This is a genomic window from Rhizobium sp. CG4 (assembly GCF_023701965.1).
In the GTDB taxonomy this organism is placed as follows: Bacteria; Pseudomonadota; Alphaproteobacteria; order Rhizobiales; family Rhizobiaceae; genus Agrobacterium.
In genome coordinates this window covers 935,782-993,452 of record NZ_JABAEG010000001.1, presented here as the reverse complement: position 1 = coordinate 993,452, position 57,671 = coordinate 935,782, and the positions used below count along the sequence as shown (strand labels likewise).

At 55.1% G+C, this 57,671-nt stretch carries 52 protein-coding genes (2 of these 52 only partly in view); 40 read left to right on the top strand and 12 right to left on the bottom strand.

Features of this window, described 5'->3' with window-relative positions; genetic code table 11:
• A protein-coding gene (gene nspC / locus HGO37_RS04695; RefSeq protein WP_250982316.1) for a carboxynorspermidine decarboxylase crosses the window boundary here: on the top strand, positions 1–812 show its 3' portion. The gene continues 286 nt to the left of window position 1, outside the view; only the last 812 of its 1,098 coding nucleotides appear in the window; the start codon falls outside the window, past its left edge; the stop codon is at positions 810–812.
• A gap of 83 nt (positions 813–895) precedes the next feature.
• On the top strand, positions 896–2,137 hold the full coding sequence (locus HGO37_RS04690) for a saccharopine dehydrogenase family protein (RefSeq protein ID WP_192487977.1): 1,242 nt from the start codon (positions 896–898) through the stop codon (positions 2,135–2,137).
• A gap of 44 nt (positions 2,138–2,181) precedes the next feature.
• Here HGO37_RS04690 and HGO37_RS04685 read toward each other — a convergent pair whose 3' ends face one another.
• Positions 2,182–2,403, bottom strand: a complete 222-nt coding sequence (locus HGO37_RS04685; RefSeq protein ID WP_250982315.1) for a DUF2934 domain-containing protein — start codon at positions 2,401–2,403, stop codon at positions 2,182–2,184.
• Positions 2,404–2,709: 306 nt separating this feature from the next.
• On the opposite strand from HGO37_RS04685, the gene HGO37_RS04680 reads away from it, so the two are divergent.
• The 5 genes from HGO37_RS04680 to HGO37_RS04660 all read left to right on the top strand — a co-directional run bounded on the left by HGO37_RS04680 (position 2,710) and on the right by HGO37_RS04660 (position 7,767).
• Entirely contained in the window at positions 2,710–3,789 is a 1,080-nt protein-coding gene (locus tag HGO37_RS04680; protein WP_502941373.1) for an enoyl-CoA hydratase/isomerase family protein, read from the top strand.
• A gap of 177 nt (positions 3,790–3,966) precedes the next feature.
• On the top strand, positions 3,967–4,953 hold the full coding sequence (gene cysP, locus HGO37_RS04675; RefSeq protein ID WP_250982314.1) for a thiosulfate ABC transporter substrate-binding protein CysP: 987 nt from the start codon (positions 3,967–3,969) through the stop codon (positions 4,951–4,953).
• Between the two features lie 72 nt (positions 4,954–5,025).
• On the top strand, positions 5,026–5,847 hold the full coding sequence (cysT, locus tag HGO37_RS04670; protein WP_250982313.1) for a sulfate ABC transporter permease subunit CysT: 822 nt from the start codon (positions 5,026–5,028) through the stop codon (positions 5,845–5,847).
• 4 nt (positions 5,848–5,851) lie between these two features.
• On the top strand, positions 5,852–6,745 hold the full coding sequence (cysW, locus tag HGO37_RS04665) for a sulfate ABC transporter permease subunit CysW (protein ID WP_250982312.1): 894 nt from the start codon (positions 5,852–5,854) through the stop codon (positions 6,743–6,745).
• Positions 6,742–7,767, top strand: coding sequence for a sulfate/molybdate ABC transporter ATP-binding protein (locus HGO37_RS04660; protein WP_192487982.1), 1,026 nt, complete (start codon positions 6,742–6,744; stop codon positions 7,765–7,767). Before cysW ends, HGO37_RS04660 begins: the two co-directional genes overlap by 4 nt.
• Positions 7,768–7,778: 11 nt before the next feature.
• On the opposite strand, the gene HGO37_RS04655 is transcribed toward HGO37_RS04660, so the two are convergent.
• The 3 genes from HGO37_RS04655 to HGO37_RS04645 all read right to left on the bottom strand — a co-directional run bounded on the left by HGO37_RS04655 (position 7,779) and on the right by HGO37_RS04645 (position 11,942).
• Complete coding sequence (locus tag HGO37_RS04655; RefSeq protein WP_250982311.1) at positions 7,779–8,876, bottom strand: DNA alkylation repair protein; 1,098 nt, start codon at positions 8,874–8,876, stop codon at positions 7,779–7,781.
• A 116-nt stretch (positions 8,877–8,992) separates the two neighbouring features.
• Complete coding sequence (locus HGO37_RS04650) at positions 8,993–10,429, bottom strand: NAD-dependent succinate-semialdehyde dehydrogenase (protein WP_250982310.1); 1,437 nt, start codon at positions 10,427–10,429, stop codon at positions 8,993–8,995.
• A 325-nt stretch (positions 10,430–10,754) separates the two neighbouring features.
• Complete coding sequence (locus HGO37_RS04645) at positions 10,755–11,942, bottom strand: acyl-CoA dehydrogenase (protein WP_250982309.1); 1,188 nt, start codon at positions 11,940–11,942, stop codon at positions 10,755–10,757.
• 96 nt (positions 11,943–12,038) lie between these two features.
• Between HGO37_RS04645 and HGO37_RS04640 the strand changes: the two genes are divergently transcribed.
• The 8 genes from HGO37_RS04640 (at position 12,039) to HGO37_RS04605 (ending at position 20,619) form a co-directional block, all read left to right on the top strand.
• Entirely contained in the window at positions 12,039–12,953 is a 915-nt protein-coding gene (locus tag HGO37_RS04640; RefSeq protein ID WP_192487986.1) for a LysR family transcriptional regulator, read from the top strand.
• A 120-nt stretch (positions 12,954–13,073) separates the two neighbouring features.
• Positions 13,074–14,141 (top strand): LacI family DNA-binding transcriptional regulator, encoded by a 1,068-nt coding sequence (locus HGO37_RS04635; protein WP_250982308.1) that lies wholly within the window; start codon positions 13,074–13,076, stop codon positions 14,139–14,141.
• The gene (locus HGO37_RS04630) at positions 14,138–15,160 is read left to right on the top strand and encodes an ABC transporter substrate-binding protein (protein WP_250982307.1); all 1,023 of its coding nucleotides are present in this window, start codon (positions 14,138–14,140) and stop codon (positions 15,158–15,160) included. Before HGO37_RS04635 ends, HGO37_RS04630 begins: the two co-directional genes overlap by 4 nt.
• A gap of 119 nt (positions 15,161–15,279) precedes the next feature.
• On the top strand, positions 15,280–16,107 hold the full coding sequence (locus HGO37_RS04625) for an ABC transporter permease (protein WP_250982306.1): 828 nt from the start codon (positions 15,280–15,282) through the stop codon (positions 16,105–16,107).
• Complete coding sequence (locus tag HGO37_RS04620) at positions 16,104–16,883, top strand: ABC transporter permease (protein ID WP_250982305.1); 780 nt, start codon at positions 16,104–16,106, stop codon at positions 16,881–16,883. The genes HGO37_RS04625 and HGO37_RS04620 overlap by 4 nt, the downstream gene beginning before the upstream one ends.
• Positions 16,876–17,898, top strand: a complete 1,023-nt coding sequence (locus HGO37_RS04615; protein ID WP_250982304.1) for an ABC transporter ATP-binding protein — start codon at positions 16,876–16,878, stop codon at positions 17,896–17,898. Before HGO37_RS04620 ends, HGO37_RS04615 begins: the two co-directional genes overlap by 8 nt.
• Before the next feature lies 1 nt (position 17,899).
• Complete coding sequence (locus tag HGO37_RS04610; RefSeq protein WP_250982303.1) at positions 17,900–18,829, top strand: nucleoside hydrolase; 930 nt, start codon at positions 17,900–17,902, stop codon at positions 18,827–18,829.
• Positions 18,826–20,619, top strand: coding sequence for an adenine deaminase (locus HGO37_RS04605; protein WP_250982302.1), 1,794 nt, complete (start codon positions 18,826–18,828; stop codon positions 20,617–20,619). The genes HGO37_RS04610 and HGO37_RS04605 overlap by 4 nt, the downstream gene beginning before the upstream one ends.
• Positions 20,620–20,681: 62 nt before the next feature.
• On the opposite strand, the gene HGO37_RS04600 is transcribed toward HGO37_RS04605, so the two are convergent.
• The gene (locus HGO37_RS04600; protein WP_250982301.1) at positions 20,682–21,854 is read right to left on the bottom strand and encodes a M20 aminoacylase family protein; all 1,173 of its coding nucleotides are present in this window, start codon (positions 21,852–21,854) and stop codon (positions 20,682–20,684) included.
• A 241-nt stretch (positions 21,855–22,095) separates the two neighbouring features.
• On the opposite strand from HGO37_RS04600, the gene HGO37_RS04595 reads away from it, so the two are divergent.
• The 19 genes from HGO37_RS04595 (at position 22,096) to HGO37_RS04505 (ending at position 43,221) form a co-directional block, all read left to right on the top strand.
• On the top strand, positions 22,096–22,770 hold the full coding sequence (locus HGO37_RS04595; protein WP_250982300.1) for a phosphoribosyltransferase: 675 nt from the start codon (positions 22,096–22,098) through the stop codon (positions 22,768–22,770).
• A gap of 212 nt (positions 22,771–22,982) precedes the next feature.
• A complete protein-coding gene (locus HGO37_RS04590) occupies positions 22,983–24,044 on the top strand; it encodes a dipeptidase (RefSeq protein WP_250982299.1) in 1,062 nt (353 codons plus the stop codon).
• A gap of 31 nt (positions 24,045–24,075) precedes the next feature.
• The gene (locus HGO37_RS04585; RefSeq protein WP_250982298.1) at positions 24,076–25,716 is read left to right on the top strand and encodes an ABC transporter substrate-binding protein; all 1,641 of its coding nucleotides are present in this window, start codon (positions 24,076–24,078) and stop codon (positions 25,714–25,716) included.
• Between the two features lie 28 nt (positions 25,717–25,744).
• Entirely contained in the window at positions 25,745–26,803 is a 1,059-nt protein-coding gene (locus HGO37_RS04580) for an ABC transporter permease (RefSeq protein ID WP_405049369.1), read from the top strand.
• Positions 26,800–27,732 carry an ABC transporter permease gene (locus HGO37_RS04575; RefSeq protein ID WP_250982296.1) on the top strand — a complete coding sequence of 311 codons (933 nt, stop codon included), beginning with the start codon at positions 26,800–26,802 and terminating at the stop codon, positions 27,730–27,732. The genes HGO37_RS04580 and HGO37_RS04575 overlap by 4 nt, the downstream gene beginning before the upstream one ends.
• A complete protein-coding gene (locus tag HGO37_RS04570) occupies positions 27,729–28,562 on the top strand; it encodes an ABC transporter ATP-binding protein (protein WP_250982295.1) in 834 nt (277 codons plus the stop codon). Before HGO37_RS04575 ends, HGO37_RS04570 begins: the two co-directional genes overlap by 4 nt.
• Positions 28,559–29,308, top strand: coding sequence for an ABC transporter ATP-binding protein (locus HGO37_RS04565; protein ID WP_250982294.1), 750 nt, complete (start codon positions 28,559–28,561; stop codon positions 29,306–29,308). The genes HGO37_RS04570 and HGO37_RS04565 overlap by 4 nt, the downstream gene beginning before the upstream one ends.
• A 112-nt stretch (positions 29,309–29,420) precedes the next feature.
• Positions 29,421–30,323 carry a LysR family transcriptional regulator gene (locus HGO37_RS04560; protein WP_250982293.1) on the top strand — a complete coding sequence of 301 codons (903 nt, stop codon included), beginning with the start codon at positions 29,421–29,423 and terminating at the stop codon, positions 30,321–30,323.
• 125 nt (positions 30,324–30,448) lie between these two features.
• Positions 30,449–31,984: an ABC transporter substrate-binding protein gene (locus HGO37_RS04555; protein ID WP_250982292.1), complete on the top strand. Its 1,536-nt coding sequence runs from the start codon at positions 30,449–30,451 to the stop codon at positions 31,982–31,984.
• 56 nt (positions 31,985–32,040) lie between these two features.
• The gene (locus tag HGO37_RS04550) at positions 32,041–32,991 is read left to right on the top strand and encodes an ABC transporter permease (RefSeq protein WP_250982291.1); all 951 of its coding nucleotides are present in this window, start codon (positions 32,041–32,043) and stop codon (positions 32,989–32,991) included.
• Positions 32,988–33,812, top strand: coding sequence for an ABC transporter permease (locus tag HGO37_RS04545; protein ID WP_250982290.1), 825 nt, complete (start codon positions 32,988–32,990; stop codon positions 33,810–33,812). The genes HGO37_RS04550 and HGO37_RS04545 overlap by 4 nt, the downstream gene beginning before the upstream one ends.
• A gap of 224 nt (positions 33,813–34,036) precedes the next feature.
• Positions 34,037–34,990, top strand: coding sequence for a sugar-binding transcriptional regulator (locus HGO37_RS04540; RefSeq protein WP_250982289.1), 954 nt, complete (start codon positions 34,037–34,039; stop codon positions 34,988–34,990).
• 140 nt (positions 34,991–35,130) lie between these two features.
• On the top strand, positions 35,131–36,444 hold the full coding sequence (locus tag HGO37_RS04535) for an ABC transporter substrate-binding protein (protein WP_250982288.1): 1,314 nt from the start codon (positions 35,131–35,133) through the stop codon (positions 36,442–36,444).
• Between the two features lie 164 nt (positions 36,445–36,608).
• The gene (locus HGO37_RS04530; RefSeq protein ID WP_192488007.1) at positions 36,609–37,481 is read left to right on the top strand and encodes a carbohydrate ABC transporter permease; all 873 of its coding nucleotides are present in this window, start codon (positions 36,609–36,611) and stop codon (positions 37,479–37,481) included.
• An 11-nt stretch (positions 37,482–37,492) separates the two neighbouring features.
• Positions 37,493–38,317: a carbohydrate ABC transporter permease gene (locus tag HGO37_RS04525; protein ID WP_192488008.1), complete on the top strand. Its 825-nt coding sequence runs from the start codon at positions 37,493–37,495 to the stop codon at positions 38,315–38,317.
• Positions 38,318–38,328: 11 nt separating this feature from the next.
• Positions 38,329–39,330, top strand: a complete 1,002-nt coding sequence (locus HGO37_RS04520) for an ABC transporter ATP-binding protein (RefSeq protein WP_250982287.1) — start codon at positions 38,329–38,331, stop codon at positions 39,328–39,330.
• Between the two features lie 54 nt (positions 39,331–39,384).
• A complete protein-coding gene (locus HGO37_RS04515; RefSeq protein WP_250982286.1) occupies positions 39,385–40,866 on the top strand; it encodes a mannitol dehydrogenase family protein in 1,482 nt (493 codons plus the stop codon).
• Positions 40,867–40,881: 15 nt separating this feature from the next.
• Positions 40,882–41,595 carry an HAD-IA family hydrolase gene (locus tag HGO37_RS04510; RefSeq protein ID WP_250982285.1) on the top strand — a complete coding sequence of 238 codons (714 nt, stop codon included), beginning with the start codon at positions 40,882–40,884 and terminating at the stop codon, positions 41,593–41,595.
• 54 nt (positions 41,596–41,649) lie between these two features.
• The gene (locus HGO37_RS04505; protein WP_250982284.1) at positions 41,650–43,221 is read left to right on the top strand and encodes an FGGY-family carbohydrate kinase; all 1,572 of its coding nucleotides are present in this window, start codon (positions 41,650–41,652) and stop codon (positions 43,219–43,221) included.
• 36 nt (positions 43,222–43,257) lie between these two features.
• Here the strand turns inward: HGO37_RS04505 and HGO37_RS04500 are convergent, their stop codons facing one another.
• The gene (locus tag HGO37_RS04500; RefSeq protein WP_250982283.1) at positions 43,258–44,094 is read right to left on the bottom strand and encodes a MurR/RpiR family transcriptional regulator; all 837 of its coding nucleotides are present in this window, start codon (positions 44,092–44,094) and stop codon (positions 43,258–43,260) included.
• Positions 44,095–44,321: 227 nt separating this feature from the next.
• Here HGO37_RS04500 and HGO37_RS04495 point away from each other — a divergent pair, with 227 nt between their 5' ends.
• Positions 44,322–45,050, top strand: a complete 729-nt coding sequence (locus HGO37_RS04495) for a sulfate transporter family protein (RefSeq protein WP_250982282.1) — start codon at positions 44,322–44,324, stop codon at positions 45,048–45,050.
• Here the strand turns inward: HGO37_RS04495 and nth are convergent.
• Positions 45,024–45,794, bottom strand: a complete 771-nt coding sequence (nth, locus tag HGO37_RS04490; protein WP_192488015.1) for an endonuclease III — start codon at positions 45,792–45,794, stop codon at positions 45,024–45,026. The two genes, HGO37_RS04495 and nth, sit on opposite strands and share 27 nt — an antisense overlap.
• A gap of 184 nt (positions 45,795–45,978) precedes the next feature.
• Here nth and HGO37_RS04485 point away from each other — a divergent pair, with 184 nt between their 5' ends.
• Positions 45,979–46,476 (top strand): DUF2244 domain-containing protein, encoded by a 498-nt coding sequence (locus HGO37_RS04485; RefSeq protein WP_250982281.1) that lies wholly within the window; start codon positions 45,979–45,981, stop codon positions 46,474–46,476.
• A 78-nt stretch (positions 46,477–46,554) separates the two neighbouring features.
• Positions 46,555–47,427, top strand: a complete 873-nt coding sequence (locus HGO37_RS04480) for a methylated-DNA--[protein]-cysteine S-methyltransferase (protein ID WP_192488017.1) — start codon at positions 46,555–46,557, stop codon at positions 47,425–47,427.
• A gap of 4 nt (positions 47,428–47,431) precedes the next feature.
• Here the strand turns inward: HGO37_RS04480 and HGO37_RS04475 are convergent, their stop codons facing one another.
• Complete coding sequence (locus HGO37_RS04475; RefSeq protein ID WP_250982280.1) at positions 47,432–48,424, bottom strand: sugar-binding transcriptional regulator; 993 nt, start codon at positions 48,422–48,424, stop codon at positions 47,432–47,434.
• A gap of 210 nt (positions 48,425–48,634) precedes the next feature.
• On the opposite strand from HGO37_RS04475, the gene tal reads away from it, so the two are divergent.
• The gene (gene tal, locus HGO37_RS04470) at positions 48,635–49,591 is read left to right on the top strand and encodes a transaldolase (protein ID WP_192488019.1); all 957 of its coding nucleotides are present in this window, start codon (positions 48,635–48,637) and stop codon (positions 49,589–49,591) included.
• Positions 49,592–49,708: 117 nt separating this feature from the next.
• Here tal and HGO37_RS04465 read toward each other — a convergent pair whose 3' ends face one another.
• Positions 49,709–50,488: an IclR family transcriptional regulator gene (locus HGO37_RS04465; protein WP_250982279.1), complete on the bottom strand. Its 780-nt coding sequence runs from the start codon at positions 50,486–50,488 to the stop codon at positions 49,709–49,711.
• Positions 50,489–50,664: 176 nt separating this feature from the next.
• Here HGO37_RS04465 and HGO37_RS04460 point away from each other — a divergent pair, with 176 nt between their 5' ends.
• Together HGO37_RS04460 and HGO37_RS04455 are read left to right on the top strand one after the other, a co-directional pair.
• Positions 50,665–51,396 carry an SDR family oxidoreductase gene (locus tag HGO37_RS04460; RefSeq protein ID WP_192488021.1) on the top strand — a complete coding sequence of 244 codons (732 nt, stop codon included), beginning with the start codon at positions 50,665–50,667 and terminating at the stop codon, positions 51,394–51,396.
• A gap of 336 nt (positions 51,397–51,732) precedes the next feature.
• On the top strand, positions 51,733–52,644 hold the full coding sequence (locus HGO37_RS04455; RefSeq protein WP_250982278.1) for a hypothetical protein: 912 nt from the start codon (positions 51,733–51,735) through the stop codon (positions 52,642–52,644).
• A gap of 191 nt (positions 52,645–52,835) precedes the next feature.
• On the opposite strand, the gene lysS is transcribed toward HGO37_RS04455, so the two are convergent.
• The 3 genes from lysS to HGO37_RS04440 all read right to left on the bottom strand — a co-directional run.
• Complete coding sequence (gene lysS / locus HGO37_RS04450) at positions 52,836–54,332, bottom strand: lysine--tRNA ligase (RefSeq protein WP_250982277.1); 1,497 nt, start codon at positions 54,330–54,332, stop codon at positions 52,836–52,838.
• Between the two features lie 207 nt (positions 54,333–54,539).
• Entirely contained in the window at positions 54,540–55,997 is a 1,458-nt protein-coding gene (gltX, locus tag HGO37_RS04445) for a glutamate--tRNA ligase (RefSeq protein ID WP_192488023.1), read from the bottom strand.
• A 179-nt stretch (positions 55,998–56,176) separates the two neighbouring features.
• Positions 56,177–57,671, bottom strand: partial view of an SLC13 family permease gene (locus HGO37_RS04440; protein WP_250982276.1) — the 3' portion only. Its footprint extends 278 nt past the window's final position; 1,495 of the gene's 1,773 nt are visible here — the last part of the coding sequence; its start codon lies off the right edge, out of view — the gene reads right to left on this strand; the stop codon is at positions 56,177–56,179.

The following is a 57,671-nucleotide window of genomic DNA, read 5'->3' as shown; positions in this document are numbered from 1 at the left end:
TTATTTTTAACTCGATCAGCCAGCTTGAGCGTTTTGCTGACAAGGCTGCTGGTATCACGCGCGGACTTCGCCTCAATCCTCAGGTCAGCTCGTCCAGTTTTGATCTGGCGGACCCGGCCCGTCCGTTCAGCCGTCTCGGTGAGTGGGACGTCGCCAAGGTCGAGAAGGTCATGGATCGGATCTCCGGCTTCATGATCCACAACAACTGCGAAAACAATGATTTTGCGCTGTTTGACCGCATGTTGACGCAGATCGAGGAAAAGTTTGGAACGCTGCTTTCTCGCGCCGAATGGGTAAGCCTTGGTGGTGGCATCCACTTTACCGGCGAAGGTTACCCGATCGATGCATTCTGTGACCGCCTCAAGGCGTTCTCGCAAAAATACGACGTGCAGGTTTATCTGGAGCCAGGCGAGGCTTCGATCACCAAGAGCACGACGCTTGAAGTGACGGTTCTCGATACGCTTTATAACGGCAAAAACCTGGCAATTGTCGACAGCTCGATCGAAGCACATATGCTCGATCTGCTGATCTACCGGGAGAACGCCAAGGTAACGCCGAATGAAGGCGACCACAACTTCATGGTTTGCGGCAAGTCCTGCCTCGCCGGCGATATTTTCGGCGAGTTCCGTTTTGGCTCCGAGCTCAAGATCGGCGACCGGATTTCGTTCCAGGACGCTGCTGGCTATACTATGGTCAAAAAAAACTGGTTCAATGGCGTGAAAATGCCGGCCATCGTCATCAAGGAACTGGATGGCTCGCTTCGTCCGATCCGTGAATTTGATTTTGCCGATTACGAGCAAAGTCTGTCGTAACATGAGCTGTCAGAAGGGCAGCTCCTGTAAAACCTAATCCAACAGTATCTTATCCCCGTGGGGAAAAGGAGGCATCACCTGAAATGAAGAAGAACGTTCTCATCATCGGCGCCGGTGGCGTGGCACAGGTCGTGGCGCACAAGTGCGCCCAGAACAGCGATGTATTGGGAGACATTCATATTGCGTCACGCACCGTTGAAAAGTGCCGCAAGATTGTCGAATCCGTACGCGAGAAGAAGAGCCTCAAAACCGAGGTGAAGCTTGAGGCCCATGCGCTTGACGCTATGGATGTTGAGGCAACAAAAGCCTTGATAGAGAAAACCGGTGTTGAAATTGTTATCAACGTCGGTTCGGCTTTCGTGAACATGTCCGTTCTTCGCGCCTGCATGGATGCAGGTGTTGCCTATATGGATACTGCAATCCACGAAGATCCGGGTAAAATCTGCGAAGCACCACCGTGGTACGGAAACTACGAGTGGAAGCGCGCCGCAGAGTGCAAGGAAAAAGGTATTACTGCCATTCTCGGCGTCGGTTTCGACCCGGGTGTCGTGAACGCCTATGCACGCCTTGCCAAGGATGAATATTTCGACAAGGTCACGTCGGTTGATATCGTTGATATCAACGCTGGCAGCCATGGTCGCTGGTTCTCCACCAATTTTGACCCGGAAATCAACTTCCGGGAGTTCACGGGCGTTGTTTACTCCTGGCAGAACCAGCAGTGGCAGACCAACAAGATGTTCGAGGTTGGTCAGGAATTTGACCTGCCGGTTGTCGGCAAGCAAAAAGCCTACATGACCGGCCATGACGAAGTGCATTCGCTGTCCAAGAACATGGACGGCGCCGATGTCCGTTTCTGGATGGGCTTTGGTGATCACTACATCAACGTCTTTACCGTGCTGAACAACCTTGGTCTTCTGTCTGAAAAGCCGGTTAAGACCGCCGAAGGACTTGAAGTTGTGCCGCTGAAGGTGGTCAAGGCCGTTTTGCCTGATCCGTCATCTCTTGCACCTGATTATGTCGGCAAGACTTGCATTGGCGATATCGTCAAAGGCACCAAAGACGGCAAGGAACGCGAAGTCTTCATTTACAACGTGGCTGACCACAAGGAAGCCTATGAAGAAGTCGGCAGTCAGGGCATTTCCTACACTGCTGGCGTGCCACCAGTTGCTGCGGCGATGTTGATTGCGACCGGTGAGTGGGATGTGAAGCAGATGGCAAACGTGGAAGAACTGCCGCCGCAGCCATTCCTCGACATCCTGAACCGCATCGGCCTGCCGACGCGCATCAAGGATGAGAACGGCGATCGCGCGCTGGACTTCTCTTGAAGATAGACAAAAAAAGCCCCGCAATTGCGGGGCTTTTTTATGGCCTATTCGGCCGGAACCTTGATCTTTTTCGGTTTGGCGGGTGCGGCAGCCTTTGCAGCGGTTTTTCTTTTGACGGCCGGATGGGTGGCAGTGGATTCGTTCAAAAGTTTAAACTCCCGGGTCGCTTGACCCCAATGTTCGGCATCCCTGCCATTTGGATGTCCTTCTGCCTCCCACAGTGTGTAGGCACGCTTGCTGATCCATTCGTATTCCGAAGACTGCATTTCAAATCTCCTGTTGATGATCGTTGCTTGTGCAACGCGATACGCATGGCCGGCAGGACGCTGGACAGGGATTGCGCCGGCAATCTGAGAGGTCATTACAAGGCATGATTCGGCAGGCGTCAAGCGTTCTTGCTGCGCTGCAAGAACGCCATGGTTGCCATTTGTCAAATCCATGCGATTTTTGGGACGAAAGTTGTATCGATCCTGGACCGGCATTGGTGTTTATCAATGCATTGCCACCTGTAAAATGTACTTTCACAATGAAAACCGAACAGCGCTTCCTAGCATTCAATTTTAGGTGATCAGATGAATGACATGACCGGTCCCGACAATGAGCTCATGGTCGAGCGCAAAGGTTATCTTGGGATCATCCAGCTTAACCGGCCGCGTGCACTCAACAGTCTGAACCTGAATATGGTGCATCATATGAGGGAGGCATTGGCCACCTTCGCCGATGACCCTGAGATAACCAGTGTCATTGTTGCCGGTGAGGGCGGACGGGCCTTTTGCGCCGGCGGTGACATCCGCATTATCCATGACCTTGGCAAGGCAAACGATCCGGATGTCAGCCGTTTTTGGCGGGAGGAATTTCCGCTCAACTATACTATCGCACATTATCCCAAACCCTATATCGCTCTAATGGATGGCATTGTCATGGGAGGTGGCGTGGGGCTTTCCGCCCACGGTGCGTTCCGTGTGGTGACGGAGACGACACGTCTTGCGATGCCCGAAACCGGGATAGGCTATTTTCCAGATGTCGGGGTCAGCTGGCTTTTGCCAAAGGCGCCCGGGGAAATTGGCACATGGATGGGTTTGACGGGCAATGAGGTCAATGCTGCGGATGCGATATTTGCAGGACTTGCGGATGTGCACGTTCCGTCAGAGCGATTGGAGGAGTTGACCAAAGCAATCTCTGCACTTGGTCCATCGCATGTGCATAAGGGCATTGAGATGCTGTTGGCGCAATTTTCAACGCCGCCAGCACCGGGGATGTTTGAAACCGGTCGCGAGCTTATCGATGCCGTGTTTAGCCATAATACGGTTGAAGAGATTATTGCCACGTTGAAGGCCAGGGATGATGCTTTTTCGCAAACGACACTACAGACCCTGCAGAAGAGATCACCAACCAGCCTGAAAATCACCTTGCGTATGTTGCGGCTGGCCCGTGACAGTTCCGGTCTGATCGAATGTTTGGAGCGTGAATTCGCGGCTGGATTAGAGGTTTTAAAGGGCTATGATTTTTATGAGGGTGTGAGGGCGGCGATCATCGATAAGGACCGCAATCCCCAGTGGCAACCGGCTATGCTCAGCGATGTCACAAATGAAGATATCGTACGGTATTTTGGCCAAAATCCCCACCCCGTTTTTGCCAGCCACAGGCTGTAAACTTGCAAAAGCTTTAGGCAATACTTCCTCCTATTTGCCTGAGAGGGAATATTAATCGCATACCGCCAATTCATTTGGCGTAAAATTCTCCTTTCCGTAGAGGTGTTGGAGGGGGATTCCTCGCATGAGCGGGCTGCTATCTATAGTTTCATCCTCAGTTCATTTGTGGGGAATTCAATGAAGCGCCTTCTCATTCTCGGTTCAGCACTTGCTGTTCTCTTCTCCGGTCAGGCTTTTGCCCAAGCGCCGAAAACGCTGCTCAACGCATCCTATGACGTTGCGCGTGAAGTCTTTGCTGCCGAAAATGAAGCCTTCATCAAGGCGCATCCGGGCGTAACGGTTGACCAGTCTCACGCTGGTACATCCAAGCAGGCGCGCGCCATTGTCGAAGGTCTGGAAGCCGACGTTGTGACGTTCAATCAGGTAACGGATATCGATTTTCTGGTGAAGCAGGGTTTTGTCTCTGCTGACTGGCAGAAAGACTTTCCGAACAACGCTTCGCCATTCTACTCCTTCCCGTCTTTCCTCGTTCGCGCCGGTAACCCGAAGAATATCAAGGACTGGGACGATCTGGCGCGCGATGATGTGAAGATTGTTTTCCCAAACCCGAAAACCTCCGGCAATGCCCGCTACACCTATCTGGCTGCCACCGCATATGCCAAGGAAGTGTTTAAGGGCGACGAGGCGAAGGTTGAAGGTTTCGTCAAGAAAATCTTTGAGAACGTTCCGGTTTTTGACACCGGAGGCCGCGCTGCCACCACCACCTTCGTTGAACGCGAAATCGGTGACGTGATCATCACATTTGAAGCTGAAACCCGTGGCATTGCCAAGCAATATGGCACCGACAAGTTCGAAAGCGTGGTGCCGTCGGTCAGCCTGCTTGCAGAATTCCCGGTTGCTGTCGTCGACAAGGTCGTTGACAAGCGCGGCTCGCGTGAACTGGCAAAATCCTACCTCGACTTCCTCTATACGGAAGAAGGTCAGAAAATCGCCGCTGAATTCGGCCACCGCGTCAACAACGAAAAGGTCGCTGCAGAATTCAAGGATCAGTTCCCAGCAATTCGCCTGGTGACAGTGGGCGATGTTTTCGGTGGTTGGGATAAGGTGCAGAAGGAGCATTTTGCGTCCGGCGCCGTCCTTGACAAGCTTTACGGCAACCGTTGATAAAATCGCACTGAGTACGGATTTAACCCGGCAGGGCAAACCTGCCGGGTCAATTTGTTTGGGGGATGCCGTTTGAAACGCAATGTCTTGCCGGGGTTAAGCCTCTCACTCGGCGTAACCCTTTTTTACGTTGGCGTTATCGTGTTGCTGCCGCTGGCAGCACTGGTGTTCAAGGCTGCCAGCCTTGGGCCTGTTGAATACTGGAACATCGTGTCGTCGCCGCGCGCGGTTGCCAGCTACCGAGTTACGGTTCTTTGCGCCTTGGCGGCCACTTGCTTTAACGTGGTGTTCGGTTTGGCGCTGGCATGGGTGCTGACCCGTTACCGTTTTCCCGGCTGGCGTTTTGTCGATGCAATTGTCGATCTGCCCTTCGCCTTGCCGACCGCAGTTGCCGGTATCGCACTGACTGCCCTGTTTGCAGGCAATGGCTGGTTTGGCTCCGTTCTCGCAATGGTCGGTATCAAGGTTGCCTACACGCCGATCGGCATCATGATTGCGATGGCCTTTACCAGCCTGCCCTTTATCGTGCGCACTGTGCAGCCGGTGCTGGAAGACCTCGATCCTGCTCTCGAAGAGGCCGCACAATCGCTTGGTGGCTCTGACTGGGAAATCTTTCGCAAAGTCATTCTGCCGTTGCTCACACCCGCCATTCTGGCGGGTCTTTCGCTGTCCTTTGCCCGCAGTCTGGGTGAATTTGGTGCGATTATTTTTATCGCCGGAAACCAGCCATTTGAAACTGAAATCACCTCGTTGCTCGTTTTCATTCGGCTCGAGGAATATGACTACCAGGCCGCCGCAGCGATTGCATCGGTGCTGTTGTTGACGGCATTCCTGATGCTGGCGGTGACCAACCTGCTGCAGGCTCGGGCCCTTCGTTATACGGTGAGGAGTTGAAGCCATGAGTGCAATCTATTCTCATCGCAAACCGCCACGCGTCGGTGATACACCGCTTGTTCGCCGCTCCTTGATTGCCTTTGTGTTGATCATCGGTTTCCTGCTGGTGGTTGCGCCACTTGTTATCATTGGTGTTGAGGCTTTTTCGGCTGGCTTGAAGGCCTATTCCGCGACGATCATTCATCCGGATACACGCCACGCGATTTTCCTGACGGTGGTTACGGCGCTGATTGCGGTTCCGATCAATACGGTGTTCGGTATTGCGGCGGCATGGGCAATCACCAAGTTTGATTTTCCCGGTCGCAGGCTGCTTCTGGTGGTCATTGAAATACCTTTTTCGATCTCTCCGATTGTTGCGGGTGTGGCCTATCTATTTGTCTATGGTCTGCAGGGGCTGTTTGGGCCGTTGCTGGATGCCTACGACATCAAGATCCTGTTTGCCCTTCCGGGCATCGTGATTGCGTCGATGTTCGTGACGGCACCCTTTGTGGCGCGTGAGCTTATTCCGCTGATGCAGGCGCAGGGCCGTGATCTGGAAGAGGCGGCAACCTCGCTGGGTGCTTCCGGCTGGCGGACATTCTTCTCGGTCACATTGCCGAATATCAAATGGGCTTTGCTGTATGGCGTTGTGCTCTGCAACGCGCGTGTGATGGGCGAATTCGGCGCGGTGTCAGTGGTATCGGGCAATATTCGCGGGCAAACCAATACGCTGCCGCTGCATATCGAGCTGCTTTATCATGACTATCAGACGGCGGGCGCCTTCGCGTCCGCCTCCATTCTGGCTTTCCTGGCGGTGGTCACCATCATTGCCAAGGTCATGCTGGAACGACGCGGCGCCGGGCGTGGCCGCAAGGCTGAAAATGGTGCCAGTGCTGCATCCACGGAGACACATGCATGAAAATCCGCCTCGAAAATGTGGTGAAGACCTTCGATACATTCCGTGCCGTGCATGATGTGTCTCTGGATATCGAAAGCGGTGAATTGCTTGCGCTGCTTGGCCCTTCCGGTTCTGGCAAAACGACGATCCTGCGCATGGTGGCCGGGCTTGAATATGCCGATGGCGGCCGCATCATGTTTGGTGACGAGGACGCGACCAATATTCCGGTGAGAGACCGTGGGGTTGGTTTTGTGTTCCAGCATTATGCGCTGTTTCCACACATGACGCTCAATGAAAACATTGCTTTTGGCATGAAGGTGTCACGCGTCAAACGTGACAAGGCAGCGATTGCGGCACGCGTTGACGAGCTGTTGCGGCTGGTAAAGCTGGACGGGCTGGGTGATCGGTTTCCGGCGCAGATTTCCGGCGGCCAGCGTCAGCGTGTTGCTCTGGCACGCGCGCTTTCGGTTGATCCAAAAGTGTTGCTGCTGGATGAGCCTTTTGGTGCTCTCGACGCCAATGTGCGCCGTGATCTGCGCCGCTGGTTGCGCGAAATTCATGAGGAGCTTGGTATCACCACGATTTTCGTGACGCATGATCAGGAGGAAGCGCTCGATCTGGCCGACCGTGTCGTCATTCTGAAAGACGGAAAGATCGAGCAGCAGGGCACGTCTAAAGAGGTTTGCCGCAATCCGGTGTCGCCGTTCGTCATGCGCTTTCTGGGCGATGCCAATCGTATCTCCGGCGTTGCCAGAAACGGCAAGGTGTTTGTCGGCGAAATGGAATTGCCCTTTGCCTATCATTCCGGTGACGGCAAGGTCGATATCTTCGTTCGTCCAGTCGATCTGGATTGGGAACACCTCCACGACGGGTTGCCTGCGAAGGTTATCCGGGTGCTGGACCGGGCCGGTGAACGACGGGTGATTGCCAGCACCGAAGCCGGGGATATCCTCGAATTCGATGTGCCCCCGGAAAACGGTGTAGAGGCTGGTGAAACCGGATATGTGGTCGTGCGACGGGCCCGGATTTTTCCAGCAAGCTAAAGCCGTGGGTATTATGAGGTGAGGGTAAATTCGCCCTGCGCCTTGATTTCACCATTGATCAGCAGATCGACCTGATGGCGGCCTGGATAATGTGTCCGGGTCGTAAAGTCTTTGATAGCGCGGTTGATGCCAAGTTCGACACGCTCGCCAGGTTCCAGATGCAGTTCTTTCCATTTGAAAACCTTGGGCGCCGTGCTGCCAGCTTTTTTGACGTAGTGGAGGGCATAGTCCACTACCAGCTTTTGTCGCTCCGTACCGGTCGCCTTGATCGCAGCGGCAATTCGTACATTCTCTCCAAGTGAGATGTTGTCAGGTGATACCTGAAAGCTTTCAACAACAACGTCTGCCTTGCCCTTCACGCCAAGAATGGCCAGAGCCGAGTTGTCGCCTTTCTTGATCAGGGTACGCAGCGCCTGGCGGATGATCCACGTGGTGTGCTGATTATCCGTGGGCCATGTCGCCACCTTCTGCAAAACGAAGGCCGGATTATCCTTGGTGATGTCATTGAGATGGTTGGCCACGGATTTGCGGACATAAAGGGACGGATCGCTTTTCAGCTTCTCCAGAATAGGCATGACCGGGGCGGGGTCGTATACCAATGCCTTTAACTGGAAAGACCATGGCAAGCGCGGACGGCAACCTTCCGAACTCAGCCGACGCACATGCTCGTTTTCATCAAATGCCCATGTCTGCATAACATCCAATGTGCGCGACATGTCCTTTGCCAGAAAATGCCGGATTGCAAATTCCGATGAGCCGAAACGGGTGAAATAGTGCAGCGCCTGCATCGACTGTTCGAAATGGTCCTGACCATAAAGCGCCACATATTCTGCAAGGCTGATCGAGGCGAAACCATGATTGATGTGAGGCGCAAGAGCCGTGAGAATTTCGATATTACGGTTGTAGTCGCCGGGCAAAACGGCGTGCCAGGCAATGGCAACTTGCCGCATGCGTTGCATGATGCCGAGATCATCAAGTCCCAACATGGCATGGTGCATGAAAGCCGCCTCATCAAAAGGTGCGTGTGCTGCCTTGGTAATCGACGCAAGGTGCCGCAGGCGGTCGCGATTGAATATTTCCTTCAGGGCGGGCTGGGGTTCTTGCGCCATTTTCTGCGATCCGATTGTTCTCTTTTTGTTCCTTAATCGTAAAACGACAGCGAGGCAATCGATAAAAGAAAACCCGGCGTTTGTGGCGCCGGGTTTCCTCGAAAAGCAGTGCTGTATCAGCTCATCTGGCTGATGAAGCGGGTTTCGAGATAAGCCTGTGTGGCTTCAGAGCCACCTTCCGTGCCGTAACCACTGTCCTTGATGCCACCAAACGGCACTTCCGGCAGGGCCAGACCATTGTGGTTGATGGTCAGCATGCCTGCTTCCACTTGGCGACCGAGGTCGTGGGCTGTCTTGGCAGAACCGGTGAAGGCGTAAGAGGCGAGACCGAAGGGCAAGCGGTTTGCTTCCGTCACTGCGTCCTCGAACTTCGAGAACTTGTTGATGATAGCGACCGGGCCGAACGGCTCGTCATTCATGATCTTGGCGTGGGTTGGTACATTGGCCAGAACCGTTGGCTCGAAGAAGTTGCCGCGGTTGCCGATGCGGTTGCCACCGGTCTTCAACTCGGCGCCATGCGAAACAGCATCGTTGATCAGTGCTTCGATGGCCGGAATGCGGCGTTCATTGGCCAGCGGGCCCATGGTGACATCGCTTTCAAGGCCATTGCCAACCTTGACGGCCTTGGCAGCTTCCACGAAGCCTTCAAGGAAACGATCGGCCACACCCTCCTGAACCAGGAAGCGGGTCGGAGAAACACAGACCTGTCCGGCATTGCGATACTTCGACAGGGAGGTAACAGCAATTGCCTTTTCGATGTCGGCGTCATCAAAGATCATAACCGGTGCGTGACCGCCCAGTTCCATGGTGGCGCGCTTCATGTGCTTGCCAGCCAAGGCGGCAAGGTGTTTGCCGATTGGTGTCGAACCGGTAAACGAAATCTTGCGGATAACCGGATGCGGAATGAGGTATTCGGAAATTTCGGCAGGAACACCATAAACGAGGTTGATAACGCCAGCCGGAACGCCGGCATCAGCAAAGGCGCGGATCAGTTCGGCCGGAGATGCCGGGGTTTCCTCTGGTGCCTTGACGATGATCGAACATCCAGTGGACAGGGCAGCGGACAGCTTGCGGACGATCTGGTTGATCGGGAAGTTCCACGGTGTGAAGGCGGCAACCGGGCCAACCGGCAGCTTGATGGCAAGCTGCGAAACCCCAGTGGCGCGTGATGGAATGACCTGGCCGTAGGTTCTGCGGGCTTCTTCGGCAAACCAGTCGATGGTGTCGGCCGCGCCCACCACTTCCATGGCAGACTGTGCCAGCGGTTTGCCCTGTTCGCGGGTCATGATCCAGGCAATGTAATCCTTGCGTTCGCGCAGAATGTCGGCAGCGCGACGCATGATCTTGGAGCGATCATAAGGCGAGGTATCACGCCAGACTTTGAACCCTTCGTCCGCCGCGGCCAGCGCCAGATCGAGATCAGGCTTGGTGGCGTGGGCAATCTTGCCAATAATTTCGTCGGTTGCGGGGTCGCTGACGGCAATCGTCTCACTGTTGATGGCATTGCGCCATTCGCCGTTGATGAAAAGCTGGATGTCTGGATAAGTGTACATGTCAAACCTTTGTGATTTGGTGTGTATCAGCGCGCTAGGGGGAGACCAATTCCAGGACTTGTCCGGTGGTTACAAAACCATAGACGTGAAACTGGCTAACAGCGCGTTGTAAAATCTTTGTGCCGTTATAGGATGGGAGACCGGACACCTGACATATTGGGTTTCGTCTGCTGCATTGCAATATGATTTGCGTTCAAATTTATTGAACTGAAACGTCATTTTAGATGCTGATGGGCGCAATTTGTGCGTTTCAAATCATGTTCAGCAATGAAAAAAACCGGCACCTTTTTGGATGCCGGTTTTTTGCTGCTGATGGCTTGTAAGATCAGAAGAAGGCTTGAATACCGGTCTGCGCACGCCCAAGGATCAGTGCATGCACATCATGCGTGCCTTCGTAGGTGTTGACTGTTTCCAGGTTCTGGGCATGGCGCATGACGTGATACTCGATCTGGATACCGTTGCCGCCGTGCATGTCACGGGCTTGGCGCGCCACATCCAGTGCCTTGCCGCAATTGTTGCGCTTGACGATGGAAATCATTTCCGGTGCCATCTTGTGTTCATCCATCAGGCGGCCAACCCGCAAGGAGGCCTGCAGACCAAGGGTGATTTCCGTTTGCATGTCGGCCAGTTTCTTCTGGTAAAGCTGCATGCCAGCCAGCGGCTTGCCGAACTGCTTGCGGTCAAGGCCATATTGACGGGCGCGGACCCAGCAATCTTCCGCTGCACCCAGCACGCCCCAGGAAATGCCGTATCGGGCGCGGTTGAGGCAACCGAACGGGCCCTTGAGGCCGGAGACGTTTGGCAGTAGCGCGTCTTCGCCAACTTCAACGCCGTCCATGACGATTTCACCTGTTATCGACGCGCGCAGGGACAGTTTTCCGCCGATTTTTGGAGCTGAAAGACCCTTCATGCCTTTTTCCAGCACGAAGCCACGGATTTCATTGTTGTGTGCTTCCGACTTTGCCCAGACCACAAAAACATCCGCGATCGGTGCGTTGGAAATCCAGGTCTTGGCGCCACGCAGACGATAACCGCCTTCGATCTTTTCGGCGCGGGTTTTCATGCCGCCGGGATCGGAGCCGGCATCCGGTTCCGTCAGACCAAAGCAGCCGATCAGTTCGCCGGACACGAGGCCTGGCAGGTATTTGTCTTTCTGTTCTTCAGAGCCGTAGGCAAAGATCGGATAAATGACCAGCGAGGACTGCACGCTCATCATCGAACGATAGCCGCTGTCGATACGTTCGACTTCGCGTGCGACGAGACCATAGGCAACGTAACTTGCTTCTGCTGCGCCGTATTTCTCAGGCAAAGTCACACCCAGCAGGCCGGTCTGGCCCATCAGGCGGAACAATTCTGGCTCGGATGTCTCGGTGAGATAGGCTTCCTGAATGCGAGGCAGAAGTTCGGCTTCGGCAAATGCCGCCGCCGTATCGCGGATCATCCGCTCGTCTTCGGTCAGTTGGTCTTCGAGCAGGAAAGGGTCCTGCCAGTTGAATGCAACACGCTCACTCACAATTACGTCTCCTGTTTGTAGGAGCGATAATTGGGCATTGTGCCGTCGCAAGCAAGCAATGTTTACTCATTTTCCTATTCCATATAGTAATGATCCATGACAACGCTCAGCCGCAAATTACTGCCGTCCTCCAGTGCACTTGCCGCCTTCGATTCCGTGGCGCGGCTTGGCAGTTTTTCATTGGCTGCCGATGAGTTGTCGCTCACGCAGGGTGCTATCAGCCGGCAGGTTATGTCGCTGGAAGAGCAGCTTGGTGTACGATTGTTTGAGCGTGGTGCACGCGGTGTTTCGCTGACAGCTGAAGGCCGCACTTATGCCAAGGCAATAGGCGCAGCGCTGGGTGAAATACGCGCTGCATCTCTGCAGCTTATGACTAAAACGCATGGCAGTGTTTTAAATCTGGCCATGTTGCCGACATTCGGTACACGTTGGCTGTTGCCGCGTATTCCCGATTTTGTCGACAGCCACCCCGAGATCACCATCAATTTTGCCACCCGTATCGGCCAGTTCGATTTCGAGAGGGAGGGCATCGATATGGCGATCCATATCGGGCAGCCGGACTGGCCAGCGGCAGAAAGCACGTTTCTGATGCCGGAAATGGTGGCGCCGGTCTGCAGCCCTGCATTTCTGGCTGATCATCCCATCAAATCCGCGCAAGATATTGCCGATTTCCCGTTACTTCATATGGCATCACGGCCGGGCGCCTGGGATCACTGGTTTCAGAGCTTGGGTATTGTCACGTCTCCCTCCAAAGGCATGCGTTTCGAACAGTTTTCAAGCGTTGCGCAGGCCTGTATTGCCGGCCTTGGTATTGCATTGATGCCATTGTTTCTGATCGAGGTGGAGTTGAAGGTCGGGCAGATCGTGCAGGCGTTTCCGCATCAGGTCAGAAGCCCCAGTTCCTATTACGCCGTCGCGCCGGTTTCGCGCAGCAACCATGTGCCGGTAAAGTTGTTCCGAGAGTGGCTGCTGGGGCAGGTCGAGCAATATCGAAAACAGGCCAATTTATAAATTTTTAGCGTCGTTTGAGGGCGTTACCGCGTTATCCCTTGTTTTTGAGGCGACGGGACTCGACTCGCAAATTCATCTCGCTTATGCTGATTAAACGTTTAATCACTACGATTGATTGGTATGGCAACTCTGCGGCCCGGAACAAATCTGAGCGCGATCGCAACGGCATTGGGTGTGTCGGTTGCGACGGTGTCCAACGCGCTGTCGGGCAAGGGCCGTGTTTCTGCCGAATTGAGTGAAAAAATCCGCAAAACCGCTGATGAACTGGGTTATGTGCCAAGTTCTGCCGGGCGTGCACTTCGCACCGGCCGCAGCGGCGTTCTTGGGCTTGTTCTGCCCGACATTGCCAATCCCCTTTTCCCGCAAATTGCGCAGGCCATTGAACAGGCCGCTGGCAATGCCGGTTACGGCGTGCTGATTGCCGACTCCCGCGGCGAAATTTCCAAACAGACCGAAGCGATTAACCGGCTTATCGAGCGGGGTGTTGATGGCATGGTGATTGTTCCACGTCGTGGCACCCGCATTGCTGATGTGGATTTTCCGGTGGCTGTTATCGACAGCCCGTCGACACCCGGGAATACGGTCTCTGCCGACCACTGGGAAGGTGGCGCAACTCTTGGCAATTACCTTTCCGATCTCGGTCATCGCAAAATCCTGCTTGTCGGCAAAAACCCTGACTCCAACGTGCAGAATGACCGATTGGGTGGCATTCGCTCCGCCTTGCCAAATGGCTGCGTGACGGAGACATTGTGGATCGAACGGTTGGAACAGACGGCCGGCGGCGATTGCGGTCTCGGACTGGCGGAAAAGGTCCAGAACGGATTTACAGCATTTGCGGCTGTATCCGATCTGCATGCCCTGCGTATCCTGACGGAATTGCAGCGGGAAGGCATCAACGTGCCCGAGCAGGCCAGCGTTGCAGGATTTGATGATCTTATCTGGGGTCCTGTCGTCACGCCGCCATTGACCACAATGCGCATGGATATGGACCGTATTGCAGAAATTGCCGTGGCAGCACTCGTCAGCGTGATCGAAAACGAGGATGTGGCCGGAAAACAGATATCGGGAAATGTCACCTCGGAGGTGTCCAAGGTGCCGATGGAACTTGTCATTCGTGGTTCGGCAGGCCCGGTGACCAATCGTCTTATGAACGTCAAAAACTCTAGAGCTGGAGAACAAATAACATGAAAAAGATTCTTTTCGCGTCGGGCACAGCCTTGATGCTGACCATGGGTGCCGCACAGGCGCAGGACAAGACGCTGACGATCTCCGTCTACGCATTTGCCCAGGATGAGTTCAAGGAACTCGTCTACACACCATTCGAAGAAAAGTGTGGTTGCAAGCTGGTCGTTGAAACCGGCAACAGCGTTGAACGTCTTGCCAAGATGGAAGCCAACAAGGCAAATCCTGTCGTTGATCTCGCAATCGTTTCGATGGCTGACGCTCTTTCCGCCACACGCAAGGACCTGACGCAGAAGATCGATGCCGCCAAGGTTCCGAACATCGAAAAGCTGTACGACATTGCCAAGGACCCGAATGGCGACGGCATGAGTGTTGGCGTCAACTTCTACGCCACATCCATCGTTTATCGCACCGACAAGATGAAGATCGATTCCTGGGCTGATCTTCTGAAGGATGACGTTGTTGATCACGTTGCTTTCCCGAACGTCACCACCAACCAGGGCCCGCCAGCGCTCTATATGCTCGGCAAGGCCATCGGCAAGGACACGCCGGACCTGAAGGGCGCTATCGAAGCGCTCGGTGAAAAGAAGGACGAGATCGTAACCTTCTACGTGAAGTCTTCGCAGCTCGTGCAGCTCATGCAGCAGGAAGAAATCTGGGCCGCACCAATCGGTCGGTTCTCCTGGGCACCTTTCACCAAGCTTGACCTGCCACTGGCATGGGCAACGCCAAAGGAAGGCCAGACGGGCGGCATGAACGTTCTGATCCTGCCAAAGGATGGCAAGAACGAAGACCTGGCGCTGCAGTTCATGGACTTCTGGCTGTCCACAGACGTTCAGAAGGCTCTCGCTGAAAAGCTGGTCGACAGCCCGACCAACAAGGAAGTCAAGGTTTCCGACGATGTTGCCAACAACATCACCTATGGCGAAGAAACCGCAAAGAGCCTGCAGCTCATTCCGTCTGCTGTCGCTCTCGACAACCGCGACGCATGGTTGTCCGAGTGGAACGCCAAGGTCGGCCAGTAATACAGATAGCCTCCCAAGGCTTGAGGAGTGCGGCTCGGGGTAACCCGACCGCACTCCGCTCTTTACGAGGTTTGATTGCGCTTTGCGGTGCACGGTGCACCGCTTGAAGGATGATTTGAATGTTTCAGAACCGGACTGAAGCTCTGGCGCTTGCTCTGCCGGCAGCGATTTTTGCAGCAGCGGTTTTTCTTGTGCCGGTGTTCATGCTGCTTTCGGAGGGTTTCCACACTCCGCAAGGGTGGACATTGAGCGCCTATGTCGATTTTTTCTCCGAGCCGCTGAACCAGACGGTGTTTCTGCGCACCCTTAAGCTGGGTGCCATGGTAACGCTGGTCTCTGCGGTCATCGGTTATGTGGCGGCTTTCGCCATTGTCAGCCTGCCGCCCGGCTCCAAGGGACACGCTGTCAATCTGGTCGTTTTACCGCTGATGATTTCGCCGGTTGCCCGTACCTATGCGTGGATCGTTATTCTGGGCCGCACGGGTATCGTCAATCAGGCGCTGATGTCGATCGGTTTGAGCGACGCGCCGATCCGTATCCTGTTCAGTGAAACGGCCGTGTTTATCGGTCTGTTGCAGCTTTTCCTGCCATTGATGATCATTTCGCTGATCAGCGCGCTTGAAAACATGCCGAAGGACACGATTGCTGCGGCCCGCGTGCTCGGTGCCAACTGGTTCCAGGTGTTCTGGAAGGTCATTCTGCCGCTGACCAAAGAAGGTCTGGTGGTGGGTGGTACGCTGGTTTTCACCGGTTCGCTGACAGCCTATATCACGCCCGCCATCCTCGGCGGTTCCAAGGTGCTGATGCTTGAAACGCTGCTCTACCAGCAGGTTACGGTTTCGAACAATTTCGTATCCGCCAGCGTCATCGCCTTCATTCTCATCATCATGAGCTTTGCTGCCAACATCCTGCTCAAGCGACTGGCGACAGCGAGGAACAAGAAATGACCCAACGCCTTTTCATTCCCATTACGCTCCTGTTGGTGCTTGGCTTCCTTATCGGGCCGTTCCTGATCATTGTGGCGGCATCCTTCTCCGCCGGTGATACGCTGGCTTTTCCGCCGCAGGGTTTCTCCCTGAAATGGATCGCCAAGGTCTTTACTGTTGAGAGCTTCCGGGCAAGTTTTGCCATGTCGATGTTCCTGGCCATTGGCGGTACGTTTACGGCCCTGGTGCTCGGCATTCCCGCAGCTTACGCCATGTCGCGCTACAAGCTGCCGTTTGCCGAGACGGTCAGAACCATCGTTTCCGCGCCGATTATCGTGCCGGGCATCATCGTTGGTTTGGCATTGCTGCGTTATTTTGTCGTGCCATTTGGCGTTGGCATTACGCTGGCTCTGTTTCTGGCGCATACGGCGCTCATCCTGCCCTATGCGGTGCGGGTGGTGTCTGCCAGCCTCAACAACCTGCGTTCGGACATTGAGGAAGCGGCTGTTCTGCTTGGTTCCTCGCGGCTTGGTGCTTTCTTCCGGGTGGTGTTGCCCAACATCCGTGGCGGCATCCTGTCCGCCTTCATTCTTGGTTTCGTAACGAGCTTCAATCAGGTGCCTGTGTCGCTGTTCCTGTCCGGTCCAGGCGTGCGCACCCTGCCCATCGACATGCTGGGCTACATGGAAATTGTTTTCGATCCGTCCGTTGCCGCGCTTTCTTCGCTCTTAGCTTTCCTTTCCATCGGCATTGTTTTCCTTGCCGAACGTTTCCTGGGGTTCTCCCGTTATGTCTGACGCAAAATATCTCTCCCTTCAGAACCTCTCTCTGGCCTACGGCAATTCGATTGCCGTCAAGGATCTCAATCTGGACATCCGCAAGGGCGAATTGCTGGCGCTGCTTGGCCCGTCGGGCTGTGGCAAGACCACGACCATGCGCGCTGTTGCCGGCCTCATGCCGATTGCCGGTGGACGGATTGATCTTGATGGAGTCGACATTACCCGCGTATCTGCCAACAAGCGTGCGGTCGGTCTGGTGTTCCAGTCCTACGCGCTTTTCCCGCACCTGACGGTATTTGAGAATGTGGCCTTCGGCCTCAAGCTCAAGGGCATGACGGGCAAAAAACTGGAAGACAAGGTCAATTCCGGTTTGAAGTCGGTTGGCCTTTCCAACTTCGCGTCGCGCAAGCCGGCAGAACTTTCCGGCGGTCAGCAGCAACGTGTGGCATTGGCCCGTTCGATGGTGATGGAGCCGAAAGTGCTTCTGCTGGACGAGCCGCTGTCCAACCTCGATGCACGTCTGCGTCTTGAAATGCGCACTGAACTTCAGCGTGTTCAGAAGGAAACCGGCGTAACGATGATTTTCGTTACCCACGACCAGATCGAAGCACTGGCGCTTGCTGACCGCATCGTCGTGATGAAGGGCGGTGCCATCGAGCAGATCGGCACGCCGGAGGAGATCTATGATGCTCCGGTATCCTCTTTCGTTGCAGACTTCGTTGGCTTCGAAAATGTCTTTTCGCTTGACAATGGCCAGTTGAAAACGCCGAACGGCAATGTGGCTCTTTCTGGCCAGATCCCTGCTGCTGCAGGACTGGCCTGGCGGCCGCGCATGGTAAACCTCGGTTCCGGTCCTTTCCGGGGTACCGTGCGCGGCACGTCCTTTGCCGGCAACACACGTGAATATCTTCTCGATACGCCGCTTGGCCCGATCAAGGCGGAAACGGATGCCGCACTGCCATCGCATGCGCTGGGTGACCAACTTGATTTTGACCTGCCGATTGAAAAAGCGGCACGTCTGAACGAGGTCTGATATGGGTGTCTGGATCGATACCGATATGGGCTTTGACGACATTGCCGCCGTTCTGGTGGTGATGCAGTCTGGCCTTAAAATCGACGGCGTATCGCTGGTCTTTGGCAATGCGCCACTCAAACAGGCCTGCCAGAATGCAGCAGGTGCGGTTGCGGCATTTGGCTGGGATTTTCCGATCCATAGTGGCCGCGAACTGCCGGTGCTTGGCCAGCTGGAAACTGCCGAGCGTATTCTCGGTGAAACGGGCATTCCGACGCTTGGCCGGACCCTGCCGGATGTTGGACCGCTGACCATTCCACGCGGTATGGCTTTTATCGCATTGTGTGACTGGCTGGAAAATGGCGAAGGGGAAAAGCGTATTCTTGCGCTCGGCCCGCTCACCAATATTGCAGCGCTCTGTCTCGCACGGCCCGATCTTGCCGAGCGAATTACCGACCTGACATGGATGGGCGGCGGCGTTACCGCAGGCAATCACACGGCATCTGCCGAGTTCAATGCCTTTGCGGACCCCGAAGCCCTGTCGATTGTCATTTCCAGTCGGCTGCCATTCCACATGGTGGATCTCGACCTTTGCCGTAAGGTCACCGCGAGCCCTGAGGATGTTGATCCGGTGCGCAACGCCGGTGGGCGCAACGCGGAGATGATTGCCGATTTCCTCGGTGGTTTTATTCGTATTGCAACCAGCCGTGGTCGCTCCTCGATGGCGCTTTATGATCCGGTTGCTGCCGTGGCGTTTTGTTATCCTGAGCTTGTGACATGGCAAAAGGCGCGTATTGACGTGGAGCTGCAGGGAACATTCACGCGGGGACGTACGGTTCTCGAAGCGCGCCCCGGTCGTGCCGTGTTCAACGCCCGTTACGGTGCGGAGGTCAATGCTGAACGTGCCCGTGACATCATTCTGAAAACCCTCGTTGTGGAGGGCGCGCGATGATATCGGATTATCCGCAGCATGAGCCCGACGATCTGAACGTCGAGGCTCTGCGAAGCCGTGCCGTGGCGGCGGCCCGTGGTGACATGCCGTTTGATATTCTTATCAAGGGCGGCACACTCGTTGATATGGTGACGGAAGAGCTTCGACCTGCCGATATCGGTCTCGTTGGTTCGCTGATTGCCAGTGTGCATGAGGCTGGCAGCCGGTCGGATGCCGAGCGGGTGATCGATGCCAGCGGTGCCTTCATCGCACCGGGCCTGATCGACACGCATATGCATATCGAAAGCTCCATGGTGACGCCGTCGGTTTATGCCGGTGCCGTTCTCAGTCGAGGCGTGACCAGCATCGTCTGGGACCCGCATGAATTCGGCAATGTGCATGGTGTCGATGGCGTGCGCTGGGCTGTTGAAGCGGCCAAAGGCCTCAATCTCAGAACTATCGTGCTTGCACCATCCTGCGTACCATCCGCTCCGGGTCTGGAGCAGGCTGGTGCGGATTTCGACGCCAGTGTTCTGTCGGAATTGTTGTTTTGGCCGGAAATTGGTGGCGTTGCGGAAATGATGAACATGCGCGGTGTCATTGATGGCGACCCGCGCATGAGCGCCATCATGCAGGAAGGTCTTGCCAGCGAAAAGCTGATCTGCGGCCATGCGCGCGGTCTTGCCGGTGCCGACCTCAATGCCTTCATGACAGCTGGCGTAACCTCCGACCACGAGTTGACCTCTGCCGAAGATCTGATGTCCAAGCTGCGTGCCGGCCTGACGATTGAGCTTCGCGGTTCGCATGATCACCTGCTGCCGGAATTTGTCGAAGCGTTGAACAAGCTGCGCCACCTGCCGCAAACCCTGACACTGTGCACCGACGACGTGTTTCCCGATGATCTGCTCAATGGCGGTGGACTGGATGATGTTGTGCGGCGGCTGGTTCGTTACGGTCTGCCGGCAGTCTGGGCGCTGAAGGCCGCGACATTGAACGCAGCCATGCGGCTTGGTCGCTCTGACCTTGGTCTGATCGCCGCCGGAAGACGCGCTGATCTGGTGCTGTTTGAGGACCTGCAAAACTTTAGGGCACGCCACGTTTTTGCAGGCGGTGTACCCGTTGCCGAAAATGGTGTGATGTCTGTGGCTCTGTCGGCTGCCGATAGCAAACCACTGTTTAGCTCCGTGCATGTCGAAGAACTGTCGGCCGATGATTTCCGGGTGAAATCTGCCGGCAACAGAGTTCGTCTTGCGACCATTGATCGGCCGCGCTTTACCCAATGGGGTGAAACGGAAGCCGACGTCGTTGATGGTTTTGTCGTGCCGCCACAGGGAACAACCATGATTTCGGTTGTTCATCGCCACGGCAAGGCGACTGCCAAACCACGCACCGGTTTCCTCGGTGGGTGGGGAGAGTGGAACGGTGCATTCGCCACCACAGTTGCCCATGACAGCCACAACCTCACGGTGTTTGGCGGCAATGTCGACGACATGGCGCTGGCTGCCAATGCGGTCATCAAGGCAGGCGGTGGTATGGCCGTTGCGTCGAAGGGTAAAGTGACTGCGCTGCTGCCGTTGCCATTGTCAGGATTGGTGTCTGAGGCGCCACTTGCCGAGGTATCTTCTGCCTTTGAACAGGTTCGCGAAGCTGTGGGCAATGTCGTTGAGTGGCAACCGCCTTATCTAGTGTTCAAGGCCTGCTTTGGTGCAACGCTTGCCTGCAATGTTGGTCCACATCAGACCGATATGGGCATTGCTGATGTCGTCACCGGGAAGGTCATGACAAGCCCTGTTCTTGCCGTTATCGGCTAAGATACCAACCTTGTCACCCCCGTCGCTTAGGGCGGGGGTGACGTCTGTTGACCGTCAAGTTTTCATTCGGCCAGCAATTCCTGCTCGACCAATGTCGACCAGAAGGCCACGCCCGAGGCGATGGCGTCATCGTTGAAGTCATAGGATGTGTTGTGGTGCAGCGCGCCGTCCACGGCTGGACCATTGCCCAGCCAGACATAACAGCCCGGCACCTTGCCTGAGAAGAACGAGAAATCATCGCCGGCCGTTGACGGTGGGAAGCTGGTTTGTGTTTTTGATCCAAACACAGTTTGTGCTGCCGACAAAGCCCGCTTTGTTGCGTCTGCATCGTTCACAACAGGCGGAATGCGACGTTCAAATTCATAGGAAACCTCAATGCCGAACATGGCGGCCGTGCCATGTGCCAGGCGGCCGATTTCTTCCTCAAGCTGGTCACGGACATGCGGTGTGTAGGCGCGGGCCGTGCCGCCGATTTCAACGATATCGGGAATGACATTCAGGGCCTTTGGATTGCCAGCCTGCACGGAGCATGCGCTAACGACAGCTGGCTGTAACGGGTCAACCACCCGGCCGACAATGCTTTGCAGGGAGGCGAGGAAGCTGCCCGCCGCTGTGACGGGGTCGCGGCCCAGATGCGGTTTTGCACCATGGGTACCAACGCCTTTAAATGTGATGCGCCAGCTGTCGGACGAGGCAAGTTGCGGGCCTTCGACCACAGCCATTTCATCGGTTGCCAGTCCCGGCATATTGTGCAGGCCGTAGATCGCATCGCATGGGAACAGGTCAAAAAATCCGTCTTCCAGCATTTTGCGCGCACCGCCACGACCTTCTTCGGCTGGCTGGAAAATGAAATGGACTGTGCCTGAAAAATTGCGGGTTTCGGCGAGATAACGTGCAGCACCCAACAGCATGGTGGTGTGCCCGTCATGACCGCAGGCATGCATTTTTCCAGCGACGGTCGACTTGTACGGCCGCTCTGCCACTTCCGGCATGGCGAGCGCATCCATGTCGGCACGCAGGCCGATGGTTCTGGTGCCGTTGCCAATCTGCAGCGTGCCGACAACACCGGTCTTGCCTAGGCCGCGATGGATTTTTACGCCTGCTTCTTCCAGAAGATTTGCAACGATATCGCTGGTGCGCTCTTCTTCAAAACCAAGCTCGGGATGGGCATGCAAGTCCCGGCGCAGTGCAGTCAGAAACGGCACGTCTTTTGATATTCTGTCCTGCATGGGCATTGCGGTATTCCTGCTGGTAAATGGAACCGGAAACGAGCGGCGGTTCCTGTCTGTCGAAATGTCCACCAAGCTTATAGTCCGTAGCGGCTGGAAACAAATCAGAATTGGTTCCGCGGCGCTAATTATCCGAAAACTGCGTACACTTTTTGATCTGATGCTTTATAAGCGCGGCAATCAGCGAAATGAACAGCAACCTCTGAATTGACTGACCTTTTCCAGCACTCAGAGCAAGGTACCCGATATGCTTCCTCACGAATTCTGGCAGGAAATCCACGCAGCCGGCAGTTTTGATGTTTCCGGCCCCCATGACGGATTTTATCCGGCAAGTCTTGAAGATGGTCGGCAGATTTGCCTGCCAATTCGTCCGCTTGCCGATGGCCAGCATGCGCTTGCGTCGCTGATCGTCAATCAGGCCAGTTTTACGGTGCTGGATGCGCTGGCGGAAAACCTTGCCGCGAAGCTTAGAGCCTATGATCCCGATGTGATTGTTGGTTTGCCGACACTGGGACTGACCCTTGCCTCGGAAGTTGCACGTAAGCTTGGCCACACACGGTATGTGCCGCTCGGGACATCGCGCAAGTTCTGGTACCTGGATGAATTGTCGGTGCCGCTGTCCTCCATCACCACACCGGACCAGCAGAAACGCCTCTATATAGACCCGCGCATGTTGCCTCTGATGGAGGCGAAAAGAATAGCGCTTGTTGATGATGTGATCTCCAGCGGAACATCGATTATTGCCGGTTTGTCGCTGCTTGCAGCGCGTGGATTGGCTCCTGTGGTGATTGGTGCGGCCATGCTGCAATCCGACCGTTGGCGTGACCGGGTTTCCTCCTCGGATCCGGATTGGCAGGCGAAGGTTTGTGGCGTGTTTCACACGCCTGTTCTTGGCAAAACGCAAGGCGGTTGGATAGCTTAACATTACCCCTCTGAGGAACTGGTGAAAAAAGCGTCGTGATGAAAAATCCGGCTTGCACTCTTTGAGGATATGTTCTTAGCTTTGAATACGACAGATATTCGAGCCTTTGGAGGTTGCCTCCGGTAAAGGCTGCTCGCGCGGTGACATTCCGGCATCTGCCAGACAAAACGGCCATTATGGCTGCCCGCCCAAACCGTATCGGACATTCCTGCATGCAATTGATTTTTGATGGTCACAATGATGTTTTGCTTCGCTTGTGGCACAACAGCAAAACCGGCGCGGATCCCGTTGCCGAGTTTATGAAAGGCACAAAAGAGGGGCACATGGATGCACCTCGCTGCAAGGCCGGCGGTGTGGCTGGCGGACTTTGTGCGATCTATATTCCCTCGGGTGATCTGGTTCTGAAAGAGCCGGATGAAAACGGTCACTACGAGACGCCTTTGGCGGCGCCGCTGGAGCGGTCCCCCTCTCTCGATATTGCGCTTGAGAAAGCAGCGATTGCCCTGAAGCTCGACCAGGCCGGTGCCTGGAGACTGTGCCGCAGCACCGCCGACATTCGCAAGGCGATGGCGGATGGCGTGTTTGCTGCTGTCATGCATATGGAAGGCTGCGAGGCGATCGGGGCTGATCTCGATGCGCTGGAGGTGTTTTATGCGGCAGGCCTGCGCTCTCTCGGTCCGGTTTGGAGCCGTCACAACATTTTCGGCCATGGTGTTCCATTCGCCTATCCAATGACGACAGATACCGGACCTGGCCTGACCGATGCCGGTTTCGAACTGGTGCATGCGTGCAACCGCCTGGGTATTCTGATCGATCTTTCGCACATTACCGAAAAAGGCTTCTGGGATGTGGCAAAGACCAGCGACCAGCCATTGATTGCCAGCCACTCCAATGCGCATGCATTGACGCCGGTCGCCCGCAACCTGACCGACAAGCAGATGGATGCAATCAAGGAAAGCAAGGGACTTGCGGGCCTCAACTATGCCGTGACCATGCTGCGTGCCGATGGTCGCAATGACGGCAACACGCCAATTTCCGACATGATCCGCCATATCGACTACATGGTGGAGCGCATGGGAATTGATTGTGTGGCACTTGGTTCGGATTTCGACGGTGCAACTATTCCGGCAGAAATTTCCGATGCGAGTGGCAATCATATTCTGGTTGCCGCGCTTCAAAACGCGGGATACGGTGAAGAAGATATAGCTAAAATATGCCGGGAAAACTGGCTGAGGGTTCTGGCTCAAGCGTGGCATGAGCCAGTGAAAGGTTGAGTGCAGTCGTACTCACAGAAAAGGGGAAACTATGATTAAGTCGTTCAATAAAAACATGCGTATTCTCAGCACCAGTGCTGTGCTCGCCCTGTCGGTTGCATTTGCACCGCAGGTGTTTGCTGCAACACCGGCGGACACGCTGGTCGAAGGGTTCGCAATCGACGACATTATTTCGCTCGATCCGGGTGAGGCGTTCGAGCTGTCGGCTGCGGAAGTGACCGGTAACTCCTATAGCAAGCTGGTCACCATCAATATTGACGATACGTCCAAGGTGATTGGCGATCTGGCCGATAGCTGGACGATCTCTGACGATGGCATGACCTATACGTTCAAGCTGAAGTCGGGCCTGAAGTTTGCTTCCGGCAACTCGATTACGGCTGCTGACGTTGCGTTCTCGTTTGAGCGTGCAGTCAAGCTTGATAAATCCCCTGCATTCCTGCTGACGCAGTTCGGCCTGACTGGCGACAACGTCACTGAAAAGGCGAAGGCTTCAGACGATGCAACCTTCGTCCTGACAGTCGACAAGGCCTATGCACCGAGCTTCGTTCTCAACGTGCTGACCTCTACTGTTGCGTCCGTTATCGACAAAAAGCTGATCGAGGAAAAGGCAAAGGCCGTTACTCCGACCGACGACTACAAATATGAAACAGATTTCGGCAACGAGTTCCTGAAGACCGGTTACGCCGGTTCCGGCCCGTACAAGATTCTTGGCTGGAAGGCTAACGAAGCGGTTATTCTGGAAGCCAACACCAACTATTACGGTGAAGCACCAAAGCTGAAGCGTGTCGTTTACCGTCACATGAAGGAAAGCTCCGGCCAGCGTCTGGCGCTGGAAAATGGTGACATCGACGTTGCCCGTAACCTTGAGCCAGGCGACATGGAAGCCGTTTCCAAGAAGGAAGGCCTTTCGGTTACCTCTGCACCAAAAGGCACCGTCTATTACTTCAGCCTCAACCAGAAAAACGAGAACCTGAAGAAGCCTGAAGTTATCGAGGCCTTCAAATACCTCGTTGATTACGACGCGATTGGCGAAACCCTGATTAAGGGCATCGGCGAAATCCACCAGACATTCCTACCAAAGGGCCAGTTGGGTGCACTCGACGAGAATCCATACAAGCTGGACGTTGCCAAGGCCAAGGAACTGCTGGCAAAGGCCGGTCTTGCTGATGGCTTCACTGTCACCATGGATGTTCGCAACACGCAGCCGGTAACCGGCATTGCCGAAAGCGTCCAGCAGACACTTGCGCAGGCTGGCATCAAGCTGGAAATCATTCCAGGTGACGGCAAGCAGACACTGACCAAGTATCGTGCACGCACGCATGACATCTACATCGGCCAGTGGGGCTCGGACTATTTCGACCCGAACTCCAATGCAGAAACCTTCACTATCAACTATGACAACTCCGACGAAGGCAAAAACAAGACGCTTGCCTGGCGCAACGCCTGGGACGTGCCTGAGCTGACGAAGGAAACACAGTCTGCGCTTCTGGAAAAAGACAATGCCAAGCGTGCGGCAATTTACGAAGACCTGCAGAAGAAGGTTCTCGAAAGCGGCCCGTTTGTCGTGATTTTCCAGCAGACAGAAGTTGCCGGTTATTCCGCCAAACTGAAGGGTTTCAAGCTTGGTCCGAGCTTTGACACCAACTTCGTTTTCCCGATCTCCAAGGATTGATCCGTAAGGGATCACGCTTTTGAGCATCGTGGATTCAAAACCAAAGGCAAGGCGCGGCAAAAGCCGCGCCAACGCACGCCTTAAAGCCGTTCTCGGCTTCGCCCTTACCGTCATCACGACCTTCTTGGGTCTGTTGGCCGTAACCTTCTTTATCGGTCGTGTTGTGCCTATCGATCCGGCTTTGGCCATCGTGGGAGACCGTGCACCGGCGCATGTTGTGGAACGGGTGCGTGAGCAACTCGGCCTCAATCTGCCTTTGTGGCATCAATTCATCATTTACATCCGGCAGGCACTGTCGGGTGATTTCGGCATTTCCGTTCTCACGACCAACCCGGTCATGCAGGACATCAAGCGCGTTTTCCCCGCCACCATGGAGCTTGCCACGATTGGTACGCTGATCGGTGCGGTGTTCGGTATTCCGCTTGGTGTATTGGCGGCTGTCAAACGTGGCAGCTTTATCGACCAGATCGTTCGCATCATTGGACTTGTTGGTTATTCTGTGCCGATCTTCTGGCTCGGACTTCTGGCTCTTCTGGTATTTTATGCGCAGCTGAACTGGGTAGCCTATCCCGGGCGTATTGATATCGTTTACGAATTTACGTTTACGCCCATTACCGGCTTTTATCTGTTCGATGCCGCATGGCAGGGGCAATGGGATGTTTTGTGGGACCTGTTCCGTCACATCATTCTGCCGTCCGGTCTGCTCGGCTATTTCTCTCTTGCCTATATCAGCCGCATGACGCGCAGCTTCATGCTGAATGAACTGGCACAGGAATATGTCGTGGCAGCTCGCGCCAAAGGTCTTTCCGAGGCCCGCATCATCTGGTTCCACGCACTGCGCAATGCTGCCGTGCCGCTGATGACGGTGATTGCACTGTCCTATGCCGGATTGCTGGAAGGCTCGGTGCTGACGGAAACAATCTTCGCATGGCCCGGTCTTGGGCTGTATATTACCAATTCGCTTCAGAATGCGGACATGAATGCCGTGCTGGGTGGTACCATCGTTGTGGGTGCCGTCTTCGTCGGTATCAACCTTTTGTCCGACCTGCTGTACCGCACACTCGATCCGAGGACGCGCAGCCGATGAATACACTGACTACATCGCTTAAACCCTACAGCCGTGAATGGCTGTTGTCGGACCGTCCAACCTCGCGCAAGCAGGCACGGCTTGGTCGTGCCTATATTATCTGGCGCCGGTTTTCTGAAAACCGGCTGGCGCTTGCTGGTCTCGGTATTATTCTTGCTCTTATTCTGGTGGCCATTTTTGCCGATGTGCTGGCACCGCACTCGCCAGTGCAGGGCGATTTGCGCAATGCGCGCCTTATGCCACCAGGCACGGCAGGGTACTGGCTTGGCACTGACGATCAGGGACGCGATATCCTGTCGCGTCTTATCCACGGTTCGCGGCTAACGCTGTTTGTCGTTGGACTGGTGGCGATCATTGCAGCACCTGTCGGACTGATCATCGGTACGGTTTCCGGTTATGCCGGTGGCTGGGTCGATGCGGTTCTGATGCGCATTACCGATATCTTTCTGGCATTTCCAAAGTTGGTTCTGGCGCTTGCGCTGGTTGCGGCTCTCGGACCAGGTATTGAAAATGCGGTTCTGGCGATTGCGCTGACCTCATGGCCTCCCTACGCGCGTATTGCCCGTGCAGAGACCATGACCTTCCGCAATTCGGACTTCATTGCTGCTGTGCAGTTGATGGGTGCCTCACCGCTTCGCATCGTGCTGAAACACGTCATGCCGCTGTGCATGTCGTCGCTGATCGTGCGTGTGACGCTGGATATGGCCGGCATCATCCTGACGGCTGCCGGTCTCGGTTTTCTCGGCCTTGGCGCACAGCCGCCGCTGCCTGAATGGGGTGCGATGATCGCGTCCGGGCGTCGTTTCATTCTCGACCAGTGGTGGGTTGCCGCAATGCCAGGTATCGCCATTCTCGTCGTTAGCCTTGGTTTCAACCTGCTGGGTGATGGTCTGCGTGATGCGCTTGACCCGAAGGAGGCTGGACAATGACGCCGCTTCTGACGGTTGAAAACCTGCGCGTGACCTTCCCGACACGAACGGGCGAGGTGCAAGCGGTGCGTGGCGTATCGTTTACGCTTGGCAAGGAACGTCTGGGCATCGTGGGTGAATCCGGCTCCGGCAAATCACAGACGGGCAGGGCCATTATGGGCCTGACACCGGCACACGCGAAAATCGAGGCAGACCGTCTCGAGTTTGCGGGCGAGGATTTGCTTGGTATGTCCGCCAGCCGGCGGCGGGCGCTGCGTGGCAAGCGTGTTGCTATGATCCTGCAGGACCCGAAGTATTCGCTCAATCCCGTCATGACGATTGGTCGCCAGATTGTTGAAACGCTGAAAACGCATGAGCGCATCGGATCTTCCGAGGCACGCAAGCGGGCTTTGGACATGCTGGAAGCGGTACAGATCCGTGACCCGGAACGTGTGTTCAATCTTTATCCGCATGAAGTCTCAGGCGGCATGGGCCAGCGCGTCATGATTGCCATGATGCTGGTCTGCGGGCCAGAACTGCTGATTGCCGATGAACCGACGTCTGCGCTCGATGTGACGGTGCAGCTGGAAGTGCTTGGCATTCTCGACAAGCTTGTGACCGAGCGTGGCATGGGGCTGATTTTTGTGTCCCATGATTTGCGATTGGTTTCGTCCTTCTGTGACCGGGTTATCGTGATGTATGCAGGGCGAGTGGTTGAAGAACTGCCTTCCGCAGACCTTGCCTCGGCCAAACATCCCTACACGCAGGGGCTTTTGAAATGTCTTCCGCAGATCGGTGATGATCGTCATCCACTGCCGGTTCTGGAACGCAAACCGGAGTGGGCGCTATGACGGCTGTACTTTCTGTTCGTGACATGGTGGTCGCCTATGATGATTTCGTGGCGCTCGATCAGGTCAGTGTTGATGTGGCGCAAGGTGAATCCTTTGGCATCGTGGGTGAATCTGGCTCTGGTAAATCCACGCTGCTGCGTGCGATTGCCGGACTTGCCTCTTTTGAGGAGGGCAGCCTTTCGGTTGCCGGGCGCGCATACAAAGGCAAAAAGCGCGACAAGAGCTTTTACCGCGACGTGCAGATGGTGTTTCAGGACCCCTATGGTTCCCTGCATCCGCGCCAGACGGTGGATGCCCTGCTGTTGGAGCCGCTTGTTATTCACGGCATGGACAATCGCGAGCAGCGTATATCGCGTGCGCTGGATGAGGTTGGTCTCGGTGCGGGTTTCCGCTTCCGTTATTCGCATCAGCTCTCCGGTGGCCAGCGTCAACGTATTGCCATTGCCCGTGCGTTGATCGTAGAGCCAAAAATCCTGCTGCTGGATGAGCCGACGTCTGCTCTCGATGCTTCCATTCAGGCTGAAATCCTCAACCTGTTGGAGGCGGCACGCAAGAAGCGCAAGCTGACCTTCGTCATGGTCAGCCACGACCTTGGCGTCATCAGCCATATGTGTGAACGCCTGGCGGTGATGAAAAGCGGCAAGGTTGTGGAGATGCTGGCTGCAAAGGCACTGGAAACCCGCGAGTTTTCTGCCGATTACACACGCAAGCTGCTTGTCGCGAGCGAGGGTTTCCGCCGTAACTGAGCAAGACGTCTGTCTCGCGATCCATCTCATTCCTGTGCGTGTCAGGAATGAGATGTTTTCGCGTGACATTATCTCCCCTATGCTCCGCCCGTTTTAGAAGGATTTCTGCCGGATGAACCTGCGTGCATTGCTGTATTTCGACGAACTGGTGCGCACCAACTCGATGCGTGCGGCAGCGGAAAACCTCAACGTTGCGCCAACCGCCATCAGCCGCCAGATTGAAAATCTCGAAGAGTATTTCGGAACACAACTCGTGGAACGATCCAGCCGGGGTGTGACGCTGACGGCTGCCGGCGAATTTCTGGCCGCACGGGCAGGCAAGACCCTGCGTGAACTCGATCAGGTCCATCAGTTGATCGATGACCTGAAGGGGCTCGAGCGTGGACAGGTAACAATCTATGCCAATGGCGCGGCGGTTTCGAGCCTGCTTGCACCGGTTCTTGCGCAGTTTAGCCGGACCTATCCCAAACTGCGTTTCGAAGTACGGATCACCAGCGCCCGTCAGGCCATCGATGCGCTTGTCTCCGCGCAGGCCGATATTGCCATCACGCTGTTTGCGCCAAAGACCGCCGAGGTCAAAATCCGCGCCCGTCGCGAAATCGCCTATGATGTCATTCTCCCGGCTGGTCATGCTCTTGCCGGTAAAGATGGCATATCACTCGCAGATCTTGCGACCCTGCCATTGGCGCTTCCGGAAAAGAATTTTGCGGCACGACAGGCCTTTGATGCCCTGTTTGGAGAGGCGGGGGTTTTCTGTGAAACGGTGGTTACGGCAAGTTCACTCGAATTTCTAAAAGAGCTCGTCCTTGATAAAACCGCCGTGACCGTATTGCCTGCCATGGCGGTCAAACGCGAAATCAAGTCCGGGCAGATGGTGGCAATTCCCCTTGTTGGCGCCAAGGGCGTTCGCACTTATGTCGAGCTTTGTGTTGCGCCAGACCGGGAGCTGTCCTTTGCCGCTTCAACACTTGGCGATTTCATCGAGCACTTCATGCAGCAATCTATTTCAAAGTAGGTGGTTGATTTCTACCCCAGACTTCGTGTAGCGATTTCGGCAACGCGATGAACACAAAATGTTTGCGCGATTTTGCGAATATACGGCCAGTGTGTTTCTTTGCTGTTGCCGCCTAACGGGGGATAATGATGCGCAGTTCTTTTTCTCAGCCGGTACAGCTGACGCGGCGTGTCGCGCTTGGCATTGCGTTCAGTGGTATGCTGGCACTGTCTTTTGTTCCTGCACCCGTATTGGCTGCACCCAAGACCACGCTTGCTCTTGGCATGGGCATAGAGCCAGCAGGGCTTGATCCGACCATTGCCGCACCTGTCGCTATCGGTCAGGTGACATGGCAGAATATTTTTGAAGGTCTGGTCCGCATCGACCATGACGGCAAGATCCAGCCACAGCTGGCTGAAAGCTGGACGATATCTGACGATGGCAAGACCTACACATTCAAGCTGCACAGTGGTGTCAGCTTCCATGATGGTGAAGCGTTCGATTCCTCTGTCGCCAAGTTTGCGCTGGACCGGGCGCGTGGTGATGCATCGGTTAACCCGCAAAAACGGTTCTTTACCTCGATTGATACGATCGACACGCCTGATGCCACCACTCTCGTCATCAAACTGAAGCAACCCGCTGGCAGCCTGCTGTACTGGCTGGGTTGGCCAGCATCGGTGATGGTTGCTCCGAAATCTGCCGAGAACAACAAGACCATCCCCGTCGGTACCGGACCATTCAAATTCGTGAATTGGGCCAAGGGCGACAAGGTCGAATTGGCTCGTAACGATGCCTATTGGGATAGCTCCGCATCGATCCAGCTTGAAAAGGCGACTTTCCGCTTCATTACCGACCCGCAAGCGCAGGCCGCAGCCCTCAAGGCTGGTGATGTTGATGCGTTTCCGGAATTTGGTGCACCGGAACTGATGCATTCCTTTGATGGCGACAAGCGTCTGGTGACCGTCATCGGCAATACCGAATTGAAGGTTGTTGCCGGAATGAACAATACCCGCAAGCCTTTTGACGACAAGCGGGTTCGTCAGGCCCTGATGATGGCCGTGGATCGTTCAGCCGTTATAGAAGGTGCATGGTCTGGTTATGGTACGGCGATTGGCAGCCACTACACGCCCAATGACCGCGCCTATGTCGATATGACCGGCACATACCCGTACGACCCTGAAAAGGCGAAGGCACTGCTGGCTGAGGCCGGGTACGCCAATGGCCTGACCTTTACGATCAAGGCCCCTCAAATGGCGTATTCCCAACGCACATCGCAAGTCCTTCAGGCGATGTTTGCGGAAATTGGCGTAACGATGAATATCGAAACGACGGAGTTTCCGGCCAAGTGGGTTTCCGATGTGCTGAAGGGTGCAGACTACGACATGACCATTGTCGCGCATGCCGAGCCTATGGACATCGATATCTACTCACGGGATCCCTACTACTTCAATTATCGCAACCCGGCCTTCAATGAGATCATCCGCAATGTCGAGATGACACCTGACATCGCCCAGCAGGATGCGCTGTACGAAGACGCACAGGAAATTCTGGCAAAGGATGTGCCGGCGCTGTTCCTGTTCGTGATGCCAAAACTGGGCGTCTGGGATGGGAAGCTGAAGGGATTGTGGGAAAACGAACCTATTCCGTCTAACGTCCTGAGCGAAGTTCATTGGGAAGAGTAACCCTTGGGTTTACAGGTTGAGAGACGTGGTGTGACCGCCGTGTTGTGGAAGGTATTATGCTGAAACTCGTCGGTCGCCGTCTTCTCAATCTGATGCTGACCCTAGCTGTCGTCTCCGTGCTGATCTTTTTTGTGATGGGGCTGCTGCCGGGTGATCCGGCGGCCATCATGCTTGGCACCTCGGCCAGTCCGGAAACACTTGCGGCCCTTCAACAACAACTTGGCTTGGACCAGCCGTTGCCACTGCGTTATCTGCACTGGCTGTCCGGTGTTTTGCAGGGCGATCTCGGGCAGTCCATCACCTATGGCGTACCGGTGACGGGTCTTGTTCTGGAACGGCTGAAGGTCACAGTGCCACTGGCGCTGATGGCGATTGTGCTGTCCATCGCCATTGCCTTGCCGCTCGGTGTGCACGCGGCGAGAAACCGCAACAGGACGTTTGATGTGGTGGCTGGCATGTTCTCTTATGTCAGCATAGCAGTGCCCGGTTTCTGGGTTGGGCTGTTGCTGATCATTCTGTTTTCGACATTGCTGGGTTGGATGCCAGCTGGTGGTTTTCCCGGCTGGCAGGCTGGCATTGCTGTCAGTTTGCAGGCGCTTGTCATGCCAGCGGTGGCACTGGCGCTTTCACAGGCCGGTGTGCTGACACGGGTCAGCCGATCGGCCGTGCTGGAAGTGCTGAATGAGGATTATGTCCGTACCGCTCGCGCCAAGGGTTTAAGCGAGGCTGCTACAATCTGGCGCCACGCGGTGCCCAACGCGCTGGTTCCTGTGGTGACGATGATCGGATTGCAGTTCACATTCCTGATTGCTGGAACTGTGCTGGTCGAGAATGTTTTCAACCTGCCGGGATTGGGTAGGCTTGCCTATCAGGCCCTGACACAGCGCGATATCATTGTCATGCAAAGCGTGATCATGTTTTTCTGCGCTCTGGTTATCATCATGAATTTCCTCGTCGATCTGGCTTATCTCTTCCTCGACCCTCGCTTGAGAGAGCAGGTGTCATGACGATATCCGCTATACGTCGCCCGATCTTCATGAGCGGTTTGGTTATAACCATGCTGTTGCTGGCCATGGCCGTGTTGTCGCTATTCTGGACGCCGTATTCGCCCACGAAAATGCAGATCGCCAACAAGCTTAAGGCACCGCTGGAGCAGGGGTTGCTTGGCACGGATCATTTCGGGCGTGACGTTCTGTCGATGCTGATGGTGGGCGCATGGAACTCACTTTCAATCTCGCTGATTGCCGTGGCGCTCGGCGCCAGTGTTGGCAGCCTGATCGGTGTTGTGGTGGCCGCCAAACGCGGTGTGACGGAAAACATCGTCATGCGCCTGTGCGATATCATCTTTGCTTTACCGCCCATCCTTTCGGCGATGATGCTTGGCGCATTTATCGGTGCCGGACGTTTCACGGCCATCGTCGCGATTGCCGTGTTCATGGTGCCGGTGTTTGCGCGATTGACGCTGGGCTCAGCGCTTCAAATCTGGACGCGTGATTATGTTACCGCAGCCATTGCCATGGGGCGCAGTCGTCTGCAGATCACGCAGACGCATATTCTGCCGAATATTGCCCATATCATTACTGTGCAGATTACAATCCAACTTGGTCTTGCCATTCTCACCGAAACGGGCCTGAGTTTCCTTGGTCTTGGCATGCCACCACCAACCCCAACCTGGGGGCGTATGCTGTCGGAAGCACAAACGTATCTTGGTGTGGCGCCATGGCTTGCCATCATGCCGGGTATTGCCATTGCGCTTGCCGTGCTTGGTTTCAATATGTTGGGAGATGGTTTGCGAGACTTGTTGGATCCTCGCTCGCGCTCAACCTGAAATCGGCACCCCTGAATTTAGTAGCAACATTTATCTATCTGTTTTTGCTTTTATTTTCTAATTGTCGCCTGTTGTTCATAGTGACCGTCGTTGCCACTGTCAATTTGCCTGTTAATGCGTGGTGCAACATGATTATCAGGCGTATCCTGACAGGCACTGTTTGACAGCGGCCTGCAAATAATGGCAGCAAAACAGGGCGGGATTCTTGAGAAAGGCGCTGTTGAATGGCAAAGCGGTCCGAGACTGGCAGTCGTCTGGATGATGCAGCACGTGCTGGCTGGCTCTATTATGTTGCTGGACGTACGCAGGATGAAATAGCTGCTGCCATGAGCATTTCGCGCCAGACCGCGCAGCGTCTCGTGTCGCTGGCAGTGGCTGAGCGTCTCATTAAAGTCCGGCTGGATCATCCCATCGCTGCATGCCTTGAAAAGGCAGAAGCCCTGCGTCAGAAATTCGACCTTCGATATATTGAGGTGGTACCGAGCGACCCCGAGGGGATTTCGAGCACGGTCGGTATTGGCGAGGCCGCAGCGGCAGAGATCGAGCGATGGCTGAAACGGCCAGACCCTATCGTGCTTGCGGTGGGTACCGGCCGCACGCTGAAAGCGGCAGTGGATCAATTGCCGCCGATGGAGTGCCCGCAGCACCGGATCGTTTCGTTGACCGGTAATATCGGACCAGATGGCTCCGCCGCCTATTACAACGTCATCTTCAGCATGGCTGATGCCATCAAGGCGCGCCACTTTCCAATGCCGCTGCCGGTTTTATGTTCTTCGCCCGAGGAGCGCGAACTGCTGCATGATCAACCGCTTGTCCGCTCGACCCTGGCGTTGGGCACAGCCGCTGACGTGACCTTTGTCGGTGTTGGTGAAATGGGTGAGAACGCGCCTCTGTGTCTCGATGGTTTCCTTGGTGTCGACGAGATGAGGGCACTTGTTGCTCAGGGTGCAGCCGGGGAAATCTGCGGCTGGATGTATGATGAGAATGGCCACATCCTCGACAACGTCGTTAACCAGCGCGTCGCGAGTGTGCCGCTTCCGTCTCGCGACACTTCTGTCGTTATTGGCATCGCGCAGGGACAACGCAAATTACTGCCCATGCTGGCCGCTTTGCGGGGACGTTTGCTCAATGGTTTGATTACCGACGAACGTGCTGCCGAATATTTGCTCTCTCACTGAGCAAAAAATAATTATTCCTTTTCATGTCGTTAATCGCCGGTCGGATCAATGTGACAGGTCGGGGCTTGACTTTATCTTGCCTTAAGTGAGTAATTGCCCTGGAGCAAAGCGAATGCTCAATTTTCTTCTGGGAGGAAGATATGACATTGAAAACAATTTTGCTGGGCGCATGCTCGGCGCTCGCCTTTGCGGGCCTGGCTTCGGCTGAAACCCTCACCATCGCAACCGTCAACAATGGCGACATGATCCGTATGCAGGGTCTGACGGAAGACTTCACGTCCAAGAACCCGGATATCCAGCTTGAGTGGGTCACGCTTGAAGAAAACGTTCTTCGTGAACGCGTCACCACGGACATTGCCACAAAGGGCGGTCAGTATGACGTCCTGACAATTGGCAACTACGAAGTTCCAATCTGGGCCAAGCAGGGCTGGCTTCTTCCTCTTGAGAAGCTGGGCGATAACTACGACGTTGATGACCTTCTGCCTGCTATCCGCGGTGGTCTGTCGGTTGAGGGCAAACTTTACGCGGCGCCGTTCTATGGCGAATCCGCGATGATCATGTACCGCAAGGACCTGTTCGAAAAAGCTGGTCTGAAGATGCCGGAAAACCCGACATGGGAATTCATTGGCGATGCTGCACGCAAGATTACCGATCGTTCTGCAGACATCAACGGCATGTGCCTTCGCGGCAAGGCTGGCTGGGGTGAGAACATGGCGTTCATCACTGCTCTTGCCAATTCTTACGGTGGTCGCTGGTTCGATGAAAACTGGAAACCGCAGTTCGATCAGCCTGAGTGGAAAAATGCCCTTCAGTTCTACGTAGACCTGATGAAGGATGCCGGTCCTTCCGGTGCCTCCTCCAACGGCTTCAACGAAAACCTGACATTGTTCCAGCAGGGCAAATGCGGCATGTGGATTGATGCCACGGTTGCTGCCTCCTTCGTGTCCAACCCGAAGGATTCTACCGTTGCTGACAAGGTCGGCTATGCGCTGTTCCCAACGCAGGGTGAATTGAAGAACCACGGCAACTGGTTGTGGTCCTGGAACCTTGCCATTCCTGCCAGCTCGCAGAAGTCGGAAGCTGCCGAAAAATTCATTTCGTGGGCAACAAGCAAGGATTACACCGCGCTTGTAGCCGCTAAGGAAGGCTGGTCAAACGTTCCTCCGGGTACACGCACCTCGCTCTATAAGAACGAAGAATACAAGAAGGCGGCTCCATTTGCCGAGCCGACCCTTGCAGCGATGGATGCGGCTGACATAACCAAACCAACGGTGAAGCCAGTGCCGTACACAGGTGGCCAGTTCGTGGCTATTCCTGAGTTCCAGGCACTCGGTACAACGGTTGGCCAGCTTTTCTCTGCTGTGGTTGCCGGTCAGTCCAGCGTTGATGACGCCCTTGCCGGCGCGCAGTCCACCGCCACGCGCGAAATGACCCGCTCCGGTTACATCAAGTAATCCTCCTGAAGACCACTGTCCGGCACCTGGTGCCGGGCAGTGGGATGCACTGACTTCTTGAGTTGGTCGGGCATGGGCCTGCGTTGACACCCATTCAAAACAAGAAAATGCCAGACGTTGTTTGCTGATCAAACAAGGAACGTCATTGGGAGGGAGCCGCATCGATGGCTACGCAAAATACAAAAAATCTGGCGCGCGTGATGATGGCGCCCTCCGTTTTGCTGCTGCTGGTCTGGATGATCGTGCCGCTGGCAATGACGCTCTGGTTCTCTTTCCAGAACTATAACCTGCTGAACCCGGCCAATGTCAGTTTCGCAGGTCTGTTCAATTACAAATTCTTCTACACCGATCCGGCGTTTTTTCAGTCGATCTGGAACACGCTGGTGATTGTTGGTGGCGTGCTGCTGATCACCGTCATCGGTGGCATCGCCATTGCACTGTTGCTCGACCAGCCGATTTTCGGTCAGGGCATCGTGCGTATTATGATTATCTCGCCGTTTTTCGTCATGCCGCCGGTCGCCGCGCTGATCTGGAAAAACATGATCATGCATCCCGGTTATGGGGTGCTGGCGGACTTGAACAGGTTATTCGGGTTTCAACCGATCGACTGGTTTTCACAGTTTCCATTGCTATCAATTGTTATCATCGTCGCGTGGCAGTGGTTGCCTTTCGCAACGCTCATTCTGTTGACGGCCATGCAATCGCTTGACGGTGAACAGAAGGAAGCGGCCGAAATGGACGGTGCCAACTTCATAAACAGGTTTATTTATCTGGTGCTGCCGCATCTGGCGCGCGCAATTACCGTCGTCATCCTTATCCAGACGATCTTCCTGCTTGGCGTCTATGCGGAAATCCTTGTCACGACCAATGGCGGCCCGGGCTACGCTTCGACCAATCTCGCCTTCCTCATCTACCGCACAGCTTTGCTGGGCTACGATGTAGGCGGAGCTTCCGCTGGCGGTATCATCGCCGTTGTACTGGCCAATGTGGTTGCCATCTTCTTGATGCGCGCCGTTGGCAAGAACCTGGACCGATAGGAGGCTTTGTCATGGCTCGCCAAATTACCAAAGGAAGAAAAATCGGTCTGACAATTGCTGCTTGGGCTGTTGCGTTGATTATCTTTTTCCCCATTCTCTACGCATTCATCACCAGCATAAAGACCGAGCCGGAAGCGATTGCCGGGTTCAGCCTCTGGCCATCGGGAACGTTTGAAAACTATGTCACCGTCAACACGCAGCGGGACTATTTTAAGCCGTTCATGAACTCGGTCATCCTGTCGGTTGGCTCAACCATCCTGGCGCTGATCGTTGCCATTCCGGCGGCTTGGGCGATGGCATTTTCGCCGACCAAGCGCACCAAGGATATTCTGATGTGGATGCTTTCCACGAAGATGATGCCTGCTGTTGCTGTGCTGGTGCCGATCTATCTGATGTTCCGTGATGCCGGTCTGCTGGATTCCCGCATCGGTCTGACTGTCATGCTGATGCTCATCAACCTGCCGATCGTGGTGTGGATGCTTTACACCTACTTCCGTGAAATTCCGGGTGAAATTCTCGAAGCGGCTAGAATGGATGGCGCGTCACTCTGGAATGAAATCGTGCATGTGCTGACACCGATGGCGGTGCCGGGTATCGCATCTACGCTTCTGCTGAATGTCATCCTGGCATGGAACGAGTCCTTCTGGACCATCCGTCTGACGACCACGAATGCAGCTCCGCTGACGGCGTTCATCGCGTCTTTCTCCAGCCCTCAGGGTCTATTCTGGGCAAAGCTTTCGGCAGCATCCATGATGGCGATTGCACCAATCCTCGTTCTTGGCTGGTTTTCCCAGAAGCAACTCGTTCGCGGCCTCACCTTCGGCGCGGTCAAATAAGGATAAAAACAATGGGCAGCATTTCTCTCAGAAAAGTTTCGAAAGCCTTTGGTGAGGCCAAGGTTATTCCTTCCATCGATCTCGATATCAACGATGGTGAGTTCGTGGTGTTCGTCGGACCGTCCGGTTGTGGCAAGTCCACGCTGCTGCGCCTGATTGCCGGACTGGAAGATGTGACCGGTGGCCAGATCATTATCGATGGCAAGGACGTCACCGAAACGGCGCCGGCCGAGCGCGGTCTTGCCATGGTGTTTCAGTCCTATGCGCTTTATCCGCATATGAGTGTGCGCAACAATATCGGCTTTCCGTTGAAAATGGCCAAGATGGACAAGGCGGCCATCGACAAGAAGGTCACCGATGCGGCTGGTATCCTCAATCTGACCGACTATCTGGAGCGTCGGCCTTCGCAGCTTTCCGGTGGCCAGCGCCAGCGTGTGGCGATTGGTCGTGCGATTGTGCGCGAGCCATCGGCGTTCCTGTTTGACGAACCTCTTTCCAACCTGGACGCGGCGTTGCGCGGCACCATGCGTCTGGAAATTTCGCAGCTGCATAACACGCTGAAAACAACGATGATTTACGTCACGCACGATCAGGTGGAAGCCATGACCATGGCGGACAAGATCGTGGTGCTTAACCGCGGTAACATCGAGCAGGTTGGTTCTCCGATGGAGCTTTACCGTTCTCCTGCCAACCTGTTCGTGGCAGGTTTTATCGGTTCACCACGCATGAACCTATTCAAGGGTGCTTACGCCCAATCGAAGAATGCGGCGACCGTCGGCGTGCGGCCTGAGCACATTTCACTGTCGCATGAAAGCGGCGTCTGGAAGGGCAAGGTCGTGGTGGCGGAACATCTGGGCTCAGACACGTTCCTGCACCTTGATGTTGAAGGCATTGGCAGCATCACGGCACGTGCTGGCGGCGAATTCCAATGCAAACACGGCGACACGGTTTTCCTGACGCCGGATGAAGGCAAACTGCATCGTTTCGACGAGCGGGGTATCGCCATTGCCTGAGCTTGGCTCAGGCTCCTGGCATCACGAATAATGTTTCCTATCGAGGATAGTACCATGACCTGCAAACTCTCTCTGGCAACACTCGATCAGGTAAAAGCGACCGCCTCTGTTCCTGCCTATTCCCGTTCGCAACTCTCTGCTGGTATTGTGCATTTCGGCGTTGGCAATTTTCACCGCGCTCATCAGGCCGTCTATCTGGATGATCTGTTCAATGAAGGTCATGATCATGACTGGGCGATCATTGGTGCGGGCGTATTGCCATCCGACACCGCGATGCGTGAAAAACTGGCGGCGCAGGATTTCCTGACGACGGTTGTTGAACAGGATAACAACCGTACGGCTGCCCGGGTGACGGGGCCGATGATCGATATCCTGAAAGTCGGCGATATCAATACGACAGTTGAAACATTGGCCGATCCCAAGATTCGTATCGTCTCGATGACGATTACCGAGGGTGGTTATTTCATCGATGCGTCCGGTTCGTTTAATCCGGCACATCCTGCCATTGTCGAGGATGGCCGCAATCCGGCCGCACCCAAGACGGTGTTCGGTTTTATTGTGGCCGGTTTGAAGGCGCGCCAGGAGCGCGGCATTCAGCCGTTTACCGTGATGTCGTGCGATAACATTCCGCATAATGGCAAAGTGACCCAGAATGCAGTGGTTGGTCTTGCGAAGCTGTCCGATCCGGCGTTCGCAGACTGGATCAAAGCCAATGTTTCCTTCCCCAACTCGATGGTGGACCGCATCACACCGGCAACCGGTGAACGGGAAATCAAAATTGCCCGTGATGATTTTGCCATTGAGGACAACTGGCCGGTGTTCTGCGAAGAGTTCAAACAGTGGGTGATGGAAGACAATTTCCCGGCGGGCCGTCCGAAGCTTGAAAAGGCCGGTGTGCAGTTCGTGCCCGAAGTCGCACCTTACGAGCATATGAAAATCCGCATTCTCAATGGTGGTCATGCCGCCATTGCCTATCCTGCAGCATTGCTGGACATCCACTTTGTGCATGAGGCGATGGAACACCCGCTGATCCGGGCTTTCCTTGCCAAGTTGGAAAAAGACGAAATCATTCCGGTTATCCCGCCGGTGCCGGATACTGACCTCAACGCCTATTTCGATCTGATCGAGCGACGTTTCTCCAACCCGAAAATTGGCGACACCATTCCGCGTCTGGCGCAGGATGGCTCCAACCGTCAGCCAAAATTCATTTTGCCATCGACGGCTGATCGTCTGGCGCGCGGTGAGGATATTGTTGGCCTGTCGCTGGTTTCGGCGCTCTGGTGCCGGTATTTCCAGGGCACGTCCGATAGCGGCCAGAAGATCGTATTTAACGACTCCAGCGCCGAGCGCCTGCAAGCTGCAGCTATCAAGGCGAAGGACGATCCCTCGGCATTCCTGGTGTTTGATGACATCTTTGGCGAGGTCGCCAAGTCAGAACTTTTCCGCAAACGCTTCGCGCATGCCTTGCGGACACTGTGGAGCCAAGGTACGGCAAAGACACTTGAACTCTATCTGCAAAACAAGCTCACCAGCTGACAAAAGAGATGCGCCATGCATAACGAAAACACTCCTCTGCTGATTTTCGATTGCGATGGCGTTCTTGTTGATAGTGAGCCGCTGTCGATTGCCGTTCTGATCGAGATGCTTTCCCATCTCGGCGTGCATATTTCAGAAGAGGACGCGTATGATCGTTTCCTCGGGCGCAGCGTCGCGAGCATGATTTCAACCCTGTGGAATGATTACGGTGTTGAAACCGATATCGACTTTCTCGACCACATGCGCAGCCTTCTTTATGAACGCTTTCGCACAGATCTCAAACCTGTCACCGGTGTTGCACAGGCACTGGATAATCTTGAGTGCCGCCGTTGTGTTGCGTCATCCAGCCAGCCGGAGCGCATTCGTTTTTCCCTTGGCCTGACTGGTCTGCTGGACAAGCTGGAGCCGCATATTTTCAGTGCGACCATGGTCAAGAATGGTAAGCCCGCACCTGACCTGTTTCTGTTTGCCGCTGAAAACATGCACACCAGCCCGTCGGACTGCATTGTCGTGGAAGACAGCCCTGCCGGTATCATCGCTGCTAAGGCCGCTGGTATGACTGTTCTTGCATTTACCGGGGCAAGCCACGCTCGCTTTCCAGCCTTTCGTCAAAAAATTGAAATCCTGCAACCGCACGGCATGTTTGACGACATGGACGATTTGGTCCACCTTGTCAGTCAATTTACAAAAAACGGTCATGCAACCAACGAAAGACCGATGCGTTCTTGAAGCCTGATTCAGGGTCCGGTTTTTGAATGATGCCAAGGGGTGGGAATTATCCGTATGCGTGAGTTTCTCGTGGCGGTCGATGTGGGCACCGGCAGCGCGCGTGTTGGCGTGTTCACAGTGAAGGGCGCCTTGCTTTCGCGTGTCGCACATCCAATTTCCATGAGTAGGCCACAGGAAAACCATGCGGAACACCAGTCGGAAGAAATCTGGCAAGTTGTTTGCCGCTGTGTGCGTGAAGCCCTTGATATTGCGAAGGTAACCGCGGGCCAAGTTGCTGCCATCGGGTTCGATGCGACCTGTTCGCTGGTTGTGCGTGGTAAAAAAGGTGAGCCGGTTACTGTTTCGGTCACGGGTGAAGACCGTTTTGACACGATTGTCTGGCTTGATCACCGTGCTCTGGCCCAAAGTGACTTTTTGTCCGCTTCCGGCCATCCGGTTCTGGAATTTTCCGGCCAGTCAATTTCACCGGAAATGCAAATCCCCAAGCTGATGTGGCTGAAGCAACAAATGCCGGAAACCTGGCAGCGTTCGGGTTACTTTTTTGATCTGGCAGACTTTCTGACCTGGAAAGCCTCGGGTTCGGCCAACCGGTCACTGTGCACGCTCACGGCCAAGTGGAATTTTCTGGCGCATGATGGTGGCTGGTCCGAAGATTATCTGGCAATGGCCGGTCTTGAGGATTTGCTGTCGCGCGGCGGTTTGCCGTCATCGGCCATTGGGCCGGGGACAAGCGTTGGATTTGTCTCGGCCGAAGCCGCACAGCAGCTTGGGCTTGATACCGGCTGCAAGGTGGCTGCAGGCATGATTGATGCCTATGCGGGCGCGCTTGGCGCTTTGGGCGGTTGCCTGAAAGATGATATCGAGCAGCATGCCGCGCTGATTGCCGGCACATCCAGTTGTCTTGTTGCCTTTACGGAAAAACCCAAACCGGGCCACAGCCTGTGGGGGCCGTATTGGGATTGTGTGCTGCCCGGCCATTGGCTGGTCGAGGGTGGGCAATCGGTCAGTGGCGGCCTGCTCGACTACATCGTGCAGATGCATGCAGCTGGTGGTAAACCTGAGACCGGTTTGCACCAGCGTATAGAGCAACGCGTGCAGCAATTGCGGGTGAAGGAGGGGGCGGAGTTTGGTAGTCGGCTGCATGTGCTGCCTGACTTTCATGGCAATCGATCCCCCTTGGCGGATCCCCATGCGTTGGGTGTTGTCAGCGGTCTGACGCTGGATATGTCCTTCGACGGGCTCTGCCGCCTCTACTGGCGAACAGCCGTGTCCATCGCGCTTGGCACGCGGCATATTCTCGAAGCGATGGAAGACACCGGCTACCACATCGATACGCTGCATGTGACGGGTGGTCATGTGCACAGCGGGTTGCTGATGGAGCTTTATGCCGATGTGACCGGTCGCAATATCGTGATGTCAAAATCGGTTGATGCCGTGCTGCTCGGCACGGCAATGACGGCGGCCTCGGCCGGTGGCGTGCATGCCGATCTTTTTGCTGCCGGTAAGGCCATGCATTCTGCAGGAGAGATGTTACGGCCCAATCCGGGTCTGACCGGTGGTTATGACCGTGATTATCGACGGTTTATGGCCATGCAGCGACATCGTGAAGAACTCGAAAGTCTTTGACACCCTATGTTTTGCGATGCCAGGGGTTTGACCGTTTCAGAACGCTAGGGCCCGGCTTAATTCCATCAGCCGCTGGCTGCGATCCTCGTTTTCGCTCTGCAGCTGTTTTGTGACGGCACAGGCCAGAAACTCGATCATCGACAGCAGCTGAATGGCACTGCCATGATCGGTCATCGGCACCAGCGGGATCATCAGGCAGATACTGGCACTGCCCGGACCCCATTCGTAATAACGACCGGTGATCAATACGACGGTGTAACCGGCTTTGACTGCCTCATGTCCGAGACGCTGGACATGCGCCGGGTTACCGCCGCAATCCACGATAATCAGCGTGGTGTTCGCAGGTTTGCCGTCAAAAACTGCGACATAACCCGCACCTTTCTCTCTCAGGTGATGCACATTGCCACGCTGTTCCAGCAATTTTGAATGCAGGTAATCGGAAATGCAAAACGCATCGCAGCAGGAGACGATGAACACGTCTTCGCTGGAAGCGATGGCATCAAGCGTTTGTTGCCAGACAGGCTGGCGACAGAGGTCGTAGACGTTTTGAATGGACTGAACCTGCTGCAGCAAAAGCGCCGAAAGAGCGTTTTCCGGCGTGTCCGGTTGTTTCGGTGCCACAATGTCTGTTTGCGGCAGCTGCAACGAAGCTGGATCGCGCAAATGCTGGCGAATGTCGCTGAACTGCTGATAACCGAGCGAACGGATAAAGCGACCGACAGTCATCGGGCTGAGGTTAAGGCGCTGGGCTAAGGTCGCAGCCGTTTCGAATGGCAATTCCGCGAGATGTTCCAAAAGGTATTTTGCAATTCTACGCTCGGAAGGCGTTCCGAATTTCAAAAGCCGGGTCAGTTTCAGGAGTAGATTTTCCAACGCCGTTTGCCTGTTGATCGCGACCCCTATGGGAGCGTGCCGCATGAGTTGGCAAACTATTTCCCCCATAAGCTGTCATGTGACAAACATTAAATTAGAAAGTGCTTTTTTTCAAGCCAAATCTTGGGTGTTGCATTTACATTTTATTAATGCTTGCCCGGGTCTCCATTGCGATAACCGCACTACCTTCCTATGTGGGAAACAATTGTGACTTTGCGAGGGACCAAATGATATTTGATGCGACACGTTTGGCCTTGACCAACATTCTTTCGCCCGAGACACGTTCGGTTTTCTGGAAGGTATTAGGCCTTACCCTGCTGGTGCTGGCTGGCCTTTGGGTGGCCATCAGACAGCTCTTCATTTATCTGGCGCTGCCGTGGATCGATACGCTGTTGCCGGGTATTCCGGACTGGGCAGGTTGGCTCGGTTTTGTGTTTGCCATTCTCGCAGGCATCGGACTGGCGCTGGCACTGGCCTTGCTGATTGCGCCGGTAACGGCCATCATTGCTGGTCTGTTTCTCGACGATGTGGCCGAAGTGCTTGAGAAGCGCGATTATCCGCAGGATGCGCCGGGTCGTGCCATGCCGATGGGTGAGGCCATCTGGGCTTCCCTCAAGTTTTTTGGGGTGATCATTCTTGGCAACCTGATCGCGCTGTTGTTGCTACTGGTTCCCGGCGTCAATCTGATCGCTTTCTTTCTGGTCAACGGTTACCTGCTGGGCCGAGAGTTTTTTGAATTTGCTGCCATGCGGTTCAGGACGCCCGATGAAGCTCGCCAGTTACGCGCAAAACACGCGGCCACGGTCTTTACCGCCGGCCTTGTTATCGCGCTGTTTCTGGCCATCCCGTTTGTGAACCTGCTGACGCCACTGTTTGCTGCCTCGCTGATGGTGCATTTGCACAAATCCATCAGCATGCGCGAACCGCCGTTAGTCACGCAACAGTTGGGCCGGTAACTCGACCAGCGGAGCCGGAATATCGCAGGATTTTTCCGGTGACTTGCATAAATCAGCGATCACGCAGCGCTCGCACTCAGGTTTGCGGGCCTTGCAGCAGTATCGTCCATGCAGGATCAACCAGTGATGGGCGTGGAACAGGTATTGTTCCGGTATGATTTTCATCAACTTGTCTTCAACGTCATCCGGGGTCTTGCCCGGTGCCAGACAGAGCCGGTTGGCAATACGGAAGACGTGGGTATCAACGGCCAATGTTGGTACGCCGAACGCCATGGACATTACCACATTGGCGGTTTTGCGCCCCACACCCGGCAGCGTGACAAGTTCGTCGCGGGTTTTTGGCACCTCGCCGCCGAAATTGTCGATCAGCATGCGCGACAGCGAAATGACGTTCTTGGCCTTGTTGCGATAAAGTCCGATCGTCTTGATATGATCGATCAGCCGTTCCTCACCAAGGTCGAGCATTTTTTGTGGGGTATCGGCGATCTTGAACAGGGCACGCGTTGCCCGGTTCACACCAATATCCGTTGCCTGCGCTGACAGTGCAACCGCCACCAGCAGCGTGAAGGGATTGGTGTGTTCCAGTTCACCCTTGGGCTCAGGTCGTTGCACCGAAAAACGCCGGAAGATCTCTTCCAGATCTGCCTTCGAATACAGGGAGCGGGGCGTGCGTCCTTTACGCGCAGAAGTCTGATTTGACTTTTGCAAGGTTTGGGTGCTGGATCGTTTCTTCGCTATTGTCATGCCTTCATCTATAGCTCGTGTGGTGGATTTTAAATACGCCTCATTCGAGGCTAGGTGGGGAGCGTATTTAAAATCCATAAACCACACGAGAATCAAATAAGTTCTAGTCACCCTTTTGAATCTGAAGTTCGTTCTGCGCGTGCCAAACAGTGTGACAAACTTCAGATTCAGGTGACTAGCCGGAATGCGGGAACGCAACGTGGATACGATAAACGATGAACCGGTTTTTGCTGCACAGTTGGTGCCACACCGTTCGCTGGGGCGAAAAGGGTTTCGGGTGCTGCTGTTACTGACAGGCATGGTCTGCTTCGTCTACGGGGTGTTTTTTGTCGTTACCGGCGCGTGGCTGGTGGGCGTGTTCTTCGGTCTTGATTTTCTGCTGCTCTACGGAGCCTTCAAACTGAACTATCGGGCCGCGCGCAGACGGGAGGAAGTCACCATCTGGCGCACCCGCCTGTCGGTGCGTAAATACGCTCCTTCTGGGCGGATGGAAGAGCATGTTTTCAACCCGTTCTGGACAAGGTTTCGGGTGCGTCGACACGAGGAATTTGGCATCCTCTCCATGCATGTTTCAGGGCAGGGGCACGTGACGGATGTCGGCTCCTTTCTCAATCCGGATGATCGCGAAAGCTTTGCGAAAGCATTCAAGGGTGCCCTGGCTAGAGTAAGACGCAGAATTTAACGTGATGGTCTGCAGACGCAAGAAACGGGTGGCGATGATCGTCTGTCCGTGGTCTTCTGTTACCCAAGGAGACATGCCATGAAAGCCGATCTTATTTTGCAGGAAGATATCACACCTGACGGTTCCGATTACGAGACCGTCCGGCAGGTCATCGAAATCATGACGGTGGACTACCGTGATCAGCCATCGCTGGAAATGATTGCGGCGCGTATGGGCAGATCGCCAACACAGTTGCAGAAGACATTCACGCGGTGGGCCGGTTTGTCACCGAAAGCGTTTCTTCAGGCCGTGACGCTCGATCATGCGAAACGTCTGTTGCGGCAGGAACAGTTGCCGCTACTGGAAACCTCTATCGAGGTTGGCATGTCCGGGCCGGGCAGGTTGCATGATCTGTTCGTTACACATGAGGCCATGTCGCCGGGTGAATGGAAGGCCAAGGGTGAAGGGCTAACGATCCGCTGGGGTTATCATGTCTCTCCATTCGGTCTGGCGCTCGTCATGGTCACCGACCGTGGTCTGGCGGGCGTTGCCTTTGCCGATGCCGGTGAAGAGGCCGCCTGTTTCGAGGATATGGCGCAGCGTTGGCCGAAAGCGAATTACGTCGAAGATGTTGCTGCCACCATGCCTTATGCCTCGCGTATTTTCGAGCCGCAAGCATGGCGTTGCGACCAGCCGCTTCGCGTGGTGCTGCTGGGCACGGATTTTCAGGTCCGTGTCTGGAAAAGCCTGTTGAAGATCCCGTTTGGTAAGGCGGTTACCTATTCCGACATCGCGCAGGATATTGGCCAGCCCACGGCGTCCCGCGCGGTGGGTGCCGCTGTCGGCGCAAACCCGGTGTCATTCGTGGTGCCCTGCCACCGTGCGCTTGGCAAAAGTGGTGCCTTGACCGGTTACCATTGGGGCCTGACGCGTAAACGGGCTATGCTCGGCTGGGAATCCGCGCACGCCTGAGATGTCAGGCGGCGGAACAGTCGTTTGACAGGGCCAGCAATGCCCGTGCGGCTGTTTCATCTGTTATAAGGGTGTTGCAGCCGATGCGTCGTATTGTGGCCTGAATGGCGACAGCACGCTGCGCGCCACCGGATGCCAGAACAATGTGCTTTGCTTTCTTCAGCGTGTCGAGGTCGATCGACATGACGCGCTGGTTGATTGGATGTTCAACGGAATTGCCGTCCTTGTCGAGGAAGTTGAACATTGTATCGCAGACGCAGCCTGCATCGATCAGTTCTTCCAGCGTCTGGCGGCTAATAAAACCTTCGGACAATGACGTGGACTGCGGGCCGATATCGCCGCAACTGACAATGGCTATGTCGAGTTTTTCAGCCAGATCGTAAAGCGTGTTCAGTCCGCATTTTTCAATCAGGGTTTTGCGGGTTTCGACGGAATCGACCAGCAGCGGCGCAAGGAACATGTAGCATTCGGCGCCAAGCTGGCTTGCCAGTCGCCATGTGTAATCCAAAGGGTTGGTCTGGTGTACGGCGACGATACCGCCCAGCAAAGAAACCACTTTGCAGTTATCACGACGCGGTGGGCGGAAGCTCGCAAGGGAGGCTGTCATGGTACGCCCCCAACCAACGCCTATGGTGGCATTTTCCGGGATGGCTTCAGAGAGAAACTGCCCGAGCGCCAGGCCCACTGCCTTTGCGATGGCCGGTGCCGACGTGTTGGCCGGCGAAGGAACAATGATGGCCTCGTCCAGCCCGTAGGCTTTTTCGAGCTGTCCCGCCAGCTCAATGAAATCTTCGATACCTTCGTTGATCCAGATCTGCACTTCGGACCGTTTCATGGCCTCGTCGAGCAGGCGAATGACGGTGGACCGGCTGATCCCCAGTTTTTCGGCGACATCCTTCTGCGTCATGCCCTGATTATAATAGAGCCAGGCGGCTCTGAGGCGTAGGGACGAGGCTTCGGAAATGGATGTGTGGGTTTCGCGTCTGAGTTTCGCCACGCTTTTCACCAATGTTTGTTATGCAGCGAGTATGACTTTCGTGAAACTTATGTCAATTGCGTTGCGCAAATGTCTTGACTTTTATCGATCTGCCAAGCGATACTTTTAATCAGGTCAGGACCGTAATTTCGGCCGCACTCCCATGGCTTTCTTGGGGGAACGAAACGGCGGCTGAAGCACTTTTATAGTCAATCCATAAGGATCACCCGGATGACGTCCAAGCTCGATCAACTCCGTTCCATTACAACCGTGGTTGCTGATACCGGCGACATTGATGCGGTTGCACGCCTCAAGCCAGTCGATTGCACAACCAACCCGACCATCGTTCTTAAAGCATTGGGAACGCCTGCGTTTGCAGATGCGGTCAAAGAAGCTGTGAGCTGGGGTAAAAAACAGGGCGGCGATCAGGATGCCGTTGTTGCTGCCGTTGCAGATCGCCTTGCCATTTCGGTTGGTGCCGCACTTGCCAAGCTCGTTCCGGGCCGCGTTTCCACCGAAGTGGATGCCGACCTGTCCTTCGATACCGAAGCCTCTATTGCCAAGGCGCATGGCATCATTGCTGCCTACAAGGAACGCGGTATTGAGCGTGACCGTATTCTCATCAAGCTGGCTTCCACATGGGAAGGTATCCGTGCTGCGCAGGTTCTGCAGTCGGAAGGCATCGATTGCAACCTGACCCTGCTGTTCTCCAAGGCTCAGGCGATTGCTTGCGCGGAAGCCAAGGCATTCCTGATTTCGCCATTCGTTGGTCGTATTCTTGATTGGCACAAGAAGTCCACTGGTCAGGACTACACGTCTGAAACCGATCCGGGCGTTGTCTCGGTGCGTGGCATCTACAACTACTACAAGTCCAACGGCATCTCGACCATAGTCATGGGTGCTTCTTTCCGCAATGCAGGCGAAATCGAAGCGCTTGCTGGGTGCGATCGTCTGACCATCAGCCCGGCGCTGCTGGAAGAACTCGACAAGGACCAGGGTACGCTTGAGCGCAAGTTGTCTCCTGACAATGTCACGGCAGAGCCGCTGCAGTCGCTGGACGAAAAGGCATTCCGCTGGATGCTGAACGAAGATGCAATGGCAACTGAAAAGCTGTCGGAAGGTATCCGTCTGTTTGCCAAGGACCTCGTTGCACTGCGCTCGATGGTCAAAAAAGAACTTGCAGCCTGAGGTTTGTTGGAACTTTTGAAACGTTTACCCGTTTAATTTCCAAGAATACTCCAGTGCCAAACGCGACCGTCTCCCTGCCGGTCGCGTTTTTTATTTGCTATGGTGCAATCTATTTTCTTATTGCGTGCGGCTGCCGGCAACGATTTCCGAAATGCGGGCGGCTGCTTCTACAATATGGTCCAGACACACTTTCTGGGTCGGCGCATTGGCGCTGAGCGGTTCAATGAACGGGCAGGTCAAAGCCGCAATGGCGGTGCCATCCAGTGTCAGCACCGGTGCCGACAATGTCGTGACCACGGCGGTTTGCATGCTTTTCATGATGTCATAGCCGTCGTGCCGGATGCGGCTTAATGTTTCACTGAGATTGTCAGGTGTCGACATGCCCTCGTTGAAACGCAACTGCTCGGCAATCATCATCTCGCGTTGTGTTTCGGTCTGGAAAGCCAGCAGGATATGACCGGAGCCGGTATTGAACAGGCTCATATGCGCGCCAACCCGCACTGACAGCGCCCAATAGGTCGATGAATCCTGCTGGGCAATAACAGTGACAGCGCCTCTGTCGTGCACAGTCAGATGGCAGGCCTGCTGAGCCTTGTTGGAAAAGTCGCGCATGACAGGCGTCGCGAACGATACCAGTCTGCGAACAGGGGCGTGAAAATGGGCAAGGCCGAACATTTTCAGGCTGAGGAAAAAGCGGTCGCCATCCTGACGGTAGACGTACCCGCGCCGTACCAGACGATCGAGCATGCGGTAAAATTCGCTGGGGCTTTTGCCGAGCGACTTGGCAATCTCGGCCTGGGTCAGACCGCCATCCGTATGGGCCAGCAGTTCGAGGATATCCAACCCTTTGTCGAGCGCGGGCGCACGATAGCGATCACTATTGTCTTCGGTCGTCATGGTACCCCTCCACTAACCTCATTTTGCCTATGCCAAACATCTTCTTGTCTATCTGTTGCGCTTGACGGCTTATAAATACACTGTTTACATATGAATTATCAATCCGCATCTGAATGTCCTCATTGTGAAGGCCAGTCATTGGCGCGGTAAACTGGATTGGCAGGGAGGATTACCATATGTCCCAGAATTTTGCAGGGCAGACCGTTGTTGTGACGGCAGCCGCTCAGGGTATTGGCCGCGCAACGGCTGAACGTTTTGCGAGCCTCGGTGCGCGCGTTATCGCAACCGATATCAATGAGCAGGCACTGGCCACACTGGAGGGTGTTGAAAAACGCGTTCTGAACGTTCTGGATGGCGACGCTGTAAAGGCATTTGCGGAAGAAGTTGGCCCAATCGACGTGCTGTTCAATTGTGCAGGCTACGTGCATGCTGGCACTATCCTCGAATGCGAGGAAAAGGACTGGGACTTCTCGTTCGATCTGAATGCCAAGGCCATGTACCGTACTTGCCGCGCATTCCTCCCAGGCATGCTGGAAAAGGGCAAGGGTGCTATCGTCAACATGTCGTCGGTGGCATCTAGCGTTAAGGGCGTTCCAAATCGTTTTGCCTACACGGCCTCTAAGGCAGCTGTTGTTGGTCTGACAAAGGCGATTGCCGCTGATTTCGTGACCAAGGGCGTTCGTTGTAATGCAATTTGCCCGGGCACCGTAGACAGCCCGTCCCTGCATGAACGTCTGAAGCAGACCGGCAACTACGAGCAGGCATTGAGCGACTTCATAGCGCGTCAGCCCATGGGCCGTATTGCAAAGCCCGAAGAAATTGCTGCTCTGGTGACCTATCTGGCGTCGGAAGAGGCCGGTTTCACCACGGGCCAAATCCATGTGATCGATGGCGGCTGGACTGCCTGATTATGAAACAAAGACCCGCTGCGGCGGGTCTTTTTTTGCTTCATTTTGAGAATGCCGTATCACGGATGTGCGGATACTGGACGCGCTTGATTATTGTCAGTTTGCGCCCGTCAACGCTTTATACATGAAGCGCAGTAATATTTTTTGGCAGAGTCCAAAAATGGTTCACTAAAAACACTGAATAACACTCCGGGTTAAATCTTCGTCAAGGAGAAACCGTCAGGATCAAAGCCAGTCTGGACGTGGATTTTTGATCCATGCCGGATGGTCTTTGGTTGGCCCATTAGGGCTGGGGCATTGCGTAATTGACGGGGTAGGTATGTCAGGGCGCCTAGTGTGAAAGCAGTATTCAGCCGAATACGGCTTTCCCGTAAAGTAGTGTTTATCAGTTGCGGTGTTCTGCTTATCAGCGGAGCAGCTGGTCTCGCTGCTGTTTACGTGGGTACCGAACGTTTGCTTGGCCCTTCCTATCGTTCAGTCAATGGTCTGGAATGTCAGGCCGTCCAGACTGTGACCATCAAGAAAAACGGTACATTCTGGATAAGGCAGTTTATCCGCACAGCCGGTGGTGATGGTACGGACAGGCTGAAAACCGCCGTGCGTGTAGCCAAGGCTATTCACGAAAAACAGCACCCTGATCTTGTGCAGGTGTCGGTTCTGGATGCCAATGGTCCGCAGCTGCGCTCCGAGATGCGTGGTCGTGCGATTGCAGCGCAGGCAGTTTATATCCCTGATATGGCCAAAATACCCGAAGGTACGGATGGCAAGCAATATTCCGGCTTCTATTATGATGGCGTGCCGAACGCACAGGGTTTCTTCTACGGCTTGAGAATTGACCTTCCGCTTGAAGACATTGAGCAGGTTGTACATTCGTTGTCCGATAATACCGGCTGTGAAGGTGGCGTGTCGGAGAATGCCGAGGGTGCGCATGGAAAAAGCGATGGCCATGGTGCGCCAACAGAAAAAGCCGCGGAGCCGGCAGGGCACGGCGGCGAGGGTGAAACAGGCCATGGTGACCCGTCGGCAGAGGCGCACCCTGTGCCAGATGATGAACAGTTGCTGACGTCGACGCCCGTGCATGACAGCGGTAGCATTTTCAGCCTCAGCTATCTGAAATCCCTGATTTTCGGGAAAGGCTCCGCCACCGCGGAAGCTGCGGAGCAAGAGCACGCACCCGTTGCAGATGCACCAGCGGCTGAAGGCACAGGCGCCGAGGCTTCTGAAGGTCATTCGCAGCCATCTCACTGATATCTCGGTAATTTTTCAAAAGTTCGATGAGAACAAAAAAGCCGGAGGCGTTTTCGCTCTCCGGCTTTGTTGATGTTCTGCCTGTGTAACACGCTGCAGATGGTGGTTATCACGCAGCGTGTTGTTGTTATTTGACGATCAGATGTTCCTGCCAAAAACCGCTAAACGGTCCTGTGAAACATGCCGCAGCGTCAGTCGGCCTTCTGGCGACGGGCCGGGAAGAGAATGACGTCGCGGATCGACGGTGCATTTGTCAGCAGCATGATAAGACGGTCAACGCCGATGCCGAGACCACCTGCTGGTGGCATGCCCTGATCGATTGCATCAAGGAATTCATCGTCAAGCTGCTTGTCTTTTTCGCCGCGAGCGTGAGCCTGTTCCAGCTGCTCGACCATACGGCGGCGCTGTTCCTCGGGATCGTTGAGTTCGGAGAAAGCGTTGCCTACCTCCCAGGCGTTGCAGTAGCTTTCGAAGCGTTCTACCAGACGTGGTTCGCCGGGAACTTCCTTGGCGAAAGGCGAGATGTCCTTCGGGAAGTGCGTGACGTGGCTTGGCTGAATCAACGTGCCTTCAACGTTCTCTTCGAAGATGAATGCCAGGCACTCGCCCCATGTCCAGTCCTTCTCGACTTCGAAACCGGCAGCCTTGGCGGCGGCGCGGGCTTCTTCATCGGTCTTGATGTTCAGGAAGTCGATACCGGTTGCTTCCTTGACGGCATCAGGCATAGGAACGCGCTTGAACGGGCCCTTGAATGAGATCGTCTGGCCCTGGAACTCCAACTCGGTCGTGCCATGGATGGCGACAGCGAGGGTTTGGAACATGCGCTCGACCAGACCCATAATGTCTTCGTAGTCGGAATAGGCCCAGTAGCACTCCATCATGGTGAATTCAGGATTATGCCGCGTGGAAACGCCTTCGTTACGGAAGTTGCGGTTGATCTCGAATACCTTGTCGGCAAGGCCGGATACCAGCGTGCGCTTGAGGAACAGTTCCGGCGCAATACGCAGGTACATGTCCTGCTTCAGCGTGTTGTGGAAGGTCTTGAACGGATCGGCAGTCGCGCCGCCATAAACCGTCTGCAGCATTGGTGTCTCAACTTCGAGGAAGCCTTCAGCTTCCATGAAGCGGCGAATGCCGGAGATAATTCTGGAACGCTGCTGGAAGCGCAACTTGGACTCTTCATTGGAGAGAATGTCCAGATGACGCTTGCGGTAACGCACTTCGACGTCGGAAACGCCGTGCCACTTTTCAGGCATCGGTAGCAGCGACTTCGTCAGCATGGTGATTTCTTCAGCGTTGATGGTCAACTCGCCACGCTTGGTGCGGCGAACCTTGCCAGTGACGCCGATAATGTCACCCATGTCGATCAACGGCAGCAGCTCACGGGCCGCTTCCGGTGTGGTGTCCTTGTGGCTGAAGATCTGCACCTTGCCGGACGCGTCATGGATGTCCATGAACATGCCGGAGTTGCGGTTGGAATAAACACGACCAGCAACGGTGACCGTATCACCGGTTTCGACGTCCGGCTCGATATCGGCGTATTTTTCCGCCAACTCGGCATTGGTCATCGTGCGGTGGAAATGCGCAGGGTAGACGTCACCGATCTTTTCGCGCAGCAGCGCCAGTTTCTGGCGGCGCACTTCCGTGACGTCGGAGGAGAGAGCGGTTTCGGTTGTCTTGTCGTTCATTGTTCAATTCCTGTTGCGGCGGTACCGCGGCGGCAATTAGTTTCCGGTTCTCCCTCATTCCTGTGATTATCACAGGATACCAGTGCGCACAGGTCTCTGGGCGCGGGAGATTTTTTTGCATTCATTCACGGCGCAAATACGCCGTGGCTGGTTTTCCTGTGACAAACACAGGAATGAGGGACGAATGGTAATCCGCCCCGGTAAACCTTAGCTTCCGCTGCCAACCATGGTAGCGACCACAGCAATGGCAACCTTCAGGCGCTGGCGTACCACGGAGCGGCCAAGCAGCGCCATGCTGTCAAACAGCGGCAGCGAACGCGATGTGCCGGACATGGCAACGAACAGCGGTGGTGTCACCACGCGCAGTTTCTTGCCGGTGCGTTCAGCAAGGTCACGCAATTCTGCCTCGATGCTTTCAATGTTCCAGTCCGGCATTTTTTCCAGATCGGCAGCAACGGTGGTCAGGATTTCATGAATTTCTTCCGGCTTGCTTTTCAGCCCTGCGAAGGAGGCTGGTGTCAGGCCAACATCACCAGACAACAGGAAGCCTGCCAGCTGCGGCAGTTCGCTCAATCGGGAGATGCGGCTCTGTGCCAGCTTGAGGCCTTCGGTCAAACGGCCATTTTCCGATGACCATTCGAAAATACGGGCAAGAAACTCTTCCTGGCTCAGCTTTTCGCGCAGCCAGCGGCCGTTCAGCCAGTCCAGCTTCTGCACGTCGAAAATAGCGCCAGCCTTGGACAATGCATCCGGGTCGAACTTGTCTGCAAGCTCGTCCATGTTCAGAAGCTCTTCGCCTTCACCGATCTGCACGAAGAACAGTCCCAGGAAGTTCATCAAGGCTTCTGGCAGGTAACCGAGTGCCGAGTAGTAGGATATCGACGTCGGGTTCTTGCGCTTGGAGAGCTTGGACTTGTCGGCATTGCGCATCAGCGAAAGATGCATGAATACCGGCTGGTCCCATCCAAAATAACGATAAAGCAGAATGTGCTTGGGCACTGAAGCCAGCCATTCCTCGCCACGCGCAACGTGGGTGATCTTCATCAGATGGTCGTCGATGACATTGGCCATATGGTAGGTCGGCATGCCGTCGGCCTTCATCAGGACCTGCATGTCAACGGAATCCCACGGGATCGACACTTCGCCGTAGACGCCGTCGGTGAAGTCGCAGGAACCTTCGGTCGGGATCTTCATGCGAACAACCGATGTTTCACCGGCCGCCAGCTTGGCTGTTACTTCTTCAGCTTTCAGATGCAGACACAGACCGTCATATTTCGGTGGCTTGCCAGCGGCGCGCTGTGCTTCACGCATCTGTTCCAGGCGCTCAGGCGTACAGAAACAACGGAAGGCATGGCCTTTATCCAGAAGTTCCTGAGCATAGGGCTGGTACATGTCCTTGCGCTCGGACTGGCGGTACGGGCCGTATGGACCGCCGACATCGGGACCTTCGGACCATTTCAACCCGGTCCATTTCAGTGCTTCCAGCACTTTCTCTTCATATTCGCGGGTCGAGCGGGTTGCATCGGTATCTTCGATGCGCAGGATGAACTCGCCGCCGGTTTTCTTGGCGAACAGATAGTTGAAAAGTGCGATGTAGACAGTTCCGACATGCGGCTCACCGGTAGGAGAGGGCGCGATACGGACGCGAACGTTGGAAGTGCTCATTGGATGATCGCTCGTATTGACGTGCAAGGGTTACGGGAAGTTCCCGTATGCGACGACTGGTTTTAGCATGCATTGAGGAAACGGGATTTGGGGATCTAGGATGCCCGCAATTCCGCAATTTTCCATTGGAATGGCCTTAGGCCACATTCAGCCCCATGCGTCAAGAAAATTAGGTCAAATCAGGATGCCGGCCAGACGTAAAGCAGCATTGGAATGCTGGTGATGATGATCAGGAATGATAGCGGCAGACCAAGCCGTGGATAGTCGCTGAACCTGTAGCCGCCCGGTCCCATGACAAGAGTGTTGCACTGGTGGCCGATGGGGGTGAGGAAATCACAGCCGGCGCCAATCGCGACAGCCATCAGAAATGCCTCCGGCTTGAAGCCAAGTGTGGTGGCAAATCCTGCCGCGATCGGGCCCATGACAAGTACCGTTGCGGCATTGTTGAGGAATGGCGTGACAGCCATCGCAGCCAGCAGAATAAGACCAAGAGCCATGAAAGGTGGCATGCCTTTGGCCGTTTCCCCCAACCAGGTCGCAATAAGGTCGCTCGCACCTGTCGTGCGCAGTGTATCGCTGACCGGGATAAGCGCCGCCAGCATCACAAGAATAGGGCCATCTACTGATTTATAGATGTCGGACAGGGGGATAGCGCCAATGGCGATCATAGCGAAGGCGGCGGCAAAGAAGGCAACCGCGACTGGTGCTATGCCGGTGGCCGCAGCTGCCATGGCAGCTGCAAGTACCAGAAGTGGCAAAATCGCGCGTCTGCGGGTGCCGAGCAGGATTTCACGTTGCGCGAGCGGCAGAAGGTCGAATTCCTTCAAGACCTGTGAGATGTTTTTGCTGTTGCCTTGCAAAACGATCACGTCACCGGCCATCAACGACAGATCACTCAGACGCTGGTTCAGGCGGTGTCCGCGACGGCTAACGGCAATCAGGTTGACGCCGCGTGTGTAGGACAGTGCCAATTCTTTCGCCGAAAGGCCTTTGAGGATCGAGGTGTTGTCGATCACCGCCTCCATGGCCATGACATCGCTTTCCTTCTGGCCACTGCCAGTCAATGGCTTGCCTGACAGTGTGAGCTTTGCACTGGAGACCACCCTGTCCAGATCAGTGGCATTGCCTTCCAGCAGCAGTGTATCGCCAACCTTAAGCACAACATCGGGAAAGGGGGAAATCCTGCGGTGGCCTCTGAGAATGGTTGTCGCAATGACCGCACCATCGCCCTGTTTCAGCAGTTCATTGAGGCTTTTGTCTTTAATCGGTGAATCTGCTGTTATGGAGGCCTCGGCTGTGTAGGCGGATTTTTCCATAATGTCTTCGACGGAGGCGTCCGGCTTGGTGCGCACTGGCAGCAGCCGGTAGCCAAATGTCAAAAATACGATGCCGATGACTGTCAGGCCAAGACCGACAGGCGTGAAGTCGAACATCGAGAAACTTTGACCGGTCATTTCCTCACGCAGTCTGGAGACCACGATGTTGGGCGAGGTGCCGATCTGCGTCATCAATCCACCGAGCAAGGCAGCAAAGGCCATCGGCATCAGATAGAAGGACACGGGGGTGCCGGACTTGCGGGCAAACTGAAAAGCCACTGGCATCATGATAGCCAATGCGCCGATATTCTTGATGAAGGCCGACATGACAGCCACAACAATCATCAGGAAAGCGAGC

What these genes read in the sequence shown, in the direction of transcription:
- tal (WP_192488019.1), top strand. Translation starts at nt 48,635, where the DNA reads ATGACGTCCAAGCTCGATCAACTCCGTTCCATTACAACCGTGGTTGCT.
- HGO37_RS04545 (WP_250982290.1), top strand. Translation starts at nt 32,988, where the DNA reads ATGACGATATCCGCTATACGTCGCCCGATCTTCATGAGCGGTTTGGTT.
- HGO37_RS04655 (WP_250982311.1), bottom strand. Translation starts at nt 8,876, where the DNA reads ATGGCGCAAGAACCCCAGCCCGCCCTGAAGGAAATATTCAATCGCGAC.
- HGO37_RS04590 (WP_250982299.1), top strand. Translation starts at nt 22,983, where the DNA reads ATGCAATTGATTTTTGATGGTCACAATGATGTTTTGCTTCGCTTGTGG.
- HGO37_RS04595 (WP_250982300.1), top strand. Translation starts at nt 22,096, where the DNA reads ATGCTTCCTCACGAATTCTGGCAGGAAATCCACGCAGCCGGCAGTTTT.
- HGO37_RS04570 (WP_250982295.1), top strand. Translation starts at nt 27,729, where the DNA reads ATGACGCCGCTTCTGACGGTTGAAAACCTGCGCGTGACCTTCCCGACA.
- HGO37_RS04660 (WP_192487982.1), top strand. Translation starts at nt 6,742, where the DNA reads ATGAAAATCCGCCTCGAAAATGTGGTGAAGACCTTCGATACATTCCGT.
- gltX (WP_192488023.1), bottom strand. Translation starts at nt 55,997, where the DNA reads ATGAGCACTTCCAACGTTCGCGTCCGTATCGCGCCCTCTCCTACCGGT.
- HGO37_RS04530 (WP_192488007.1), top strand. Translation starts at nt 36,609, where the DNA reads ATGGCTACGCAAAATACAAAAAATCTGGCGCGCGTGATGATGGCGCCC.
- HGO37_RS04480 (WP_192488017.1), top strand. Translation starts at nt 46,555, where the DNA reads ATGAAAGCCGATCTTATTTTGCAGGAAGATATCACACCTGACGGTTCC.
- HGO37_RS04615 (WP_250982304.1), top strand. Translation starts at nt 16,876, where the DNA reads ATGTCTGACGCAAAATATCTCTCCCTTCAGAACCTCTCTCTGGCCTAC.
- HGO37_RS04650 (WP_250982310.1), bottom strand. Translation starts at nt 10,429, where the DNA reads ATGTACACTTATCCAGACATCCAGCTTTTCATCAACGGCGAATGGCGC.
- HGO37_RS04620 (WP_250982305.1), top strand. Translation starts at nt 16,104, where the DNA reads ATGACCCAACGCCTTTTCATTCCCATTACGCTCCTGTTGGTGCTTGGC.
- HGO37_RS04560 (WP_250982293.1), top strand. Translation starts at nt 29,421, where the DNA reads ATGAACCTGCGTGCATTGCTGTATTTCGACGAACTGGTGCGCACCAAC.
- HGO37_RS04550 (WP_250982291.1), top strand. Translation starts at nt 32,041, where the DNA reads ATGCTGAAACTCGTCGGTCGCCGTCTTCTCAATCTGATGCTGACCCTA.
- nth (WP_192488015.1), bottom strand. Translation starts at nt 45,794, where the DNA reads ATGACAATAGCGAAGAAACGATCCAGCACCCAAACCTTGCAAAAGTCA.
- HGO37_RS04605 (WP_250982302.1), top strand. Translation starts at nt 18,826, where the DNA reads ATGATATCGGATTATCCGCAGCATGAGCCCGACGATCTGAACGTCGAG.
- HGO37_RS04630 (WP_250982307.1), top strand. Translation starts at nt 14,138, where the DNA reads ATGAAAAAGATTCTTTTCGCGTCGGGCACAGCCTTGATGCTGACCATG.
- HGO37_RS04540 (WP_250982289.1), top strand. Translation starts at nt 34,037, where the DNA reads ATGGCAAAGCGGTCCGAGACTGGCAGTCGTCTGGATGATGCAGCACGT.
- HGO37_RS04565 (WP_250982294.1), top strand. Translation starts at nt 28,559, where the DNA reads ATGACGGCTGTACTTTCTGTTCGTGACATGGTGGTCGCCTATGATGAT.
- HGO37_RS04525 (WP_192488008.1), top strand. Translation starts at nt 37,493, where the DNA reads ATGGCTCGCCAAATTACCAAAGGAAGAAAAATCGGTCTGACAATTGCT.
- HGO37_RS04485 (WP_250982281.1), top strand. Translation starts at nt 45,979, where the DNA reads ATGCGGGAACGCAACGTGGATACGATAAACGATGAACCGGTTTTTGCT.
- lysS (WP_250982277.1), bottom strand. Translation starts at nt 54,332, where the DNA reads ATGAACGACAAGACAACCGAAACCGCTCTCTCCTCCGACGTCACGGAA.
- HGO37_RS04460 (WP_192488021.1), top strand. Translation starts at nt 50,665, where the DNA reads ATGTCCCAGAATTTTGCAGGGCAGACCGTTGTTGTGACGGCAGCCGCT.
- HGO37_RS04625 (WP_250982306.1), top strand. Translation starts at nt 15,280, where the DNA reads ATGTTTCAGAACCGGACTGAAGCTCTGGCGCTTGCTCTGCCGGCAGCG.
- HGO37_RS04495 (WP_250982282.1), top strand. Translation starts at nt 44,322, where the DNA reads ATGATATTTGATGCGACACGTTTGGCCTTGACCAACATTCTTTCGCCC.
- HGO37_RS04520 (WP_250982287.1), top strand. Translation starts at nt 38,329, where the DNA reads ATGGGCAGCATTTCTCTCAGAAAAGTTTCGAAAGCCTTTGGTGAGGCC.
- cysW (WP_250982312.1), top strand. Translation starts at nt 5,852, where the DNA reads ATGAGTGCAATCTATTCTCATCGCAAACCGCCACGCGTCGGTGATACA.
- HGO37_RS04535 (WP_250982288.1), top strand. Translation starts at nt 35,131, where the DNA reads ATGACATTGAAAACAATTTTGCTGGGCGCATGCTCGGCGCTCGCCTTT.
- HGO37_RS04640 (WP_192487986.1), top strand. Translation starts at nt 12,039, where the DNA reads ATGACAACGCTCAGCCGCAAATTACTGCCGTCCTCCAGTGCACTTGCC.
- HGO37_RS04465 (WP_250982279.1), bottom strand. Translation starts at nt 50,488, where the DNA reads ATGACGACCGAAGACAATAGTGATCGCTATCGTGCGCCCGCGCTCGAC.
- HGO37_RS04690 (WP_192487977.1), top strand. Translation starts at nt 896, where the DNA reads ATGAAGAAGAACGTTCTCATCATCGGCGCCGGTGGCGTGGCACAGGTC.
- HGO37_RS04585 (WP_250982298.1), top strand. Translation starts at nt 24,076, where the DNA reads ATGATTAAGTCGTTCAATAAAAACATGCGTATTCTCAGCACCAGTGCT.
- HGO37_RS04600 (WP_250982301.1), bottom strand. Translation starts at nt 21,854, where the DNA reads ATGCCCATGCAGGACAGAATATCAAAAGACGTGCCGTTTCTGACTGCA.
- HGO37_RS04680 (WP_502941373.1), top strand. Translation starts at nt 2,710, where the DNA reads ATGAATGACATGACCGGTCCCGACAATGAGCTCATGGTCGAGCGCAAA.
- HGO37_RS04505 (WP_250982284.1), top strand. Translation starts at nt 41,650, where the DNA reads ATGCGTGAGTTTCTCGTGGCGGTCGATGTGGGCACCGGCAGCGCGCGT.
- cysP (WP_250982314.1), top strand. Translation starts at nt 3,967, where the DNA reads ATGAAGCGCCTTCTCATTCTCGGTTCAGCACTTGCTGTTCTCTTCTCC.
- HGO37_RS04685 (WP_250982315.1), bottom strand. Translation starts at nt 2,403, where the DNA reads ATGCAGTCTTCGGAATACGAATGGATCAGCAAGCGTGCCTACACACTG.
- HGO37_RS04515 (WP_250982286.1), top strand. Translation starts at nt 39,385, where the DNA reads ATGACCTGCAAACTCTCTCTGGCAACACTCGATCAGGTAAAAGCGACC.
- HGO37_RS04510 (WP_250982285.1), top strand. Translation starts at nt 40,882, where the DNA reads ATGCATAACGAAAACACTCCTCTGCTGATTTTCGATTGCGATGGCGTT.
- HGO37_RS04555 (WP_250982292.1), top strand. Translation starts at nt 30,449, where the DNA reads ATGATGCGCAGTTCTTTTTCTCAGCCGGTACAGCTGACGCGGCGTGTC.
- HGO37_RS04575 (WP_250982296.1), top strand. Translation starts at nt 26,800, where the DNA reads ATGAATACACTGACTACATCGCTTAAACCCTACAGCCGTGAATGGCTG.
- HGO37_RS04610 (WP_250982303.1), top strand. Translation starts at nt 17,900, where the DNA reads ATGGGTGTCTGGATCGATACCGATATGGGCTTTGACGACATTGCCGCC.
- HGO37_RS04635 (WP_250982308.1), top strand. Translation starts at nt 13,074, where the DNA reads ATGGCAACTCTGCGGCCCGGAACAAATCTGAGCGCGATCGCAACGGCA.